Origin of the sequence: Curtobacterium sp. MMLR14_010, assembly GCF_001865015.1 — a bacterium.
In the GTDB taxonomy this organism is placed as follows: Bacteria; Actinomycetota; Actinomycetes; order Actinomycetales; family Microbacteriaceae; genus Curtobacterium.
The window spans coordinates 1-55,488 of sequence record NZ_MJGV01000023.1; the positions used below are offsets into that span (position 1 = coordinate 1).

The window sequence follows — 55,488 nt, forward strand, 5'->3', positions numbered from 1 at the left end:
AAGCCCCTCCAGCTCGAGGGTGACAACGCGATCCTGACCGGCACCACCGTCCACGTCTCCGCCGACGCCGCGAAGCTGCTCAACAGCACCTTCAAGACCGACGCCGTCAAGGCCGGCCTCCTCGTCGGGACCGCCACCATCACCGCCCAGATCAAGTAACACCCCCGCACCACAGCACCACACACGAGAACGCCGCCCCCTGCCGGGGGCGGCGTCCTTGCGTGTCCCCACGCGAGCCGATTGGCGGAGGGAAGCCGAGCCTCCTGGCCGTCAGCCCTGGTCGTCGACGCGCAGCCAGACTGCGGAGCCGCCCGCCAGGACGCCGTCGGCGGCCGCGTCGGGGACGGACGCGACGAGCACCTCCCCGACGGGGAGCGGTACCGGGTCGGTCCCGAAGTTGCCGACGACGACGACCGCACCGTTGGACCACGTCAGGACGTCGTCCGGGGAGGGCAACCACGTCATCGACCCGGACCCGAGGCCGAGCGATCTCCGCGTGTCCAACGCCCTGCGGTACATCGCGAGCGTCGAGTCGTCGTCGGCCTGCTGCACGTCGGCGGCGTACGATCCGAAGTCCGTCGGCTGCGGCAGCCAGGGGTCGGCCGAGGACGAGAACCCGAACGACGGACCGTCCGCGGTCCACGGCAGCGGGACACGGCAGCCGTCCCGACCCCGGATGCGGTGACCGGACCGCTCCCAGATCGGGTCCTGGCGGACCGTGTCGGGCAGGGCCGTCGCCTCGGGGAGGCCCAGCTCCTCGCCCTGGTACAGGTAGGCGGAGCCCGGCAGGCCGAGCATGAGCAGGGTCGCCGCGCGTGCGCGACGGAGGCCGAGCGCGCGGTCCGGCTGCGGGTCGTCGGCGCCGACGCCGGCCTCGAGCTCCACGGGACCGTCGTACCCGTAGCGACTGGCGTGGCGCATCACGTCGTGGTTCGACAGCACCCAGGTCGTGGGGGCGCCGACGGCGTCGTTGGCCCGCAGGCTGACGTCGACGTTCTCACGCACCGCGGACGCGTCCCACGGCAGGGAGAGGTACGCGAAGTTGAACGCCTGGTGCATCTCGTCGGACCGGACGATGCGCGCAGCACGCTCCGGTGGGAGCCAGGCCTCGGCGCAGAGGATGCGCTGCCCGTCGTACTCGTCGAGGATCCGCCGCCACTCCCGGAAGACGTCGTGGATGCCCTCCTGGTCCCACATCGGGGGCATCACGCCCTCCACCGGCTCGACGACACCGTGCGTCGTGTGCGGCCAGTCCGGCAGTCCCGGTGCCTTGACGATCGCGTCGCAGACGTCGACGCGGAAGCCGTCCACGCCGCGGTCGAGCCAGAACCGCAGCGTCGTCGCGAACTCCGCGTGCACGCGCTCGTCGTCCCAGTTCCAGTCCGGCTGCTCGGGGGCGAACAGGTGGAGGTACCACTGGCCGGGCGTCCCGTCGGACTCCGTCACCCGGGTCCAGGCCGGTCCCTCGAACATCGAGGTCCAGTCGTTCGGCGGGAGCTCGCCGTCGACCCCACGACCGTCCCGGAAGTGGAACATGCCGCGCTCGGGACTGCCGGGACCGGCTGCGAGTGCCGCGACGAAGCGCTCGTGCCGGTCCGAGCAGTGGTTCGGGACCAGGTCGACGACCACGCGGAGCTGCAGCTCGTGTGCCCGGTCGATGAGCGCGTCGGCATCGGCGAGCGTGCCGTACATCGGGTCGACGGCGCGGTAGTCGGCGACGTCGTAGCCACCGTCGGCCTGCGGGGACGGGTAGAACGGCGACAACCAGATCGCGTCCGCGCCGACTTCCGCCACGTGGTCGAGTCGTCCCGTGATACCCCGGAGGTCCCCGGTGCCGTCACCGTCCGCGTCCGCGAAGGACCGCGGGTAGACCTGGTAGATGACGGCGGTGCGCCACCAGTCGTGATCGTCGGTAGGGGTCATGCCCTGGGGACCTCTCGTGCGTAGAGCTCGGGACGGCGGTCCGCGAGCCAGTCGTTGTGTGGGCTCGTCGACTTGTCGCGGGCGAGCCCCGGGAAGACGTCGGCCGTGACGGACTCCGGTCCCCCGTGCCCGACGGTCTCCGCGGCGACCCAGCCGAACTGGTCGACGATGACACTGGCTTCGTTCCAGTCCTGGCCCCGCTCGGTGCCGGCGCGGTCGCAGCAGGCGATGAACACCCCGTTCGTCCGTGCCGCCGCCTGCGCCGCGATGACCTCGGCGACGCGGTCCCGCTCGGGGTGCGCACCGACCGGCCAGTTCGTCGGCACCGCGATCAGGTCGGCGCCGGCCGACGCCAGGGCTCGCGGCATCTCCGGGAACTCCATGTCGTAGCAGACCAGGAGCCCGATCCGGCCGTGGACGGTCTCGACCACCGGAGGCAGGTCTTCGCCGGGGGCGAACACCAGCGTCTCGCGGTCCCAGAGGTGGGTCTTCCGGTAGACCGCGCGGACGCCGGACGCGTCGACGAGGGCCACGCTGTTGCGGAGGACCCCGGTCCCGCCGTCCTCGGCCTCGCAGAACCCGAGGACGACGACGGAGTCGGTGCCGGCGAGCAGCGTGGCCACGCGGTCGAACAGCGGGTCAGCCGCCGTGATCGCGACGGCGGCGGCCTCGGCAGCGCCGCGGAACACGTACCCGCTCGTGACGAGCTCCGGCAGGACGAGCACGTCGACGCCGTCCTCGAGCGCCCGTTCGACAGCCGTGACGACCAGCTCGGTGTTGCCGGCGAGGTCTCCCAGCACCGGCGCGAGCTGGTCGCACCGGACCCGCGCGACGCCGGTCACTTCACCGCCCCCTCGGTCAGACCCGTGATCAGGCGCCGCTGCAGGAGGACGTACGCGACCACGATCGGGAGCGCCACGAGCACCGCGGCCGCAGCGGTCACGTCGGGTTGTGCGCCGTGCTGCGCCCCCGAGAAGAACGACAGGGACAGCGGAGCGGTCTGCACTGCCTCGTTCTGCGGCACGAGGACCAGCGCGAGCAGGAACTCGTTCCAGGTGAACAGGAACAGGATCGTCGCCAGGGTCGCAACGGCGGGCATCGCGACGGGCATCAGCACGCTGCTGAGGATCCGGAACCGGGACGCCCCGTCGATGCGGGCGGCTTCGAGGAGCTCGCCGGGCACGGACGCGAAGAACGACCGCATCCAGAACACCCCGAGCGGCACCGAGAGCCCGACCTGCGGCAGGATCAGCGCGCCGTAGGTGTCCACGAGGCCCCAGCCCGCCAGCATCTGGTAGAGCGGCAGCACCGTGACCTCGTAGGGCAGGACGAGGCCCACGAGGAGGAGCACCAGGATGAGCCGTCCACCGGGGACCCGCATGTGCGCGAGGGCGTAGCCAGCCAGGCACGCGATCGCCGCGGTCACGACCACGACGGTGATCGCGACGATCGCGCTGGAGACGAGCGCCGAGGCGAACCCGCCCTGCGTCCACGCCTCGGCGTAGTTGCCGAAGCCGACCCCGGTGCCGTCGGCGCCGTTCCCGCCGAGTGACGTCACGATCACGGACGCGAGGGGGAAGGCGGCGATGAGCGCCGCGACCACCAGGACCGCGTGGGTGAGCGTGGTCTCGCTGCGTGCGACCTTCACGAGGACAGCTCCTTCCGCTGTGTGCGTTCGGGCCGTTCCCGGAGCGCGAGCTGCACGATTCCGACGACCACCAGGATGAGGACGGTCAGGACGACGGCGAGCGCCGACGCCTGTCCGAGTGCCCGGTTCTGGAACGCGTCCTGGTAGACGAACACGCTCGGGACCGTCGTCGACGTGCCCGGACCCCCGCGCGTGGTGTTCCAGATCAGGTCGAAGTTCCGGAGCGCGAACGTGATGGTCAGAATGAGAGCGATCGAGATCTGCGGGCGCAGCGCCGGCAGCGTGACCGCGGTGAACTCCCGGAAGGCGCCCGCACCGTCGAGCCGTGCCGCCTCGTAGAGGGAGCGGTCGATGGTGGCGATCCCGGCGAGGAACAGCACCATGCACAGGCCGTACTCGACCCAGGTGCCGATGATGCCGATGGACGGCAGCGCGGTCCCGAAGTCCCCGAGCCAGCTGTGGGCCAGTCCGCCGAGGCCGATCGCTCGGAGCACGTCGTTCAGCGGGCCGTCGTCGGCGAGGATCCCGCGCCAGGCGACGGCGACGACGACGCTCGACAGGATCTGGGGCAGGAACAGCACGGCGCGGAAGACGGTGAGCCCGTGGATGCGGATGCGCGACATCAGGCCTGCGAGCAGCAGGCCGATGAGGACCGGCAGCGCGGCGTAGAACACGAGCAGCACCAGGGAGTGCCCGAGTGCCTGCCGGAGGTCGGGGTCGGAGAACACCGCGGCGTAGTTCGACCAGCCAGCCGGGGTGGCGACGCTGATGCCGTCCCAGTCGTAGAACGAGATGCGCACCGACTGGATGATCGGGACCACCACGAACACGACGAAGAACGCGAGCGCCGGTGCGACGTAGAGCAGGGAGCTCCAGCTCGGGCGCGAGGCCGCCGGACGGCGCCGACGTGGCGCCGTCCGACGGGGGTCCTGCTCGATCAGCGTGGCCGCCATCTCAGCTGTGCGCCTTCGCCCAGGTCGCCTGGACGGTCTCGGTGAAGGCACTCGGCGTCGTCTTGCCGGCCATGACCTCCTGCAGCGCACCGCCCATCTTCGTGAGCATGTCGGTCGTGCTCCAGTCGTAGTAGCCGACCTGGGTGCCGGCCGCGATGGTGTCCTTCAGCGCGGTGAGGGTCTGCTCCTGCAGGGGGTCCTTCGAGCTGACACCGTCGGTGACCACGGGGAGACGACCGGTGTCGAGGATCCACTGTCCGGTCTCCGGGGTGTGCAGCATCGCGAGGAACGCGATCGCTGCGTCCTGGTGCTCGGACTTCGCGCTGACGTGCCAGGGCGATGCCGTGGCACCCACGCCACCGGAGGTCAGGGACCCGAGCCCGAAGCCGTCGGAGTCGAGCGACGCACCGTTCCACGAGCCGCCGACGAAGAAGACACCGTCGCCCTTCGCGAACCTGGCGATGGCGTCCTCGTTGCTCAGGCCGTCGTAGCCCGAGCCGAAGTACCCCTTCTGCGCCCAGTCGCGCATCGTCTGCGCGGCTTCCTCGTTGCCGTCGGTCTCGAACGTGGCACCGGACTCGCCACCGATCCAGGTCGCGATGTCCTTCGGCTGCTGCTTCGTGGCGGCGATGTCGGAGAACACGTGCGTCGCCGCGTACTGGTCGGAGTTGCCGAGCATGATCGGCTGTTCTCCGGCCTGGTCGGCCTTCGCCAGGTCCGTCTCGAGTTCGTCGATGGAGGTCGGCGGCTGGAGCCCGAGCGCGTCGAGCTTCTCCTTGTTGTAGTAGATGCCCTGGACCTCGCTGATCGGGGACATCCCGTAGAGGGTGCCGGACCCGAAGGCGGTGCCCGCGGCGTTCCACTTCGCCGGACCGAGCGTGGAGGCGCCGGTGCCGGTGGTCCAGCCGTAGACCTCCGCGACGTCGTCGAGGGGGCGGACGAGCTTGCCCTTCACGAGTGCGCCGTCCACCGCGTAGCCGATGTTGCCCTGGAACACGTCGGGGGCGTTCGACGAGTTCGCCGCGTTCACGACCGTCGCGATGAGGTCGTCGAAGCTCTTGTACGTGACCTTCACGTCCACGTTCGGGTACTGCTTCTCGTACGCCGGGACGAGCTTCTGCATGAGGGGCTTCTCGGCGACGTCCGCCCACATGGTCAGGGTGGTGTCGCCGCCGTCCGCCACCGCGGCCGCGGTCACCTTCTTCGTGATGTCGGGCTGGTCGGCGCTCGCGCCCGAGCCGCCTGCACCGGGCGCGGAGCAGCCGGCGAGGGCGACCGCGAGGCCGAGGACTGGGATCGCGGCGAGGAGGCCTCGCCGACGTGCACGTTGACTGGTCATGGTCACTTCCGGGTCGTGAGGAGCGTGTCGGGGGTCGCGGAGTCGTGCTGGTCGGTGCTCGTGGAGTCGGTGCGGTGCAGGCGGTCCGTGCGCAACGTCGCGGTCGCGCGGTGGGCGGACATGCCCTCGCTCGCGGAGATGACGTCGACGGCGTCGGCGAGCGCCGGGGTGGCCTCCCTGGTCACCCGCTGGAACGTGAGCGGCTTGAGGAACCGGGACACGGAGAGGCCGGCGCTGTGCCGGGCACCACCGGCCGTCGGGAGCGTGTGGTTCGTGCCGGCCATGCCCTTGTCGGAGTAGGCCACCGTGCTCCACGGGCCGATGAAGAGCGAGCCGTAGTTCGTGAGCCGGTCGTGGTACCAGACGTCGTCCTCGGTCTGCACCTCGAGGTGTTCCGGGGCGAGCTCGTCCATCACCAGGGCAGCCGCTTCACGGTCGTCGACCAGGATGACCGAGCCGTGGTCGCGCCAGGCCGGACCGCAGATGGCGTTCGTGGAGAGCGTCGGCAGCTGACGCTCCACCTCGGCGACGACCGCCTCGCCGAGCGCCCGCGACGTGGTCACCAGGGCAGCCGGCGAGTTCGGGCCGTGCTCGGCCTGCCCGAGCAGGTCGGCCGCGACGAGCTCGGGGTCGGCAGTGTGGTCGGCGATGACGGCGACCTCCGACGGTCCGGCGAGCAGGTCGATCGCGACGGCACCGAACAGCTGTCGCTTCGCCTCGGCGACGAAGGCGTTCCCCGCTCCGACGATCATGTCGACGGGTGCTTCGCCGAGCAGCCCGAACGCCATCGCGGCGAGCGCCTGGACGCCACCGACGACGAAGAGCCGGTCGACTCCGGACACGAAGGCGGCGTACGCGACGGCGGCGTTCACCCCGCCGTCCGGCTGGGGCGGCGTGCAGGCGATGACGGTGGGGACCCCGGCGGCCTTCGCCACGCCGACGCTCATGAACGCGCTGGCGGTCAGCGGGAAGCGCCCGGCGGGGAGGTACGCGCCGACGCTCCCGACCGGGACGTAGCGCTGCCCCACGGTCAGGCCGGGCAGGAGCTCGGCGGAGAAGTCGCTGAGGTGCTCGCGCTGCAGCCGGGCGAAGTGCTGGGTGCGCTCGGCGCCGAGTTCGATGGCCGCGCGGAGGGCCGGGTCGAGACGGTCACCGGTGGCTGCGAGCTCGTCAGCAGACAGCTCGACGACGTCCGCGTGGTCGAGCTGCAGGGCGAACCGGCGGACGGCGTCGACCCCGTCGCGCTCGATCTCGTCGAGCATCCCGCGGACGCGGTCGGCCACCGCGGGGTCCAACTGGGCTTCCGGCACGTCGACGCCCGGGGCCTTGACGAACGAGTACAGGTCGGCGTGGTCCGCCACGAAACGAGGGCTGAGCTTCATGCAGACGACCCTGCCGAACGTCGAGGGCAAGGACAAGGGTGAAACATCCACGGCAACCCATAGGGTAGCCCTATGACGCTCACCCAGCTGCGCGCGTTCCTCGTGATCACCGCGGCCGGTTCGTTCTCCGCCGCGGCCGCGCAGCTCGGGATGGCACAGCCCTCCGTGTCCGAGCTGGTCAAGCGGCTCGAGGAGACGTACGGCGTCCGCCTGTTCACGCGGGGCAGCCGACGCCTGGTGCTCACCGCCGCCGGCGAAGCGCTCCTGCCGTTCGCGCAGCAGGCCGTCGACGCCGCTGACGGCGCGGACCGCACGCTCCGGGACGTCACGAGCCTGCAGGGCGGGGTCGCCACGTTCGGGCTGCTCCGGAACGCCAACTACTACTTCCTGTCCCGGCTGCTCGAGCGCTTCCACTCCCGCTACCCCGACGTCCGGCTCCGCGTGATCGGGCTGAACTCGGTCGAGGTCGCCGAAGCGGTCGCAGCCGGAGAGCTCGAGGCGGGGCTGGTCGTGCTGCCCATCGACGCCGACGGCCTCGAGGTGACCCCCCTCCGCCGCGACGACGTGCTCTACGCCTCGGCCGACCCGTCCCACACGGAGCGGCCCGTCGCGATCGAGGACCTCGCGGCTGCCGACCTGATCCTGTACGACGCGCACTACGGGTGGCGCGACCCGACGCGACGGCAGCTCATGGAACGGGCGCAGTTCGCCGGGGTCTCCCTGCACGCACGGATCGAGGTCGAGCACATCGACTCCGCACTCGACCTGGTGGCGCGCGGTGCCGGTGACACGATCGTGTCCGGTGCGGTGGCCGCCGCCCCGACGTTCCCGGCTGGAGTACACACCGTCCGCTTCGCTGAGCCGCTCCACGACACGATCGCCCTCGTCCGACGCCAGGGCGTCCCGCTCTCGCCAGCGACACGCGAACTCGCCCGGCTGGCCCGACGCATGCTCCTCGAGCCCTGATGACCTGCTCCGTGGGGATGACGGATCCGGCCGTCTCCGCCCGGGGTTCCTGGACCGGGTCCGTCATCCCGCTGAACGGGGACTCGTTCCGCCCGCGATCTGAACCATGACGCGTGCGAGGGAAGCGGGATCGCGCGTGCCGGGTCAGAACGATCGACTGACCACGCGCGGAACGACCTGCCGCGGGCGCAACGACCCACGACGCCGAACAACCTGCGGCTCGGACATCGGTGTCCTCGGCCTCAGCTCTGACCGAGGTTCGTCACCAGGTTGATGGCGACGGCGATCAGGACCGTCCCGAAGAAGTACGACAGCAGTGCGTGCGGCAGGGCCTTCCGCCGGGTCGCACTGTCGTCCGGTTCGACCTCGGGAGCCGCGTACGACATGCCGATCGTGAAGGCGAAGTAGGCGAAGTCGCTGTAGGTCGGGCGTGCGTCCTGCTTGACGTCGAACCCACCACCGCGGTGGTCGAGGAAGAACATCCGGGCGTACTTCAGCGCGTACACCGTGTTCACCAGCGCCCAGGCGACCATCACCCCGAGGACGCCCAGGACCACCGCCGCGACCGAGGCGGGGTCACGGGCGTGGCTCGCCTCCCCCAGGGCGAGGACCACCGCGGCGAGGCTCGCGAGACACGCCACGATGATGGCGTTGTCCGTGAGCCGCGAGTCCGACTCCTCCCGTGCCAGACGTTCCGTGCCGTCCGGGTCCTGCCGCCAACACCGGCGCCACACCTGTGTCAGCGCGATGAGCCCAGCCGCGCACCACGCCGCGAGCGGGCCGAGGGACGGCGCCCCGAGGAACATGCAGGAGACGCCGACGACGACGCCGATCGCGACGTAGGCCGAGGCGCGGCCCGGCGACAGGATCCGGTCGTTCATCACGCGTGCCGCGTCCGTCGGTCACGCTGACGTCGGCACCGGAGCGGTCTCCGGGTGCAGGACGACCTTCGTCCAACCGTGGTCACGGGCTTCGAAGTGCGCGTACGCCTCCGGCGCCTGGTCGAGCGGGAGCTCGTGGCTGACGATCCACGACGGCGTCGCACGTCCACTCGCGATGAGGTCGCGGAGTGCTCGGTTGTACCGCTTGACCGGGCACTGCCCTGTCCCCATCGACTGCCCGCGGAACCAGAACTCACCGAAGTCGAACGCGACGGCACCGCGCTGCGCCAGGGCGTCAGGACCCCCGGGGTCCTGCGGGACGTACACGCCGACGACGCCGATCGTGCCGGTGAAGCGCACCGAGCGCACCAGTTGGTTCAGGGTCGAGTTCGGGCGCTCCTCTCCGTCGGGATCGTGCGCCTGGTAGCCGACGCACTCGCACCCGTTGTCTGCTCCGAGCCCCATCGTCAGATCGTTCACCGCCTCGACGGGGTCGACCGCCGAGTCGTCGATCGGGATGGCTCCGATCTCCTCGACCTTCTGCAGCCGGTCGGGCTGTCGGTCGACGACCATGACCTTGCTCGCTCCCTTGAGGATCGCGGAGTACGCGGCCATGCACCCCACCGGTCCGGCGCCGTAGACGACCGTCTGGTCGCCCGGCTGCACTCGCGCGAGTTCGGTCGCGTGGTAGCCGGTGGGGAAGATGTCCGCGAGCATCACGTAGTCGGTCTGCTTCTCCTGCGCGTCCTCACCGAGACGCAGGCAGTTGAAGTCCGCCCACGGCACACGGAGCAGCTCCGCCTGTCCGCCAGCCCACGGCCCCATGTCGGCGAACCCGTACGCAGCGCCGGCCATCGCCCGTTCTGGCTGTGCGGTGAGGCAGTAGTTGGTGAAGCCCCGCTCGCAGTTCTTGCAGTGCCCGCAGGCGACGTTGAACGGCAGGACGACCCAGTCTCCGACCTGCACCTCGTCCACGGCGTCGCCCACCTCGATCACCTGCCCGAGGTTCTCGTGGCCGAACCACCGTCCGGTCTCGAAGTCGGTCCGTCCCTCGTACATGTGGAGGTCGGAGCCGCAGATGTTGGTGGTCGTGATCCTGACCAGCGCGTCGGTCGGACGCTCGATGCGGGCGTCGGGGACGTCCTTGACACTGACCCTGCGCGGGCCGTCGTACACAACTGCTCTCATGACCGTGCCTTTCGTGCTGTTCGTGCTGTTCGTGCTGTTCGTGCTGTTCGTGCGTGATGGTGCGAGTGCTGCCGGTCGGCGTCCTCCGCCGTCAGGAACCGGGACGGAAGACGGCGCGGACGCACCCGTCCTCCTTCTGCTTGAACATCTCGTACCCACGAGGCCCCTCCTCGAGCGGCATGACGTGGGTTGCGAGGTGCTCGGTGCTGATCTCCCCGGCGGCGATCCGGTCGAGGATCATCGGGATGTAGCGGTGTCCGTGCTGCTGAGCACCACGGACCGTCAGGCCCTTGTTCATCACCGCGCCGAAGGGGAACTTGTCGACGAACCCGCCGAACACCCCGAGCGAGAACAGGCTGCCGCCCTTGCGGCAGGCGTAGATCGCCTCGCGCAGCGCCGTCGGCCGGTCCGTCTGCAGCCGGAGCTGCTGCTTGACCTGGTCGTACAGGTACTGCGGCCCCGTCCCGTGGGCCTCCATCCCCACCGCCTCGATGCAGACGTCGGGACCGCGGCCTCCGGTGCGCTCCTTGAGCTCCGGCAGCACGCTCTCGCTGCTGTAGTCGAGGGTCTCGGCGCCGATGTGCTCCCGGACCTGCCGGAGGCGTTCGGGCAGTCGGTCGATGACGACGACCTGCTCGGCCCCGAGCAGCATGGCCGCCCGCGCCGCCATCTGGCCGACACCACCGGCACCCCACACCGCGACGGTGTCACCGGGTTGGATGCCCGCGAGGTCCGCCCCGGTCCACCCGGTCGGCGCCGCGTCCGACGCGAACAGCGCCGCGACGTCCGACACCCCGTCGGGCACCGGGAACGCCCCCTGGTCGGCGAACGGCACGCGGACGTACTCGGCGTGGCTGCCCGCGAACCCGCCGAGCGCATGACTGTAGGCGAAGCACCCACCGATCGGGGAGCCCCACATCGTCTCGGTCAGCCCCGGGTTCGGGTTGCCGTTGTCGCAGAGCGAGAACAGCCCGTGCGTGCAGTACCAGCACTGTCCGCAGGCGATGAACGAGCAGACCACGACCCGGTCCCCCACCCGGTGCTTGCGGACCGCGGACCCGACCTCGACGACCTCGCCCATGAACTCGTGGCCCAGGACGTCCCCGGCACGCATCGTCGGGATGTACCCGCCGAGCAGGTGCAGGTCCGAGCCGCAGGTGGTGCTGAGCCGCACCCGCAGGATGACGTCGTGGTCGTTGAGGATGGCCGGGTCCTCGACCGTCTCCACCGAGGTCTCGTTGACCCCGGTCCAACACAGTGCCTTCACAGTGTCCCCTCCTCGTTGCTCCGCGCCGTCGCCAGTTCCACGAGTGCTCCGGTCGGCGTGGCCGTTCGGCGGCCGTGGGGCACCGGGTCGACCCGGAGCACCTCGCCGACCTCGATCAGTTGCTTGGCTTCCCGCAACGCAGCGCGGAGCCGTCCGCGGTCGCGGTCGCCCGCTGCTGCTCGGGAGGCGCCCTGCCGGAAGCGGGCGCGCAGCTCGGTGCCCTTGTCGCCGGGCGCGATCCGGGCCTCCAGTTCGACGGCGTCACCGAACCGCGCGAGCGGCCCCGGCGTCCGTCCCGCCGGCAGGACGTCGTCGACGTCGCGGGCGACGGTGACGGCGAGCCACCCCGACCGCGGAGCGGAGGCCGCTCCCGTCCCCGGCGCGGATCGTGGTCGGCGCCGCCGGGCCAGCACCACGGCGCTGGCTGCGGCGACGACCACCGCGGCGCCGACCAGCCGGGGCGTCATCGGGGTGCTCCGTGCGGACGGGTCCGGGTGATGGTTCCGGACCGAGCAGGTCCGGTCGGTGTGGCGTGTTCCATCGCGGCCTCCTGAGTCGCTTCGATGCGGATCAACGAGACGGAGAACGGCTGAGACGGACGTGCCGGGAAGGCACTCGCTCAGTTGCGCTCCCGCCGGTCCAGGGTGCGACGTGACTCGGCCTCGTGTCCGCGACTTGTCCACGATGCGTCGCGGTGTTCCGCCGTCGGGACGAGCACGCGAGCAGTCGCCGGGCCGACGACGGATCCGCTCGGGACGATGACGGATCCGTCACCCCGCCGAACGGGAACTCGTTCCGCCCGCGATCTGACCCATGACGCGTGCGATGGGAAGCGGGATCGCGCGGAGGCGGTCGGAACGAACGACTGACTACGCGCGGAACGACCTGCTGCGCGCGGAACGGCCCACGACGCGCGGAACGACCTGCCACGGCCCCCGCGTCAGCGCGGCAGCCGCGGCACCGCGTCGAGCAACGCCCGCGTGTAGTCCGACTCCGGGGCGGCCAGCACCCGGGCGGTGTCGCCCTGCTCGACGACGCGCCCGCCACGGAGCACGACGGTCGCCGCACACAGCCGGGCGACGACGGCCAGGTCGTGGGAGACGAGCACGATCGTCATGCCGTGCTCCTCGGCGAGCCGCTCGAACAGCTCGAGCACCGCGACCCGGGTCGTCAGGTCGAGCGCGCTGACGGGTTCGTCGGCCACGAGCACCCGCGGCCCGGACACCACGGCGCGGGCGATGGCGATGCGCTGGCGCTGGCCGCCGGAGAACTCGTGCGGGTAGCGACGACCGGCGTCGGCGTCGAGCCCGACGTCGCGCAGGGCTGCGGCGACGCGGTCGCTGGCCTCGGAGCCGGAGGCCACACCGAGGGACCGGAGCGGCTCCCCCACGATGCGGTCGACGCGCTGCCGGGGGTCGAGGGACGAGAACGGGTCCTGGAACACCGGCTGCACGGCCGTGCGGAAGCGGTGCATCCCGGCGCGGTCCCGCAGGTCGAGTGCGGCGCCGTCGAACGACACCGTGCCGGAGTCGGGCGACGCGAGCCCGAGGAGCATCCGCAGGACAGTGGTCTTGCCGGCGCCGGACTCCCCGACGATGCCGAGGTGCTGCCCGGGCTGGACGGCGAAGGACACGTCGTCGAGGGCGAGCCCGGCGTGGCGCCCCGGGTAGCGGAACGTCACGTCGTCGAGGGCGAGCAGGGTGGTCACCGGGGACCTCCTCGGCCGCGGTCCAGCGCGTCCTGCAGGGTCCTGGCGCTGCCGACGAGCCGCTGCGTGTACGGGTGGGTCGGCGCGGCGATGACGTCCCGCACGGCCCCCTGCTCGACGGCACGCCCGTGCTCGAGCACGAGCACCCGGTCGACCGTGCGCGCCACGACGGACAGGTCGTGGCTGATGAAGAGCAAGCCCATGCCGCGGTCGGCGACGGCTCGGTCGAGCAGGTCGAGCACCTCCGCCTGCACCGTGACGTCGAGCGCCGTGGTGGGTTCGTCGGCGATGAGGACCCGCGGTCGGCACGCGAGCGCCATCGCGATCGCCACACGCTGCCGCTGCCCACCGGAGAGCTCCCACGGGAACGCGCGGGACACCCGGTCGGGGTCGGGCAGCGCGACGTCGACGATCGCCTCGTGCACGGCGGACCGCAAGGCGTCGCCACGGAGCCCCCGGTGGCGGCGCAGCGGTTCGGCGATCTGGTCGCCGGCACGCATGATCGGGTCGAGCGCGGTCATCGGCTCCTGGAACACCGGAGCGACGGCGGCCCCGCGCACACCGCGGAGCGCCCGCTCGGACGCGCCGACGACCTCGACGTCGCCGACCCGGATGGAGCCGGTGACCGTCAGGGCGGACGGCAACAGCCCGAGCACGGCGAGCGCGGTGAGCGACTTGCCGCTGCCGGACTCCCCCACGATGCCGAGGCGGCCGCCGTCCTCGACGGCGAACGAGACGCCGTCGACGAGCACCGCCCCGTCGGCGGAGGTGATGCGCAGGTCGGTGACCTCGATGGCGGGGCTCATCCGAGCCTCCTGTCCGTCTCGTCGGGGGTGGCCGCGACCGGTGCGACGGTGCCGACCCCGTCACCACCCACCGTCGTCCCAGCCGGGAGGCTCGGTGCGGCTCCCCGCGTCGCTCGCCGTCCGCGGCGGGTCGGGTCCGCGACGTCGCGCAGGCCGTCCGCCAGGAGGTTCGCGCCGATGACCAGCGCGACGAGGGCGAGGCCCGGGGCGAGGACGCCGGCCGGCGCCTCGAAGGCCGTCTGCTGGGCGTCCTGGAGCATGCGGCCCCACGAGGCGTTGGGCGGCGGGGCGCCGAGGCCGAGGTAGGACAGGCTGGCCTCGGCCAGGACCGCGAGCCCGAACTGCAGCGCGAGGTTGACGGCGAGGGTGGGCCAGATGTTCGGCAGCACGTGCTCGGTGACCACGCGCGCCCACGAGGTGCCGGAGGTCCTGGACGCGGTGACGTACTCCTGCCGCAGGACCCGTCGGGCCAGGATCCGGACCAGTCGGGCGACGACGGCGGTCATCACCAGGCCGATGGCGATGATCGCGGTGCCGAGGGAGGCGCCCCGGGCGGCGACGAGGAGCATCGCGACGAGCAGTGTCGGGAACGCGATCACGATGTCGAGGACGGCGGACAGGGTGTCGTCGAGCCAGGGGCGGGCGAACGCTGCGGCCAGACCGACGGCGGTGCCGAGGACGCCGCCGACCAGGACCGCACCGAGTCCCGTGGAGAGGGCGATCCGCGCGCCGATGAGCAGCTGAGTGGCGAGGTCGCGGCCGAGGGTGTCGGTGCCGAGCCAGTGCGCGCCGCCGGGCGGGGTGAGCCGGCCGCCGGACGTGTCGTACAGCGAGTAGGGCAGCCAGATCAGCGAGACGACCGCGGCGACGACGACCAGTCCCACGAGCACGATGCCCGTGGTCAGGGACACCGAGCGGCGGGCGCTCACCGGTTCCCCGAGACGCTCGAGCGCAGGCGCGGGTCGACGATGCGCTGCACGACGTCGGCGATGAACCCGATCACGAGCACGGCGACGGTGGAGACGAGGAGCACGCCCTGGATGCTCGGGTAGTCGTGCTGCTCGATCCCGGTGATGAGCATGCTGCCGAGACCGGGCAGGGCGAAGACGCTCTCGACGACGACCGCGCCGAGGAACGTCGACGCGAGCTCGATGCCGAGGACCGCGATCACCGGGACGACCGCGGACCGGACACCGTGGCGCAGGAACGCCGACGCGGTGGACGCCCCGAGCGCCCGGGCGGTGCGGATGTGGTCGGCGCCGAGGACGTCGAGCACCGCGCTCCGGACGTAGCGGGCGATGGACGCCGTCATGACGACGGCCACGGTGATGATCGGCAGCGCCAGGGACTCGAGCGCGTCGCCGGGGTACGTCCAGTCGTCGCGGGGGAAGCCGCTCGAGGGCAGCAGCCCCCACTGCAGCGACACGACCTGCACGAGCAGGATGCCGATCCAGAAGACGGGGACCGCGATGCCGAGCTGGGTGATGCCGGAGAGCAGCACCCCGTACCAGCGGTCGGCCCGGGCGGCCGCGACGAACCCGACGACGCTGGCGACGACCACGGCGACGACGAACGCGATGAGCGTCAGCGGCACGGTGACGACCAGGCGCTGCGCGAGGTCCGGCAGCACGGGCAGGCCGCTCGTGAAGGACGTCCCGAGGTCGAGGTGCAGCATCTGCCCGAACCAATGCAGGAACTGCTGTGTCAGCGGCAGGTCGGAGCCCACCGCACGCCGGGCAGCAGCGACCTGGTCGGGTGTGGCGTTCGCCGCGAGCAGGGCGTTCGCCGGGTCACCGGGCAGGATCCGCAGGAGCGCGAACACGACGACCAGGGACGCCGCGAGCGACAGCACGAGGATGCCGAGGCGGCGGAGGACGTACGCGGTCATGGGGTGGTGCGGATCCTGCCTGGTGGGTGTCGGTGCGGGGCCGGCGCGTTCGCCGTCCGCGACTAGGAGACGGTGATGCCGGAGACGGGGAACTGCGAGTTCAGCCCGTTCTTCCAGTATCCCGTGACGTCCTTGTCCGACACGACGATCTGCGGGTACAGGTACAGCCAGTCGCTCGCCGCGTCCTTCACGATCTGCTCGTTCGCCTGCTTGAGCAGCTCGGTCTGCTGGTCCTCGGACGTGGCCTGCTCGGCATCCGCGATGTCCTGCTGCACGGCCTGGTTGTCGTACCCGAAGTAGAAGTCCGGGTCGCCGTAGAAGACGACGTCGCGGTCGTTGACGTGCTCCTGCAGCGTGGCCTCGAAGTCGTGCTGCTGGTACACCTTCGTGTACCACTCGTCGGCGCTGATCGTGTTGATGTCGACGGTCACGCCGACCTTCTTCAGCGCGCTCTGCAGGTACTGCGCGACGGCGGGGTGCGGGTCGTACGACGGGGTGTCGAGCGTGAACGTGAAGCCGTCGGCGTGGCCGGACTCCGCGAGCAGGTCCTTAGCCTTGGCCGGGTCGTACGCGTTGACGCTCGTCAGGTCCTCGTACCAGGGGTCGGTCGGTGGGACCATCGACCCGTTCACCGTGCCGTAGTCGCCCCAGATGGCCTTGAGCAGCGCCTTGCGGTCGACGGCGGCCGAGATCGCCTGGCGGAGCTTCACGTCCGTGAACGGCCCCTTCGCGTCGTTGAACGCCAGGAGCTCCTTCGTCGTCGAGTCGCCCTCGCTCACCGTGTACTTGGACGTGTCTGCCGTGAACCGGGAGAGCGCGTCCGGGGACTGGATGCTCGTGACGACGTCGACGCGGCCGCTGGCCAGGGCGTTCGAGAGCGTGGAGGCGCTGGTGAAGTAGTCGAACTCGACGCCGCCGTTCGCGGGCTTCTTGCCCCAGTAGTCCGTGAAGGGCTCGAGGGTGAGCGACGAACCGCGCTTGAAGGTGCCGAGCGTGTACGGCCCGGTGCCGTTCTCCTCGGTCTTGAGCTTCGTGGCGTCCGCCGGGACGATCCACACGTACGACAGGTTGTAGACGAACGAGATCGAGCGCTTCGACAGCGTGACCTCGACGGTGTCGTCGTCCGGGGTGGCGATCGACTTCACCACGGACAGGCTCGACTTCCGCGACGACTGCGAGTCCTCGGCGGTCACGCGCTCGATCGAGCTCTTGACGTCGGCGCTCGTGAGCGTGCCCCCGTCGTGGAACTTCACGCCCTTGCGGAGCGTGAACGTGTAGGTCAGGCCGTCGGAGGACGTCTTGTACGCGCTCGCGAGCAGCGGGGTGACCTTCCCGTCGTCGCCGAGGCGGAACAGGCCCTCGTAGACGTTGTCCTGGAAGGCCTCGTTGACGCCCTGGCCACCGCCGTCGACGTTGGAGAGGTTGGTCGGCTCGTAGAGGGAGCCGATCGCCACGGTGGCGTCGGCGCCGGAGGACGAGCCGCCGTTCGAGGACGAGCAGCCGGCGAGGGCGAGGCTCAGGGCGATGCCGGATGCGACGAGCGCGGCTGCGGTGCGGGACTTCACGGGACTCCTGGTCGTTCGGGGTCGGGTTCGGGGTGTGGTGCTGGTGCGGGGTGTGGTGCTGGTGCGGGGTGTGGTGCTGCGGCCGGTGCCGGGTCGCTCCCCGCTGGTCAGGCCTGGTGTGCGACGTACCGTTCGCCGGCGTGGACCGGCACGTGCAGGCGGTTCTGGAACGGCGGCAGCGGGCAGTTGTACTGGTCGCTGAACCCGCACGGCGGCACGAAGGCCTGGTTGAAGTCGAGGACGACGTCGGACTCCTCGCCCGTCGACGACCCGGCCGGACGCTCGACGAACAGGAACCGGCCGGTGCCGTACGTGCGGTCGGCGTCGTCGGTGCTGCGGTTCGTCGGGTCGCCGAAGACCAGGAGCAGGGTGCCGTCGTCGTCGAACGCGCTCAGTGTGTACGAGCGGCCGTCGATCGTCGCCGTGATGTCGCCGGGGACGACCAGGTCGCGCGTGGCACCAGCGGCGTCGCGGAGGTGCTCGTAGGGGATGGTGCGTCCGGGCTCGGCGGGCGTGAAGTGCGCCGTGATGCGCCACGCCGGGTCGTACGGGAAGACGGGGACCTCGACGAAGGAGCGGTTCGCCGGGGACTCGGCGTCCCACAGGCGGTAGCCGTGCTCGGGCGCCCCGGTGTCGAGGTCCTTCCGGTGGACGGCGGTCGCGACGACGCTCGCGGGCTGGCCGACGAGGACCGCGTCGAGGTCGGGCTCGGTGCCGTCCGGCAGCCACACCGTGGACACGAGCGCGAGGTCGCCCTGCGGACCGGTCACCCGCTGGCGGCGGGCCGCACGCCAGGCGTGCCAGGAGGAGGGGGCGTCGTTCGTGGTGCTCGCGTCGGTGATGCTCATCGGGATCGACAATCGCAGACCGGCGCTCGGTATTCCCCTGCCGCGTCACACGGAGCAACACGTGTGGTCCGGATCAGGTCCGCAGTTCGGTGCGCCGGGGCTTCAACCGGGCCGGGGCGTCCGTCGCCGAGACCCACTCGCACGTGAAGGTCCCCCGGTAGCCGAACAGGAACCCGAACACGCGGTTGTGCACCTGCATGTCGACGTGGAACGCCTGGTCCTCGTCCGACCACCACTCGTGCAGGGTCGCCCGGCCGCTGAACAGCATCGGGAACCGGAAGCTGACCGGTCCCTCGTGGAACCGCTGTGCGTCGGAGGTCAGGACGAGGCCGCCGCGTTCGTCCACCGCGAGGTCGAGGTCCACCGCGAGGTGCTGGTGTGACCCGAGGTAGTCGAGCACCCGGCCGTCGACGAGCACCATCGTGGCGTCGAAGCGTGCCTCGCGTCCTGGCCGGGTCGTGTACGTCCGCACGAAGGTCACCGTCTCGCGGCCGTGCTCGTCCCGGTACGGGTAGTTCTCGATCGTGAACGGGACGTCCCGTCCGACGTCGGGCACCAGGATGTTCCGCAACCGCCCGATCTGCAGGAACGGCACGGTCCACCACGGCCCCCGCCGGATCGACTGCATCACGCCCTGTCCGACACAGGCCTCGGCGGCGTCGAGCCCGACGCCGAAGCGGCGCCGCATCATCGGGTGCAGGCGCTGGAAGTCCGCGCCGAGCGCCTCCTCGAACACCGAGCTCACCGGTCACCTCCGGCGGGGGCACGCAGCGTCCTGGAGGCTCGGGGCCGGTCCCGCCGCCACGGTTGCAGCACGCAGGTGAGCGGCCAGGCCTCCGGCTCGGCGCCGCCCTCGAGCCAGATCCGGAGGCGGTCGAAGCTCCACGCGGTCGCCCACCCGAGGAGCGGCCGGACGACGAGGTCGAGCGGACCCCACCCGCCGTCGTAGTCGTAGCCCGTGATGAACCGGGTGCGGCCGTCCCCGGTGGGCACGTACCGCCAGTAGCCGCGTCCGGCGCGGATCGGCGAGAGGCGGTCGTCGGTCGCGAAGCGGAGCGCGGACGTCCGGGTGCCGTCGTCCCGCTGCCGCTCGCCGATGCTGACCCCGGTGCCGTGCACGTCGTGGACCGGGGAGCGCCGGACGTAGGTGAAGTGCTCGGCCCCGTCGGCGTCCGGCGGTTCCGGGACGATCTCCGAGAACCGGACGTCCCACCGCACGTGCTGCCGCGGGTCCTGCGTCGCCGCCCACACCTGCTCCACGTCGGCGTCGATCACCGTCTCGACGTAGATGCCCCGCTTCCCCACGTGCTGAGCGTAGTGAGGGTCAGGGCGCGGAGGACCGCTCGACGCGGCTCAGGACCAGCTGCCGTCGTCCCGCCCGAGGTGGTCGCGCCCGAGCTCGGTGACCGGCACGGCACCGAGGCTGGTGAACCCGATGTCGAGCAGCGTCGCCCGGGACGCCCCAGACCCGCCGAGCGTCGCCATGCCCTCCATCACCGCGCAGAAGTACGCCCCGAGCGACCCGGCGTCCGCGGCCGCGTCGACCTCGCCGGCCTCCTGGGCGTCGGCGATGCAGGCCGCGTAGTGCTCGCGCATCGTGTCGAAGGCGGCGGCCACCGTCGAGGCGACCTGTGCGTCGTGGGCCCCGAGCTCGACCGCGGCCTTCGTGAACAGCGACGGAGCGGCCTGTGCCGCCCCGTGGGTCACCGCCACGTGCACGAGCTGCGCCCGGATGCGGGTGATCGGGTGGTCCGACCCGTGCCGGATGGTCTCGACGGCGTCCACGGCCTCCGCCGTGTCGCTGAGGAACGCCCGCATGAAGAGCTCGCGCTTGCCGCCGAACGCGTTGTAGAGGCTCTGGCGTGCGAGCCCGGTCGCCTCGAGCAGGGCGTCGAGCGAGGTGCCGGCGAACCCGGTGTCGGCGAACGCCTGGCGGGCGCGGGCGACGACGTCGGCTTCGTCGAAGCTGCGGGGTCTGGGCACGGGAGCTCCTCGGGATTCTTGACTGATCGGTCCACAACGACGTACGTTGTGGACCACGCAGTCAAAAACTACACGGGAGGACCACCATGGGCCACACACTGCAGGACAGGACCGCACTCGTCACCGGCGGGACGTCGGGGATCGGGCTGGCCGTCGTCCGACGGTTCGTCGAGGAGGGCGCACACGTCGTCGTCACCGGTCGACGCCAGGCGCAGCTCGACGAGGTCGCGGCCGAGTTCGGCGACGCGGTGACCGTCGTGCGGGCCGACGCGTCCGAGACCGCCGACGTGGCGACGCTGTTCCAGGCCGTCGCCGACCGCGGGACCGGGCTCGACGCCGTGCACGTGAACGCCGGCGGCGGGGAGTTCAAGCCCCTGGCCGACGTGAGCGCGGAGGACATCGACACCGCCTTCGCGACGAACGTCCGCGGGGCCGCCCTCACGGTACGGGGCGCACTGCCGCTCCTCAACGACGGCGCCGCGATCGTCGTCACCGGCTCCACCTCCGCCTCCGGCACCGAGACGTCGCTGGGCCTCTACGGCGCGTCGAAGGCAGCCGTCACCACGATGACGCGGACCTGGGCGGCCGAGCTGGCTCCCCGCGGGATCCGCATCAACACCGTCACGCCCGGACCGACCGAGACCCCCGGACTGAAGGGCCTGTCGCCGGACGCCCCGGACGCCCTGCTCGAGCAGATCGCCGCCGGCATGCCGATCGGCCGACTGCTCCGGCCGGAGGAGGTCGCCGCCGCCGTCCTGTTCCTGGTCTCCGACGAGAGCTCGGGCATGACCGGCAGCGAGCTCGTCGTCGACGGCGGCAGCACGATCGCCTGACCATCCGGGCCGTCCGCCGCGCACTGGGGGCACGGCGGACGCCCGGGACACGGCAGAATGCAAGCACCCGAAACCAGGAGTGTTCTTCATGTTCGTCGCTGCCATCGTCTTCCTCGTCGCCGCGCTCGTCGCGCTGTCCTTCCGGGGGCGGACCTACACGACCCCGGAGCGCCCGGCCACCCCCGGCCGCGAGGCCCGCCCCGCGCTCACCACCCGTCGCCCGAACACGGTCGCCACCTGGACCGCCGTCAGCGCCGGTGTGCTCTTCGTCGGGTTCACCATCGCGAGCACCGTCTACGCGCAGGACACGGGCGAGTCGAAGGTGCAGGTCGACATCTCCGGCAACATCGTCGGGCAGACCACGGACTCCGGGTTCCACTTCAAGGCCCCGTGGGCGACGCTGCACACGTTCAACATCCGCAACCAGACCGTCACGTACATCAACTCCGTGAACGGCTCTGAGTCGGACAACAACGGCAACATCCGCTCCGGCCCCTTCGTCACCGTGCAGGACCAGGACGGCGTCTCCTCGAACGTCAGCCTGAACCTGCAGTACAGCATCGACGCGAAGTCGGTCACCGACATCTACCGGTCCTACAAGACCGAGGAGAACTTCAAGACGCAGTTCATCGGCAACTCGGTGCGGAGCGTCGTGCGCCAGGTGCCGAACGACTTCACGACCATCGAGCTGATCACCAAGCGCGGGTCCGTCGAGAAGTCGATGATCCAGGCGCTCGAGCAGCGGTGGAAGGGCTCCGGCGTCCACGTCGACAACTTCTCGCTGCAGGAGATCACGCCGCCGAAGTCCGTCACCGAATCGTACGCCGCTGCGCAGCAGGCCCAGATCCAGGTGACGAAGGAGCGCGCCCTGCTCGACGCCAAGAAGGTGCAGGCACAGCAGCAGGTCGCCGAGGCGCAGGGTCAGGCCGACGCGAACAAGGTGCTCAACGCGCAGCCGCTCTCCGACGCCGCGCTGAAGCAGCGCGAGATCGAGGCCCTCAAGAGCGCGGGCGACAACGGCTCGCTCATCGTCGTGCCGCAGGGCACGGACAACATCCTCAGCCTGCCGGGCACCGGCAGCGGGTCGTCGACCAAGTGACGGTCGGGCCCGTCGCGGCCCGCTGACGGACAGGAGGCTCGTGGCGGCGCCGCCACGGGCCTCCTGTCCGTCGTCATCGCACTGCCGGCACCTCGCGCGGGAGGGCCGGACCCGGCACCGCCACCGTGCGCCACGACCCGGTCCGGGGGTCCAGCCGGACCGCGTCACCGCAGTCCTGGCAGTGCGCGTCGCCGGCTGCACCGAGGAGGACCCGGACCGGGTCGTGGACGAGGGGGTGCGTCGTGGTGTTCGTGGTCGGCCTCCTGGTCGATGGTGCGTGGGACGCGCCCTCGCCGCAGTGACGGCGAGGGCGCGTGTGGCCGACGGCGAGGAGCGGAACCGTCGTCGGCCTGGCCGTCGCGCCGTTGCAACAGCCTCTCCACGCTCTGTTCTGCTCCTGCCCCGACGGAACCCCCGTCGCCGATTCGTGACCGGATCGTCACATGGTGGACCGTGGGTTCTTCGACTGCTCCTCCGCCTGGACGCGGACGGATCGAGCACGACCTAGCGTCGTTCGTGTCCCGGCGGGCCGGCACCGTTGCCGCAACTGCCGGGACGTTCCGCACGACCGACCAGAGGAGGAACACCATGACCGACTTCACCGACCGCGGCGTCCTGATCACCGGCGGCGCCGGCGGCATCGGCCTCGCCACCGCCAGCGCCTTCCTCGCCGTCGGGGCGAGGGTCGCCCTCGTCGACGTCGACCAGGACGCGCTCACCGAACGCGCGGCAGGACTCGGCGCCGACGACCGGGTCACGACCATCCAGGCGGACGTCTCCGACGAGCGCGACGTCGAGCGGTACGTGCAGGAGGCGACCGAGGCGCTCGGGTCCATCGACGTCTTCTGCAACAACGCCGGCATCGAGGGCACCGTCGCCGACCTGGTGGACACCACCGCCGAGGACTTCGACCGGGTCATCGCGATCAACCTTCGCGGCTCGTTCCTCGGCCTCAAGCACGTCCTGCCGCACATGACCGAGCGTGGCTCCGGCAGCGTGGTGAACACCTCGTCGGTGGCCGGGCTCGACGGCTCGGCCGGCCTCAGCCCCTACATCGCGTCGAAGCACGGCGTGACCGGGCTCACGAAGTCGGCGGCCCTGGAGGTCGCCGCGACGGGTGTCCGGGTGAACTCCGTGCACCCGTCCCCCGTGAACACCCGCATGATGCGGTCCATCGAGGCCGGCGGGGGTGACGCGGAGACCCAGCGGCGGGCGTTCGAGGAGGGCATCCCCCTGGGCCGCTACGGCGAGCCGGAGGACATCGCGAACCTCGTCGTCTTCCTCGGCTCCGACGAGAGCGCCTTCATCACCGGTGCGCAGTACCGCGTGGACGGCGGGATGGGCGCCGGTCAGTAGCGACCCGCTGGTGCCGTGACCGGCACGTGACGGACGGGAGGCTCGTAGCTGCCCGCCACGGGCCTCCCGTCCGTCGTCGGTCACCCGGGCGACCGCGCTGTCCGAGGGGCGCAGGGCATGTCGTTTGCTGCCCTTGGTTACGTATACAGTGTCCGACGACCACCGCGTGCATACGTAACCATCTTCAAGGGAGAAGACGATGACCATCACCGACGAGGTCCGGCACCGGGCACGGCACGGCTCCCCCGACAAGCGATCGGCCGCGATCGGCGCTGCCGTCGGGACCTGCGTCGAGAACTACGACTTCCTCGCGTACGGCACGGCGTCCGCCCTGTACTTCGGCCACGCGTTCTTCCCCGGCGAGGACCCCCTGGTCGGCACGCTGCTGTCCTTCGCCACCCTCGGCGTGGGCTTCGCGATGCGTCCCCTCGGCGGCATCATCGGCGGCGTGCTCGGTGACCGCATCGGCCGGAAGCCCGTGCTGGTCGGCGCCCTGCTCGTCATGGGCATCGCGACGTTCCTCATCGGCCTGCTCCCGACCTACCAGAGCGTCGGCGTCCTCGCCCCAGTCCTCCTCGTCGCGGTCCGGGTCGTCCAGGGTCTGGCCTTCGGCGCGGAGTGGGGCGGCGCCATCCTGATGGCGTACGAACACGCCCCCTGGCGACACCGCGGCCGGTACGCCGCCATCCCCACGGCCGGCAACCCGGCCGGGGTCTTCCTCGCGAACATCGTCTTCCTCTTCTCGGTGAACCTCGGCGACGAGTGGGCCTGGCGCGTCCCGTTCCTGGCCAGCGCGGTCCTCGTGATCGCCGGGCTCGTCATCCGCGCCCGTGTCTCCGAGTCGCCGGAGTTCGAGGACGTGAAGGACCGCGGCGAACGCGCCCGCAACCCCCTGACCAAGGTCGTCCGCGAGGACTGGCGGAACCTGCTCCGTGTGATCGGGCTGCGGCTCGTCGAGAGCGCCGGGTTCTACGTCGTCGTGACCTACATCCTCAGCTACATCGGCACGCTCGACGCGGGCCTGCGCACCGTCGGACTCGTCGGACTGTGCATCGCGACCTTCATCGGCGTGGGCGCCTCGCTCTTCTGGGGTGGGCTCACCGACCGGTTCGGCCGCAAGCCGATCTACCTCGTCGGGTCGCTGCTGACCATCGCGTTCGGTTTCCCGATGTTCCTGATGCTGAACTCGCAGGTCCCGGTGCTCATCGTGTTCGTGTACGTGATCGGCCTCCCCCTGATCCACGACATGCTCGCCGGGACGCAGGGCGCGTGGTTCAGCGAGCTCTTCAGCGTCGACACCCGTTCTTCCGGAGCCTCGATCGGGTACCAGGTCGCCGCGGCGATCTCCGGTTTCGTGCCCTTCATCGCCACCGCGCTCGCGGCAGCGCTCGGGTGGGGCGGCGTGGCGGTGCTGTACATGGCCGCCGGCGTCGTCGGCGTGGTCACCGTGCTGCTCACCCGGGAGACCTGGGGCAAGCCGGAGCGCGCCCACGTGGAGGACGTGATCGCCTCCGCACCTGCTGCTGCCGACCGCCGCGTCGACCCGTCCTGACGCGTCGCCCCGTTCCGACGCGTCGCCCCGTCCTGACAAGCAAAGAGAGAAGCACCGCATCATGAAGGCCATCGTCAAGACCACCGCCGCCCCCGGAGTCGACCTCGTCGAGGACCACCCCGAACCGATCGTCGGCCCCGAGGACGTCCTCCTCCACGTCGGCGCCGTGTCGATCTGCGGCACCGACCGTGAGATGTACGAGTGGACCCCCGCCGCCGTCGCGTTCGAGCTCGACCTGCCCGTCGTGCTCGGACACGAGGTCTCCGGCACGGTGATCGAGGTCGGGTCCGCGGTCACACGTCTCGCCGTCGGGGACCGGGTCGCCCTCGAGACCCACATCCCCTGCGGCGCCTGCTTCATGTGCCGCACCGGCAACGGGCACAACTGCATGGCGATGAAGATCGTGGCGATGCACGCCGACGGTGCCTTCGCCGAGCGCGTCGCCGTCCCCGAGCGCATCTGCTTCCCGCTGCCGGACGGGATGTCGCTCGAGGTGGGCGCCCTCCTCGAGCCGGCGGGTGTCGCGTGGCACGCGCTGCAGCGGGCCGACCTGGCCGTCGCGGGGTCGTCGGTGCTGGTGTCCGGCTGCGGCCCGGTCGGCCTGCTCATCGTGCAGTTCGCCCTGCACCTCGGTGCGACCGAGGTGATCGCGATCGAACCGAACCCGTACCGCCGTGCATGGGCAGAACGCCTCGGGGCGACCGTCTTCGAACCGGGGCCGGCGGTGACCGAGTCGATCGCCCAGACGTACGCGCACCGCGGCGGGGTCGACGTCGCGTTCGAGGTCAGTGCCGCGGGGGCCGCCTACCCCACGCTGTTCGAGGCAGTCCGTCGCGAGGGCACCATCGTCACGATCGGCCACCCCGCCGGCCCTGTCCCGGTCGACATCGCGAAGTACGTCAACAAGAAGGGCATCACGCTGCGCGGCGTCTTCGGTCGCCGACTCTGGGACACGTGGGAAGACCTGGTCGAGGTCCTCGTCCGGGGTGGCGTGGACATCAGCTGGCTCATCACGCACCGGTTCCCCCTCGGCGCCCTGGGTCCGGCCATCGACCTGCTCAGCGGAGACGCGAACAAGGTACTGGTCCTGCCGAACGGACCCCTGGACGGGTCGGCTGACCCCGCCTGAGCCACCAGACGTCGCTGCCTGACGGACGGTGCCGCGACCACCCCGGTCGCGGGGCCGTCCGTCATCCTCGGGCCGTCGTGCCGCGCTCGACCAGGTCCGCGGGGACGAGGGTGTGCGTCGGCTCGGACCCGTCCCCGGCGATCCTGGCCAGGAGACGCTCCACGGAGGTCCGTGCGACGACCGGGATGTCCTGGGTGAATGTCGTCAGGTCGAACGCGTGCCACGAGGACATCGGCAGACCGTCGATCCCCACCACCCACGTGTCGCCGGGCACCGACACCCCGGCCGCGCGGAGAGCGTCCAGTGCTCCGTACGCGATGACGTCCGATGAACAGAACACGGCGTCCGGGACACCCTGCTCGAGGAGTTCCCGCGCCGCGCGGTACCCCGTCTCGTAGCTCGTCACCCCGTGCGCAGCGAACACGAGCGGCACCCCTGCCGCCTGCATCGCACCCCGGAAGCCGGCTTCGCGCGCCGGACTGGCGAACGTGTTGTCCGGACCGAACACGGCACCGACGGCCCGGCGACCGCCGGCCAGCAGGAACTCAGCGGCCCGACGTCCGGTGCCGTGGTGGTCCGTCATCACGACGTCGGCGCGCGACGACACGTCAGCGCGGTTGCACAGCATCACCGGGACGCCGAGTTCCACCAAGCGGTCGATGCCCGGCGTCGCGGCCTTCGCCGCGGTGAAGAGCACCCCGTCGACCGTCCCGGCTGCGACACCGGCAGTGGCGAGCGGCATCTCCGGATCGCTGTCGTTCCACACGACGACGTTCACGCCGATCTCTCGTGCGACCCGCGTCAGCTCGTCGAGCAGGTAGGGCAGGAAGGGGTTCTGGATCTCGCTCGTGACGATGCCGATCGCGCCTGCCCTCGACGTGCGCATGGCCGTCGCCTGGGCGTTGGGCACCCATCGTGCGGCCGTCATCGCGTCGAGGACCCGCTGCCGTGTCGACTCGGACACGCTGGGGCTGCCGTTGAGCACGCGTGAGACCGTCGCCTGCGACACTCCAGCCGCCCGGGCGATGTCCCTGCTCGTCATGGCCATCGGTCCGGAACCCCACGTCTCACGGCGGGCGAACGGTCCGCCGCGCTTCCGCTGACGATCCTTCCACAGCGGAGCCCGGGGGCCGCCCGACACATCGTGCCCGAGGCTCCGCACGCAGCGGCCCCGGGCACGTGCCGGCTGCTACGGGCGCACCTCGGGGACCTCGACCGCCTCGGCGGCACGGGCATGTCCGCGGGCGGTCCGGACCGTGAGCGTGAGCACGCCGCCCAGGACCATGAACGCGGCCGTGATCCAGAGGGCGATCGTCGCGCTGTCGGTCGCGTCCTTCGCTGCGCCGATCGCGTAGGGGGCGGCAAACCCGGCGAGGTTGCCCGTGGAGTTGATCAGGGCGATCCCGCCCGCGAGTGCGGTCCCGCTGAGCATCGATGTCTGGAAGCTCCAGAAGACCGCGGGGATCGAGAGGGCTCCCGCGTTGGCGAGCATCAGCCCGATGATGCCCAGCACCGCCTGGTCGCCGGCCGCGATGCAGATCACGAAGCCGATCGCACTCAGGGCGAAGGCCGCCGCGATGTGCTTCTTCCGCTCGCCACGTCGGTCGGAGCTCCGGCTGAACAGCACCATCGAGACGATCGCCGCGAGGCTCGGCAGCGCTGACACCAGCCCGACGGTCACGTCGCCGTCCACGCCGAGGTCGCGGATCAGGTTCGGCAGCCAGAAGCTGATGCCGTAGAGGGCGAAGTTGTAGGAGAAGTAGATGCCGGTGAGCATCCAGATCATCGGGCTCCGGAAGACCTCCACGAGTCGGGTGTGCCCCGCCGGTGGCGCCTCCGCCGCCAGGAGCGCACCGAGTCGCGAACGTTCGGACTCGGTCAGCCAGCGGACGGACCGGTGGTCCTCCTGGAGGAACCGCAGCACGACGAACCCGAGCACGACCGTCGGGATGGCCTCGATGATGAACAACCACTGCCAACCGTCGAGACCGGCCACGCCACGCATGCCGTCGAGGATGAAGCCGGACACGGGTCCGCCGACGAGACCCGACGCGGCGAGCGCGATGTAGAAGATGCCCCAGGCGCGACCGCGACGACTCGCCGGGAACCACTGCGCCATGTAGAAGAGGACGCCAGGGATGAAGCCCGCCTCGGCCACACCGAGGAGGAACCGGAGCACATAGAAGCTCGTCTCGGAGTTCACGAGGAACATGCACCCGGAGATGACCCCCCACGTGATCATGATGCGCGCGATCCACTTCCGCGCGCCGACCTTCGCCAGGATGAGGTTCGACGGGATCTCGAAGATGAAGTACCCGACGAAGAACAGCCCGGCGCCCAGGCCGTAGACGGCGTACGAGAACCCGAGGTCGGTGCTGAGTTGCTCCTGCGCGAACCCGATGTTCACGCGGTCGAGGTAGGACAGGAAGAAACCGATCATCGCGAGCGGGAGCACGCGGGTCGCCACCTTCCGGAACAGGGCGTCGTCGTTGACGGTCGTCATCGGTGGTCCTTCGTTCGGGTTCAGGGACAGGTACTGGTCAGCCGACGGTGTCGGCGAGCGGGATGCGGTAGACGCGAGCGGCAGTGCCGTGGAAGAGCGCGTCGAGCTGTGCTGGGGTGGACCCGGCAGCGCCGGTCAGGACGGTGTCCATGACCTCGTCGAAGTCCGGCGCGGTCAGCGTCGCCACCGGCAGGTTCGACGCGAACATCGCACGGTCGTGGCCGAAGACGGCGAGGGTCTCCCGGACGACTGCCTCGTTGCTCCCGCGGTCCCAGCGGTTGCCGGGAAGACCGAGTTCGGAGACCTTGACCACCGTGTTCGGCAGCGCGGCCAGGCGCTCCATCCCGTCACGCCAGATCGCGAGGCCCTCCTCGCTGCGGTCGAGCGGGAGACCACAGTGGTTCACGACCACGGTCGTGTCCGGGATGTCCTGGACGACCTCCGCCGCCTCGGCGAGGTGGTGGTACGGGACGCGGAGGTCCCAGCTGAAGTCGTACGTGGACAGCCGGTGCAGGCCCGCGACCCAGGCGGGGTCCTGCATCGTGCCCGGCAGGCCGCGGACGGAGTCGCCCGGGTGCGCTGCGGTCACAGGCTTCGACCGGATGCCACGGACGAGTGGGAGAGCCGCGTGTCCTGCCAGGACCTCGTCGAGGTCGGGCTGCGTGAAGGACACGTGGCCGACGGCAGCCATCGGGAACCGCGGGTCCTCGTCGTGGAGCGCCGTGAGCCAGGAGGACTCCTCCACCTGTTCGGACCGGGAGCGTTCGGCCTCGCAGTGCACGGTGCCGATGACGTCCCACCCCGCGGTCGCCTCGAGGTACTCGGTGGGCATGAAGGTGCGACGCATCGCCGCGTAGTCGCCCAGGAAGAAGTCCGGGTCGACCTCGGTCTGGATCCACGGCCAGTGCCCGTCACCCTGGAGGTCCCAGAAGTGGTGGTGCGCGTCCAGGATGCGGAGGGGGTGTCCAGTCGTCGTGGTCATGTTCGGAACTCCTCGTGGATCCGGGTGGGTCGGTAGACGCGGTCGGCGGTGTCGTGGAACACGGCGCGTTGCTCCTGCTCGGACAGGACGCCGAGGATCGACCGGAGGCCGTCGAGCATCGCGGCGTAGGTGGTGAACAACCCGTCGACCGGGAAGTTGCTCCCGAACATCACGCGGTCGGCCCCGAACACGTCGACGAGGGTCATGAGGACCTCGCGGTTGACGACGGGGTCCCACCCGTCGGCCTCCGTGCACAGGCCCGAGGCCTTGACGACGACGTTCGGGCGGTCGGCGACGGCGGACACCGCGGCACGCCAGCCGTCGAACGTCTCACGACGGTGGTCGAGGAGCACGCCGCCGTGGTTCACGACGATGAGTGTCTCCGGGTGGTCCGTCGCCAGTTCCGCAGCCTCGTGCAGGTTCCACCATGGCGTCTGCAGTTCGAAGTGCAGGCCGTGGTCTGCGAGCAACGCGTAGCCCGCGCGCCAGCGGGGTTCACCCATCAGGGTCCGACCGGAGCCGACGTCCGCGAGCCGAGCCGGACCTCCCGGCTTCTGCCGGATGCTACGGACCGACGGTGAGGACGCCTGCGCGGTCAGGACGTCGACCACGTCCTCGGCATCGAGCCGCGCCTGCGCCGCCATGGCACCCGGCACCCCCGTGGTCGCGGCGACCTGTCCGAGTGCGACCGTCTCGCCGACCGGGTCGTCCGGGTCCCACTCGGCTTCCATCGAGACCGTGGCCACCAGGTGCTGCCCCTGGGCGTCGCGGAGGAGGTCGTCGACGCCGTAGTCCCGTTTGATCGCCGAGTAGTCGCCGTACCGGTGCGGGACGAGGACGTCAGGCCGGAGCCAGGGGTACCGGCGGTCCGCCAGCGCCCACAGGTGGTGGTGTGCATCGATCACCGGCCCGCGGTAGCCGCCGTCACGCACGCGCTGCCCCCGCCCGGGCGTTGCCCTCGAAGTTGATGGAGAGCGAGCCGACGAGGTAGACCGATGCCGCGACCGCGAGGAAGACGAGCACGGCCGTGTACCCACCGGTGAGGTCGAGCAGCACCCCGGCAGCGATCGGCACGATGATGCCGGCGGCAGTCCCGGCGAAGTTCATCACCCCACCGACGACACCGACCTTGCTGGGCTTGGCCAACATCGAGGGGATGGTCCAGTAGAGCCCGCCGAAGAGGTTGGAGAACACGCCGATGCACAGCAGCGTGATCGCGACGGTGGTGTCCGAGACGAACGGGAGTGCGACGAGCGCGACGAGACTCAGTGCACCGGAACCGCCGAAGAGCAGCTTGAACGCCACGTTCCGTCGGAAGCGGCGCTGAAGCCGGTCGGCGAGGAAGCCGCTCAGGATCTCCCCGATCGCTCCGCACAGGAAGATCAGGAACGTCGCGAAGCCGAGCGCGGAGAGGTCGAGACCGCGCGCGGCGGACAGGTAGCTCGGCCCCCAGGTGACGAGCCCCCAGAAGACCATCGCCCAGGCGAGACGACCGATGACCATCGCCGTCACGTTCGCTCGGCTGACCCCGGGGCGGTCGGTCTCCTCGTCCTCGGCCCGCTCGATGAGTGCGACCTCGGCGTCGTTGACGGACCGGTGCTCCACCGGTCGGTTGCGGAGGTACAGCCAGGCACCGATGCCGAACAGGACCGTGGCGACCCCGATGACCACGAACGACACGCGCCACGACCCGGTCGTGCCGATCAACCAGGCGACGACGAGGCCGCCGACCGCGGCACCGAGCGGTGCGCCAGAGTCGATCAGTGTCACGCCGCTCGCGCGCTTCCGAGGCGGCATCCACTTCGACACGAGCGTCGACGCCGCGGGCATGAACGGTGCCTCGAACGCACCGAGTCCCACCCGCGAGAGCACCAGCATCACCGCGTTCGCCGCGAAGCCGGCGATCGCCATGAACGACCCCCAGACGACGGAGGCGATCCCGATCACCGTCCGCGGCCCGAACCGGTCGACGGTCAGGCCGCCGGGGATCTGGAGCAGGCAGTACGACCAGAAGAACGAGCTCAGGATGACGCCCTGCACGGTGCCGGAGAGGTGGAAGTCGTCCCCGATGAACGGCAGGGCCACGCTGAGGGCGCTCCGGTCGACACTGTTGATCGTGTAGAAGACGAACAGCAGGATGACGATCGCCCAGCGGATCCTGGTGGGGCGTGCGACGGGTGTCAGGGCCGGGTCGCGGCGGGTTGAGGTGGTCATGGTGCTCACCGCCCCGCTCGGGCCGCACGGAACAGGCGGAGTCCGGTCTCGTCGACGCCCGTGAGGTCGTCGAACGTGATCAGGTGACCGGCGGGCACGTCCCGGAGCAGGCGAGTGCCGCCGAGGAGGTAGAAGGGAGCGGTACCTGCAGGGGCGTCGTCAGCGGACAGCAACACCGGGTCGACGTCCTCGACCTCGTGGTGGTGCCCGGCGACCTCGAACGCCGTACCCGCCGAGAGCGCCCGAGCGGTGCGGCCAGCGAGGACCGATCCCTGCCGGGGCACACGTCGCGGCGCCGTGTCCTCCACGGCTGCGGCGATCGTCAGCGGTGTCTCGACACCCATCAGGTGGTAGGGCCAGAACACGCACGCGTAGCGGCCGTCCCGACTGACCACGTGGCCCTTGCCCGCCAGCAGTCGCCACGTCTCGTCGTCCCCGGTGCGGACGACGACGAACACACCGCCGCCGAAGCTGGCCTCGTCGGGCAGCCGGAGCATCGAGAACACGTCGAGGCTGCCCGGCCTGGTGATGACTCCGCCGTCCTCGCGGGTCGCGTAGACGTCGGCGAGCTCGGTCGTCCGCGCCACCGGGTAGTGCAACGTCTCGCGGTCGGCCGTGTAGCCGGTGTACTGCGCGATGACGGCCAGCTCGCAGTGGTCGGCAGCCGCGCGTCGCTTCACGTGCGCCACGAGCGCTGCTCGCGCGTCGAGGGTCGCGAGCACGTCGTCACCGAGCGTGAGCAGGTCCGCCATGCCCGGAGCGTCGACGACCTCGTCGACCTGCGTGACCGTCCCGGTGGCCGGGTCGAACACGAGGTCGTACTCCCCGGACTTGCCGAGTGCGACGACCTCGAGTCCGACGCGCTCGATCCAGGTCACGAGCCGGATCAGGTTGGCGGGCTGGTCTCCGTCCCCCGGGAGGTAGCGGACGCCGGCGCTCGCGGCGGCAGCAGCGAGGGCGACGCCGGCGACGGTCTCGACCTCCTTGCTCACCATCACCACGTGTGCTCCGTGCGCGATGGCCGCCTCGGCGTACGCGACCCCCGCGGCGACGCGACCCGTGGCCTCCACGAGCACGTCGACGACGTCCCAGTCGATGTCTCCGAGATCCGGCACGACGGCCACGTCGGCGACGCCGAGGTCGGCCAGCATCGCCCGGACACCCGCCACGTCCGGGTCGACCAGCACCGTCGGGGTCATGTCCGGGACTGAGCGCAGCTGCGCCAGGAGCGTCCGCCCGTACCCGCCACGAGCGCCGGTGAGTGCAACTCGGATCTGCCCACCGGGCTGTCGCTGGATCGTCATCGTTCCTGGTCTCCTCGTCGATGCGGAAGTCCGACGGTCCGGTCCGGAGCCGTCGGGCGTTCGCCACCGTAACACCCGGTGTCACACATGTTCAACTTCTTTCACACGGATTCACGTGTACGCTCATCCACGGGGTGTCCACGACGCGTGGCACCCGCCAGGAGGGAACGACATGGCCACGATGGGCGTCATCGCCGACGACTTCACCGGAGCGACCGACATCGCCACCGCCTACGCCGCTCGCGGGTACCGGACCGAGGTCCTGACCGGGCGAGGAGCACCTGCAGACCCGACCATGGACGTCGCCGTGGTCGCGCTGAAGTCCCGCACCGCGCCGGTCGAGGCTGCCGTGTCCCAGGCACTCGCCGCCCACGACCGGCTGGCCGCTGCTGGACACACCCGCTTCTTCGTGAAGTACTGCTCGACCTTCGACTCGACGGACGACGGCAACATCGGTCCGGTCCTCGACGCGCTCACCGACAGCACCGGCGCCGCCCACTGCGTGGTCGTTCCGGCGTTCCCGGCAACCGGTCGCACGACCTACCAGGGACACCTCTTCGTGTGGTCGGACCTGCTCGAGCACTCCCCCATGCGGCACCACCCGCTCACGCCGATGACGAAGTCGCGGATCGCCGACCTGCTCCGTCCACAGACGACGCACTCGGTCGGGGAACTCCCACTCGGTGTCGTCCGTGGTGGCGCCGACGCCCTCCGGGCCCGGATCGACACAGCACCCGACCGCTACCTGGTGGTGGACGCGATCGAGGACCGGGACCTCGACACGATCGCCGAGGCGACCGCGGGTGCCGTCCTGCGGTCAGGAGGGTCCGGGCTCGCGCTGGGCACCCGGGCGGGCACCGCTGACCCCGCGAGTGCGTTCGTGGCACCGACGGGTCGTCGCCTGGTCGTCTGCGGCAGCGCATCGGCACGCACGCGCGAGCAGATCGCGTCCGCGTCAGCCGCCGGCGCTCCGACTCGTCGACTGGACGTCGCGCGGCTCACCACCGAGAGGGCCGCGGTCATCGACGAGGCGCTCGGTTGGCTCCGGACACGACCGGCGGACTCCGCCCCGGTCCTGTACAGCGTCGGAGCCCTCTCCGACGTCTCGGCCGACTCCTCCAGCTCGGCGCTGGTCGAGGACGCACTGTCCGAGATCGTCGACGGAGCGGTCCGTGACGGCTTCACGCAGTGCATCGTCGCCGGTGGCGAGACGTCAGGTGCCGTGGTGTCACGGCTCGGCGTCGAACGCCTGACGATCGGCGCGGGCATCGCCCCGGGGGTGTGCTGGGCGGAAGGGGTCACCGCGACCGGCACCCGCGTCGCCCTCGCGCTGAAGTCCGGCAACTTCGGCGAACCCGACATGTTCACGACCGCCTGGGAGGCCCTCGGATGACCGATCACTGGCTCGCCGACGTCACGGCCGCCCTCGCCGCTGCCGGGGAGCGTCTCGCCGCTGCCGGACTCAGTCCTGGGAGCTCCGGCAACGTCAGCGTCGTGCACGAGGGCCGGCTGGCCATGACGGGCACCGGCACGGACCTCGGCGCGCTCCGCTCCGACGACATCGCCGAACTCACCCTCGACGGCATCCACGTCCGAGGACCACGTCCGTCGAAGGAGGTCGCGATGCACCTCGCGATGTACGTGCGCAACCCGACGCACAGCGCCTGCGTGCACGTCCACTCGCCCTTCTCCGTCGCCGCGTCCTGCGTCACGCCGTGGTCGGCCGCCAGCGCCGTCCCGCCCATCACCCCGTACTTCGTCATGCGCGTCGGCCAGACACCCCTGGTGCCGTACCGTGCTCCGGGCGATCCGCAGATCGGTGCGCTCATCCGGGACGAGCCGACACCGTCGCGGGCGGTCCTGTTGGCCAACCACGGCCAGGTCGTGAGCGGCACGGACATCACCGACGCCCTGGACGCCGCGATCGAACTCGAAGAGGCCTGCCGCATCAGCCTCCTCACCGCGAACCACGAACGCCGTCTCCTGTCCGACGACGAGGCCGTGGAGCTCGCCGAACGGCACGGGACGTCCTGGACGCCACGAGGTCCCCGGTCGGTCCCGCCGCTACAGTGACGGTGTGAGGGAGGTGTCGATGACTGCACCCGACCCGACGGCTGGGGAACCGCTGATCCCGGAGCAGCGCCGTGACCTCATCGTCCGGCACCTCCGGCAGGACTCGGTCTTGAGCTACCGCCAGTTGGCAGCACGGCTCGGCGTCAGCCACATGACGGTGCGCCGGGACATCGCGGAACTCGAGGAACAGGGTCGGGTCATCGCCACGCAGGGCGGCGCGAAGAGCGTCGCCCGGGTCGCCAGCGAGCCGCCGCGGGCCGAGAAGTCCACGACGGACGTCCGTGAGAAGGACGCGATCGCCGCGCGGGCAGCCGAGCTGGTCCGCGAGTCGATGACCGTCTACCTCGACGCCGGCACCACCATCCAGGCGATGCGTCCCCACCTCGACCACGTCCACGACCTCACGGTCGTGACCAACGACCTGGTCATCGCGGCCTCGTACGTCGACCACCCGACGATCGAGGTGATCGTCGTCGGTGGACGTCTCGACAAGCAGAACCAGTCCACGGTCGGCCGTCTCCCACCGATCGTGCTCGCCGAGCTGTCGATCGACATCGCCTTCCTGAGCACCAGCTCATGGGACCTCCGACGCGGGGTCACGATCCCCTCGGAGTCGAAGGTGGAGACGAAGAAGGCCGCAGCGCGGGCCGCGTCCACCACGGTCCTCGTTGCCACGAGCGCCAAGTACGGCACGTTCGGCCGCTACCGAGTGCTCGGTCTCGACGAGGTCGGCCTGGTGATCACCGACGACGGGCTCCCCGAGCAGGAAGCGCTCGCAGTGGAACGTGACGGGTCCGTCACCGTGGAGAGGGTCGCGGTCGCGCCCCACTGACGGACGGGAGGCTCGTGGCGGCGCCGCCACGGGCCTCCTGTCCGTCGTGCGGTCCCCGTTACAGGAAGTAGCGGAGCCAGATGTAGGGGAAGCAGAGCCCGACGGTGACGGCGGTCACGACGATGCCGTACTTCGTGAACTCCCAGAACGAGATGTGGTGACCGTTGCGCTTGGCGATGCCGATCATCACGACGTTCGCGCTCGCGCCGACCGCCGTCAGGTTGCCGCCGAGGTCCGCGCCGAGCGCCAGGGCCCACCAGAGCGGACGTGCCTCGGCGCCGCCGGACTGCACGATGTCGTTCGTGAGCGGCGCGAGGGTCGCGACGAACGGGATGTTGTCGACGATGCCGGAGAAGAGCGCCGAACCGAACAGGAGGACGCCGGAGGCGCCGAAGTAGTTCTCCCCGACGGCGCCCTTCGCCGCCTGGCCGATCGTCTCGATGACCCCGAGGTTCACCAGCGACCCGACCATGATGAACAACCCGGCGAAGAACAGCAGCGTCTCCCACTCGACGTCGCCGAACACGCGCTTCGGCTCCAGGCGCGCGAGCATGACCAGGAGCCCGGCCCCGAGCAGGGCGACGATGGCCGGTTCCAGCCCGGTGAACGTGGACGTCACGAAGCCGACGAGCACGAGGCCGACCACGACGAGCGAGCGCACGAGGAGGCCACGGTCCCGGATCGCCTCCTTCTCGTCGAGGGCCATCACCCGTTCTGCACGTCCGGCGTCGTACGCGAAGGTCGACCGGAACAGGACGCGGCACAGCCCGACCAGGACGACGATGAGCACGACGATGATCGGCGCGAGCTGGACGATGAAGTCGTTGAAGCCGATGTCGCCACGACTGCCGATGATCAGGTTCGGCGGGTCGCCGATGAGGGTCGCGGTGCCGCCGATGTTCGACGCGAACACCTCGGCGAGCAGGAACGGGACGGGCGACTTCCCGAGGCGCTGCGCGACGAGCAGGGAGACCGGGGCGACCAGGAGGATCGTGGTCACGTTGTCGAGGAACGCTGACAGGACGGCGGTGATCACGATGAGCATCACCATGATGCGGAAGGGCCGGCCCTTCGCCGCCTTCGCCGACCAGATGGCGAGGTACTCGAAGAGGCCCGTCTGTCGCAGGATCCCGACGATGATCATCATCCCGAGCAGCAGGAACACGACGTTCCAGTCGATGCCCGTCTCCTCGGAGAAGAACACCGCGGCGTCGTCGGTCGCCCCGATGAGGACCATGAGTGCCGCACCGCCGAGGGCGACCAGCACCCGCGGCAGCTTCTCGGTCGCGATGAAGACGTAGGCGGCGACGAAGACCGCGATGGCCAGGACGATCTGGACCGTCACGAGCGCGCGTCCCAGCGTCCCACCAGGGCGTCGAGGAGCCCGGGGAGGGTCACGAACACGGGCTCGTCGCGGGACGGGTCGTGGACGAGCGCCACCTGCGTCCCGGCGTCCACCATCCGAGCGGCCACCTCGACCAGCCCGGCGTCGGCCGGCACGACCAGCACCCGGCGCACCGCGACGGAGTCGTCGTCGACGAGGTCGCCGAGGGTGCGGCCCTCCATCCCGAGGCGCAGGTCCTCGACGCCGTCCGCGCCGAGCGTGTTGGCGAGGGACAGGTCGTCGAGCAGGTACCCGGGGAGCATGTACCGGGTCACGTCGATGCTCGACACCACCGCGGACGGGTGCCCGTCGTGCTCGGCGATGACGAGCCCCAGGAGGTCCTGGTCGGCGATCAACCGGATCGCGTCGAGGGCCGGGGTCGACCGGTCGACGACGACCAGCGGTCCGGCGATGTCAGATGCGTGCATGGAGTGCTCCGTCCGGGGTGCGCGGGGGTCGCGCGCGGTCTCGGTCGGCGTCGCTCTGCCGACCGGGCAGACGGCTGCGGCGCGTCCGGCCATCCGTCGATCCAACCAGGGGCGCGCTCTGTCCGTGTCCGGGTGGGACCGCGGGTGCCGTGTTAGGTTGTGCACAATTCAGTTGGCGCGTTGCCCTCGCTCCATCGTCCGCTCCCCTGGAAGGCAGCTGCCATGTCGTCTCGTCCCCGCACCACCCGCTCGACGAAGCCCCGGACCGTGGTGCGCATCCTGCTGGGTGCGGCCATCACCTGGGCCGGGATCAGCCACCTCACCGTCGCCCGGCAGGAGTTCCGTGCGCAGGTCCCCGAGTTCGTGCCGCTCGACCCCGACGTCACCGTCCTGGCGTCGGGCATCGCGGAGATCTCCCTCGGCGCCGCGCTGGTGCTCCTGGTCCGCCGACAGGCCACGGTCGGGTGGGTCGCGGCCGTGTTCTTCGCCGCCGTCTTCCCGGGGAACATCGCGCAGTGGATCCACCACCGGGACGGCTTCGGCCTGGACACCGACACCAAGCGGTTCGTCCGGCTGCTGTTCCAGCCCGTCCTCATCGCCGTCGCGCTCTGGGCGACGAACGCCCTGCGGACCGGACGCCGGAAGCGCTGACCGCCCGGGAGAGTTGTCTGGATTTCTGGACTGGTTCACGGATTCGTCACTGAGCCGGGGGTTGCGCTCCACTTCCCGTCCTTACCGTCACCGTGACACGCATGCGGACCCACCGCGGCGCGTGCACGACCGGAAGGCCCTCCCCCATGCATCTGTCCCGAAGCACGCGCATCGGCATCGTCGGCTCCGTCCTGACCCTCGCGGTGGTCGCCCTGACCGGCTGCTCCGCGAGCAGCAACGCCGCCACCGACGACGGCTCGGCCGCCGCCTCGTCCGGCACCTGGGCCAAGGCGAAGGGCACGCTCGTGTTCGGCGCCGTCCCCGACCAGGCCGGCTCCGACGCGAACAACAAGCCGCTCGAGGAGTACATCGCCAAGGAGACCGGCTACGAGGTCGAGTACTACCCGACCGCGGACTACACGGCGCTCATCGCCGCGGCGGTCGCCGGCAAGGTCGACGTGATGTCCTCCGGCGGGCTGCAGTACGTGCAGGCCACGAACAAGGGCGCCGCGCTCGCACCGGTCGCCGCGACGCTCAGCTCCCCCGACGTGAAGGACCCCGGGTACTACTCCGAGGCGATCACCAAGGCCGGCTCGTCGGTCACCTCGCTGAAGCAGGCGAAGGGCAAGACCGTCTGCTTCGTCGACCCGAACTCCACCTCGGGCTTCCTGTTCGGGCTGTACCAGCTGTCCAAGGCCGGGATCGACGTCACGACGTCGGGCACGGACGCGAGCGGCAACCCGAAGTTCGACGCGTTCACCGCGTACTTCGCCGGCGCTCACGACAAGTCCGAGCAGGCCGTGGCCTCCGGACAGTGCGACCTCGGGTTCGCCGAGGACTCGATCGCGGAGCCCGCGGCCAAGAAGGGCGACATCACGGTCCTCGGCAAGCAGTACGTGCCCGGCGGCCCGCTCTCGATTTCCACGAAGCTGCCGAAGGACGTGCAGACGAAGCTCGCCAGCGTCCTGGCGGGCGCCTCGCCGGAGGCCATCGAGAAGGCCGGGATCACGATGACGGACGGCTTCACCGAGGGGTACTTCGGCGCCCAGGCCGAGGACGCGTCGTACTACAAGTCGATCCGCGACCTGTGCTCCACCATCCCGAGCGCCGACTGCGCGAAGTGACGCGCAGGACCTGGACGAGGGACTGACACCATGCAGCACACGACGACCTCCCCGGTGATCTCGGTGACCGGGGTCACGAAGGACTTCGGCACCACGAGGGCCCTCGACGCCGTCGACCTGACCGTCGAGCAGGGGGAGGTCGTCGTGCTGCTGGGGCTGTCCGGCTCCGGCAAGTCGACGCTGCTGCGGCACGTCAACGGTCTCGAGTTCCCGACCTCCGGATCCGTCCGGGTGCTCGGCGAGGAGCTGACCACGCTCCGGTCGCGCGACCTGCGGACGATGCGCGGCCGGGTCGCGATGGTCTTCCAGCAGTTCGAGCTGGTCCCGGCACTGACGGTGCTCGAGAACGTCCTGACCGGATCACTGTCGCGCCTCCGGGGCCCGCGGCTCGGCACCTGGTCGTACCCGCGGGCCGTCCGGACCGCGGCCCTGACACACCTGGAGCGCGTCGGGCTGCTCGAGAAGGCCTACCAGCGCGCTGACGAGCTCTCCGGCGGACAGCAGCAGCGCGTCGCGATCGCCCGCGCACTCATGCAGGACCCGGAGGTGCTGCTCGCCGACGAGCCCGTCGCGTCGCTCGACCCCGAGTCGAGCGCGCAGGTGATGCGGCTCATCCGGGAGATCGCCGCCGACGACGGGCTCACGGTCGTCTGCAGCCTGCACCAGGTCGACATCGCGCTCGGCTGGGGTGACCGGATCGTCGGGCTCCGGCACGGCGAGGTCGTCCTCGACCTGCCGACCGCCGGCATCAGCAAGGCCCAGGTGATGGACGTCTACGGCCGCGTGAGCACCTCCTCCGCCGAGATGCGGGTCATCGAGACGGAGCTCGCCGACGTCGGCCTGCTCGACGCGGTGCGCGCCGCCGGCGAGCGATGACGGTCCTCGAGGCGCCGCGTGTCACCGGCGCCGGTGACGTCGACAGCCGCGCGCCGCGCCGCCCGGTGGCGATCCAGCGGATCGTCGCGGGCGTCGTGGTGCTGGCCATGGTCGCGTTCGGGGCGTGGTCGCTGTCCGAGCTCGACTTCGGCTGGAGCGCCGTCCCGACGAGCATCGCGAACGCCGCGCGGGTGTTCTCGCAGATGGACCCGATCAGCTTCCCCGCGCCCGGGGACCTGGTCTACCTCATCGGCCTCACCATCGGCATCGTCATCCTCGGCACCGTCGTCGCCGCGCTGATCTCGGTGCCGGTCGCCTGGATCGCCGCAGCGAACACGACGCCCGTCGGCTGGTCTCGCTGGGTCGGCCGGGCGATCGGAGCCCTGACCCGTGCGGTGCCGGACGTCGTCATCGCACTGGCGTTCTCGCTCACCTTCGCGCTGGGCAGTCCGCTGCCGGGCATCCTGGCGCTCGGGATCCACTCGATCGGGATGATCTCGAAGCTGTTCGCGGACGCCGTCGAGCAGATCGACGACGGGCCCCGGCTCGCCGTCAGGGCGGCCGGTGGGTCACGTGCCCAGGAGTTCTGGTCCGGCGTCGTCCCGCAGGTGCTCCCCGCGTGGATCGCGATCGTCCTGCACCGGTTCGACATCAACCTGCGCGGTTCGGCGATCCTCGGGTACGCCGGGGTCGGCGGGCTCGGGTACGCGATGAAGATCGCGTTCGGGCAGTTCCCGACGGGCTACGGGCGAGGTCTCGGCATCGCGATCGTCATCTTCGCGCTCTGCGTCGTGCTCGAAGTCGTCTCGTCCACGATCCGCCGCAACCTGCTCGGCGCGCAGCCGTCCGGCCGCGGCCTCGGCGACCGCATCGTGCGTCGCGCCACCAGGAACCGACCGGCTCCGACCGGACGCGTCCCAGGCGGCGTCACCGTGGACTCGATGTCCCGTCGGCCCTGGACGCCGCGTCGGGTGCGGAACACCGTCTGGTCGCTCGCAGCCGTCGCGCTCGTGATCGCGAGCTGGTGGATGGCCGGCGTCGACTTCGACGACATCGCGTGGAACCAGGTGGTGCCCACGCTGCAGAGCTTCTGGCCGCCGGACCTCGGCAGCCACACGTTCGGCGAGTTCGCGCAGGCACTGCTCGTGACGGTGCAGGTCGCCTTCGCTGCCGCGCTCCTGTCGCTCGTCCTGTCCCTCGTCATCGGGTCGCTCGCGGCGCGCAACGTCGCCCCGAACGGTGTCGTCCGGAGCGTGTTCCGGGTCGTGCTCGTCGTGTTCCGCGGTGTCCCCGAGCTCGTGCTGGCGATCTTCCTGATCATGGTGACGGGGCTCGGGAACCAGGCCGGCGTCGTCGCGCTCGCCTTCGGTGGGATCGGGCTGCTCGGCAAGCTCGTCGCCGACTCCTTCGAGGAGGTGCCGTCCGGACCGGAGCAGGCGCTCACGGCAGCGGGGGCGACGCGGGGGCAGCGGTACCTCGCCGCCACGCTCCCCCAGGGCCTGCCGTCGTTGGTCGGCAACTCGCTCTACCTCGTCGACACGAACATCCGCGCGGCGACGCTGCTCGGGATCGTCGGCGGCGGCGGGGTCGGCTTCTACCTGACGAACGCGTCCACCGTCCTGACCCTGCACGGTCAGGTGACGACGCTCGTGGCGATGGTGCTCGTCGCCGTGCTCGCGGTCGAGGGACTCGCGGCGTGGATGCGCCGGGTGTACCGATGAGCGGGCACGGGCTGCCGACGGCCGGAGGACTCCGGCTGACCGAGGAGCCAGCGGTCGGACCCGGCACCGCGATGACCGGCAGCACCCTCGGGCGCTGGGTCGAGATCGGCGACGACTGCCGCCTCACCGACAGCGACGTGGGCGACTACAGCTACTGCGACCGGCTCTGCGACATCGCGAACACCTCCGTCGGCCGGTTCGCGAACATCGCCAGCGCCGTGCGGATCGGCGCGACCGACCACCCGCTCGACCGGGCGACCCTGCACCACTTCATGTACCGCAGCAGCCACTACTGGGACGACGCGCAGGACGACGAGTCGTGGTTCGAGCAGCGCCGGGCACGTCGGACGCGGATCGGACACGACACGTGGATCGGCCACGGCGCCCTGGTCAAGCCCGAGGTGACCGTGGGCGACGGCGCCGTGGTGGCGTCCGGCGCCGTCGTGACGAAGGACGTGCCCGCGTACGCCGTCGTCGCCGGGGTGCCGGCGCGGGTCATCCGGCTCCGGCAACCACCGGAGACCGCCGAGCGGCTGCAGCGCCTGGCCTGGTGGGACTGGGACCACGCGACGCTCCGGGCCCGGCTCGGGGACTTCCGCACCCTGTCGGTCGACGCGTTCCTCGACCGCTACGAGGCGTAGTCCTCGGCAGCGGGCCCCGCCCCGTCGAGCATGCCCGCACCCGCGTCCGGGTGCTCGACGTCGAGCTCCACCCGGTCCGCGCGGAAGCGGGTGATCCCGGCCTGGAGCGGCGTGCCGTCGGGCAGGGCGTCGAGGGCGTGCACGACCAGCACCACCGTCCCCATCGGCAGCGCCATGTCCGACGACTCGGCGCCGCTCGCGATGCGCGCCCCGACCGTCGTGTGCGCACGGAGGTAGTCCTCGATGCCCACGGCGCGGAGTGCGGCGGTCATCGACCCGGTGCGGGCGAAGTGCTCGTCGATCCCGGTCACCCGCTCGGCGTCGAACCAGTGCGTCCCGCGGGAGATGGTGACGCCGTCGACGGATCGTGCCGACTCCAGCAGCAGCGCGGGTCGGCCCTCGAGCCGGAGCTGCTCGTCGACCTCCGTCGGCGGCACGGGTACCGTCCGGGACTCCAGCAGCCGGCCGGACACGGCGGACCCGCGTCGGCCGAGGCTGTCGCTCAGGCGCGTCCGGAGGCCGATCCGGTGCACGATCACGGAGTGCTCGACGACGAAGGTGCCGCTGCCACGACGGGAGCGGACCAGGTCCTCGGACGCGAGCGCCGCGACCGCCTGCCGGACGGTGTTGCGGTGGACGCCGAAGCGTTCGGCGAGTGCCCCCTCGGTCGGCAGCTTGGCCGACGGCAGCAGCGAACCGTCGAAGATCTCGCGGCGGAGCTCGTCGGCGATGAGTCGCCAGGCCGAGTACCCGCTCGCCGATCGCCCCTGCACCGTCATGCGACCGCACTCTACCGTCGGCGGTGAACGGGCCAGTTCCCCGGATGTTCACCCGCTGTCGTGCTGCTCGTCGCCCCGTGCGGTCGTGCTGCTCGACCGACAGCGCTACGGTCAAGTTATCCAGAAACACAGACAACTTGATCGGAGGACGTGATGTCCACGAACCCAGCAGCACCGGCGGCCGTGGTCGAGCGGCAGCGGTGGATGCGCGCACTCGCGCTCGCACCGACCGCCGCGCTCGACGCCGCGTGGCGACGGCTCGAACCGAAGCCCGACGTGCAGGCGATCCGCGGGCCGGAGACCGGACTCGTCATGGTCCGTGCCCGGGTCGACGCCGGCGGGGACCGCTTCAACATGGGCGAGGCGACGGTGAGCAGGGCGACGGTCCGGCTGCACGGTGCCCCGCTCGACGCCGACGTCGTCGGGACCTCGTACCTGCTCGGCACCGACCTCGAGCACGCGCGGCTCGCCGCCGTCTTCGACGGGTTGCTCGCCGACGCCGGCCTGCGGGAGCGCCTGCTCACCGAGGTGGTGGTCCCGCTCGAGGACGCCCAGGCCGAGCGCGACGAGGCCCGCCGGGTCGAGGCCCGCAGCACGCTGGTCGACTTCTTCACGATCTCACGGGAGCACGCATGAGCACCACGACGCCCATCCCCGCCCCCGGGTTCGACGACCCCACCCGCGGCGCGCAGCGGGTGTTCCGCGCCGTCCTCGATGCGCTCGCCCACCCCGGGCGGCGGTACCCGCTGGCCGTGCCGCCGGAGGCACCCGGGGCGTTCGGCCCCGGGCTCGCCGCCGTCGCCCTCACGCTGTTCGACGAGGAGTGCTCGGTCTGGATCGCCGGCCCCGCCGGTGACGACCCGGAGCTCGCGGCCTGGCTGGCGTTCCACACCGGGGTGGCCAGGGCCACCCAGCCCGCCGAGGCCGACTTCGTCGTGGTGACCCGAGCCTCCCGTCCGGCCCTGGCCGACCTGGCCCAGGGCACCGACGTGGACCCGCACCGTTCCGCGACCCTCGTGCTCGACGTGCGCGAGCTCGACGGGCAGCTGCCGCTCACCGCGAGCGGCCCCGGCATCGACGGCAGCGTCGACGTCGACGCACCGTGGGCCGACGCCGCGTTCCTCGAGGAGTGGCGGCAGAACGGCGCGCGGTTCCCGCGCGGCGTGGACCTGCTGCTCGTCGAGCGCGACCACGTCGCCGCGCTCCCCAGGACCACGCGGCTCACCGCGTCCGACACCGCACAGGAGGCCTGATGTACGTCGCAGTCAAGGGCGGCGAGAAGGCGATCGCCAACGCCCACGCCCTGCTCGCCAAGGAGGGCCGGGGCGACCCCGAGACGCCCGTGATCACCGTCGACGCGGTCGCCGGCCAGCTCTCGGTGCTCGTGGCCCGCGTCATGAACGAGGGTTCGCTGTACGACCCCGAGCTCGCGGCCCGTGCCGTCCTGCAGGCGCAGGGTGACGTGCTCGAAGCCGTCACCCTCGTGCGGTCCTACCGCACCACGCTCCCCCGCCTCGGCTACACGCTGCCGCTCGACACGGCGTCGCTCCCCCCGCAGCGGCGGATCTCGGCGACCTTCAAGGACCTGCCCGGCGGGCAGCAGCTCGGCGTGACGTTCGACTACACGCACCGGCTGTTCTCCGACGCCGCGACGGACGGTCCGGAACCGACCGCGGCCGCGGCGGAGGAGTCCCGACCGATGCCGCGCGTGAACGACCTGCTCGGCGACGCGTCGCTCATCGAGCCGGAGCGGTCCCCGGACTCGACCGACCCGGAGCCGGCCGACCTGACGCGCGACCCGACGATGTTCCCGATGAGCCGGGCCGAACGGCTGCAGGCGCTGGCGCGGGGCGACGAGGGCTTCCTGCTGTCCCTCGGCTACTCCACGCAGCGCGGGTTCGGGCGCACGCACCCCTTCGCCGGCGAGGTCCGGGTCGGTGAGGTCGAGGTGGAGTTCGACGCCCCCGACCTCGGCTTCCCGGTGCCGCTCGGCCGGCTCGAGGTCACCGAGTGCCAGATGATCAACCAGTTCACCGGCAGTGCCGACAGGCCGGCCCAGTTCACCCGCGGCTACGGCCTGGCCTTCGGGCGGAGCGAGCGCAAGGCGATGTCGATGTCGCTGCTCGACCGGGCACTGCGCGCCGACGAGTTCGGCGAACGACGCGTCGCACCGGCGCAGGACGAGGAGTTCGTGGTGAGCCACAGCGACAACGTGCAGGCGACGGGCTTCGTCGAGCACCTCAAACTGCCCCACTACGTCGACTTCCAGGCGGAGCTCGGGCTGGTCCGGCGGCTCCGCGAGGAGCACGAGGGACGCGGGACGGGCGCAGCAGCGGCCGCCGCTTCCGCCGCTTCCGCCGCTTCCACCGCTTCCGCCGCCGAGGCGGTGCCCGCATGAGCGGCGAGCTGGTGTACAACGTCGGGTACCTCGACGAGCAGACCAAGCGGATGATCCGCCGTGCCCTGCTGAAGGCCGTGGCGATCCCCGGGTTCCAGGTGCCCTTCGCCTCCCGCGAGGTCCCCATGCCCCGCGGCTGGGGCACGGGTGGCGTGCAGGTGACCGCGGCGGTCCTCGGTGAGGACGACGTCCTCAAGGTGATCGACCAGGGCGCCGACGACACCACCAACGCCGTGTCCATCCGGCAGTTCTTCGCCAGGGTGAGCGGTGCAGCGACCACGACCCGCACGGACGAGGCGACGGTGATCCAGACCCGGCACCGGATCCCGGAGACACCGCTCTCCGACGGCCAGGTCATGGTCTACCAGGTGCCCATCCCCGAGCCGCTGCGCTTCCTGGAGCCGCGGGAGACCGAGACGCGGCGGATGCACGCGCTCGAGGAGTACGGCCTGGTCTACGTGAAGCTCTACGAGGACATCGCGCGCTACGGGCACATCGCCACCACGTACGCGTACCCGGTGATGGTCAACGGGCGGTACCTGATGGACCCGTCCCCGACGCCGAGCTTCGACAACCCGAAGCTGCACCGGAGTCCGGCGCTGCACCTGTACGGCGCCGGCCGCGAGAAGCGCATCTACGCGGTGCCGCCCTTCACCGACGTCGTGAGCCTGGGGTTCGAGGACCACCCGTTCGAGCCCCAGCGGTTCGAGCACCCGTGCGCGATCTGCGGGTCGACGGGCGTGTACCTCGACGAGATCATCACCGACGACACGGGCGGCGTGCTGTTCGCCTGCTCGGACACCGACCACTGCGAGCGGACGGTCGCTGCGGGCGGCGGAGCCGCGACGACCGAGGAGGTCACCGCATGAGCGAACCACGTCCCCTGCTCCAGGTCCGGGGCGCCGGCCACCGTTACGGCGACCGGTACGGCTGCCGCGACGTCGACTTCGAGCTGTGGCCGGGCGAGGTGCTCGCCGTCGTCGGCGAGTCGGGCTCCGGCAAGTCCACGCTGCTCGGCACCCTGTCCCGACGGCTGTCGCTGACCGAGGGCTCCATCCGGTACGGCACGGCCGACGGCGAGACCGTCGAGCTCGGTGACCTCAGCGAGACCGCCCTCCGGCGGCTCTGGCGGTCCGAGTGGGGCTTCGTGCACCAGGACGCCGCCGACGGCCTGCGCATGCACGTCAGCGCCGGCGGCAACGTCGGGGAACCGCTCATGGCGACGGGGTGGCGGCACTACGGACAGATCCGGGCGGTGGCGGCCGAGTGGCTCGAGCGCGTCGAGATCCCGGCGGACCGCATCGACGACACCCCGGCCACGTTCTCGGGCGGCATGCGCCAACGACTGCAGATCGCCAGGAACCTCGTGGTGTCGCCCCGACTGGTCTTCATGGACGAGCCGACCAGCGGACTCGACGTGTCGGTGCAGGCCCGCCTGCTCGACCTGATCCGTTCCCTCGTCGCCGAACTCGGGCTGGCCGTCGTGATCGTCACGCACGACCTCGCGGTCGCCCGATTGATCTCCCACCGCACGCTCGTGATGCAGGGCGGTCGGGTCATCGAGTCCGGTCTGACCGACCGGGTCCTCGACGACCCCCAGGCCGCGTACACGCAGCTCCTCGTCTCCTCGATCCTCCAGGGGTGAACCGACCATGACCGAACCGATCCTCACCGTCTCCGAGGTCGAGAAGACCTTCACCATGCACCTGCAGGGCGGACAGCGCATCGAGGTGCTCCGCGGACTCAGCTTCCGCGTGCACCCCGGCGAGTGCGTCGTCCTCGGGGGCGCGTCCGGCGCCGGCAAGAGCTCCGTCCTGAAGATGGTCTACGGCAACTACGCCGTCGACCGGGGCAGCGTCCTGCTCGGCGGCGTCCCGCCGCTCGACCTCGCCACCGCCGACCCACGACAGGTCATCGCCGCTCGCCGCGACACCATGGGGTACGTCAGCCAGTTCCTGCGCTGCGTGCCCCGCGTCCCGGCACTGCAGGTGGTCGCCGAGCCGCTGCTGGAGCGCGGCGTCGACCGCCTGGAGGCTCGTGACCGGGCCGCAGCGCTGCTCACCCGGGTGCACATCCCGGAACGCCTCTGGTCGCTGCCGCCCGCCACCTTCTCCGGTGGCGAGCAGCAACGTGTGAACATCGCGCGCGGCTTCATCGCAGACCTGCCGCTGCTGCTGCTGGACGAGCCGACTGCGTCCCTCGACGCGCGGAACCGGGACGTCGTCGTGGAGCTGATCGCCCAGAAACGGCGCAGCGGCACCGCGATGCTCGGGATCTTCCACGACGCCGCGGTCCGCGACGCGGTCGCCGACCGTGTGGTCGACGTCGCGGTGTCGTCCCCGGCGGCAGCCCGGGAACTCGAGCGGGCCGACGCATGAGAGCGGCCATCTACGCCGCACCGGGCACGCCGTCGGTGCACGCCGGGGCCACGAGGCTCCGCACCCTCGCGGAACAGTGGCTCGGGCGCAGCGCCACCGGGGAGCCGGTCGCGGCCGCGACGCCGCTCGGGCACAGCCGGTCGTCCATCGACGCGATCACGCGGGACGCGCGGCGGTACGGCTTCCACGGGACGCTCAAGGCCCCGTTCCGGCTCGCACGGGGCCACAGCCTCGACGAGCTCGACGGCGCCGTGGCCCGGTTCGCCGCCCGCCGACCGCTCGTGGTGCTCCCCGCGCTCAGCCTGGCGCGGATCGACGGCTTCTTCGCGCTGGTCCCCGGCGTCCCGGCTCCGCGGCTCGACGCCGTCGCGAACGACGTGGTGGTGAAGTTCGACCGGTTCCGGGCACCGTTGTCCGACGCGGACCGCTCCCGACGCGACCCGGCGACGCTCACCGAGCGGCAGCGGGACCTGCTGGACACGTACGGCTACCCGTACGTGCTCGAGGAGTTCCGCTTCCACCTGACCCTGACCGACCGCATCCCCGCAGGCCAGCAGCCCGAGGTCGAACGCATGCTGCGCAGCTGGTTCGACGAGGTCCTGGGACACGACGTCCCGCTCGACGCCCTCGCGCTGTTCGTCGAACCCGAACCGGGCGCACCGTTCGTCCAGCACGCCGCACACCGGCTCCACCCGACCCTCACCTCCCGTACCGCCGAATCCCCAGCCAGCGAAGGAACACGATGACCCGCGAGACCGTCTTCACCAACACCCGCGTCGTGCTCGGCGACGAGACCGTGCTCGGCTCCGTCCTGGTCCGCGACGGACTCATCGCCGACATCGCGACCGGTCCGGCCGCGACCGTCGGGCTCGACCTCGACGGCGACCACCTCATGCCGGGCGTCGTCGAACTGCACACCGACCACCTCGAGTACCACTTCAGCCCGCGGCCGGGTGTCTCGTGGGACCCGCTGCCCGCCGTGCTCGCCCACGACGCCCAGCTCTCCGCCGCCGGCGCGACGACCGTGTTCGACGCGGTGCGCATCGGTTCGGAACCCGACGGGCGCGACGGTGCAGCGGCCGCGGCACACCGGTTGGCCGGTGCGGTCGAGTCCGCGATGGGCGCAGGCCTGCTCCGCGCCGAGCACGCCGTGCACCTGCGCTGCGAGGTGTCCTCCGCCGACTGCCTCGACGCCTTCCACGAGTTCGACGACGACCCGTTCGTGCGGTTGGCTTCACTCATGGACCACACCCCCGGACAGCGGCAGTACGCCGACGTCGAGGACTTCAAGCGCTACTACCTCGCGAAGCGCCGGGTGAGCGAAGCGGACTTCGAGCAGTACGTGCAGCTGCTCCACGAGCAGTCGGCCCTGCACGCCGACCGCAACCGACGGGCCATCGCTGCCCTGGCATCCGAACGCGGCATCACCCTGGCCGCCCACGACGACGCGACGCCCGAGCACGTGGCCGAGTCGGTCTCCCTCGGCGTGCACATCTCGGAGTTCCCGACGACGGTCGTCGCCGCACGCGCCGCCGTCGACCAGGGGCTGCACGTGGTGATGGGCGCACCGAACATCGTCCGCGGTGGCAGCCAGTCCGGCAACGTGGCTGCGTCGGAGCTGCTCGACCTGGGCCTGCTCGACGTGCTGTCGTCGGACTACGTGCCCTCGAGCCCGCTGCACGCCGTGTTCCAGCTGGCCGCCGACGGCGTGGTCACCATGTCCCAGGGCGCGCGGCTCATCAGCACGAACCCGGCCCGGGCGGTCGGGCTCGACGACCGGGGCGAGATCGCCGTCGGGAAGCGGGCGGACCTGGTGCGGGTCGCCACCCACGAGCTGCCCGCGGACGACCGCCGTCCGAACGGCCGGAGCATGCCCGTCGTCCGCGGCGTGTACCGCAGCGGGGAACGCGTCTCGTGACCCACACCCCGATCGGCCCGGGTGCGTTCGTCGCCGTCGTCGGCGCGAGCGGGGTCGGCAAGGACGCCCTCATCGCGTATGCGCACGCCCGGACGTCCGACACCGTGCGGTACCCACGCCGGACCGTCACCCGGCCGTCCGGTCCGGGTGAGGACCACGACCCGCTCGATCCGGACGCCTTCGCCGCCGCGGCACGAGCGGGCGCGTTCGCCGTCCTCTGGCACGCGCACGGGCTCGACTACGGGATCCCAGCGCACGTCGACGACGAGGTCCGAGCGGGCATGACGGTCGTCGCGAACGTCTCCCGCGGTGTCCTCGAGGAGCTCGCGGAGCGCTACGACCGGCTCGTGGTGGTCCGCGTGACGGTGCCGGACGCGGTCCGCGCCGAGCGGCTGCGGACACGCCGTCGCGAGTCCGGTGACGCGGTCACCGCCCGGCTCGAGCGCCCGGACCCCGCCCCTGACCACCAGGTCGACGTCGAGATCCCCAACGACGGGCCCCTCGAGATCGGTGGCGAGGCACTGCTCGCCACCGTCGTGCGAGCTGCTGCCGGGGCACGGTCCACCGCATCCGGACGACGAAGATGAGCTCCATCGCCGTGATCGGCCCGGGTGCGATCGGCACGACGATCGCGGCGGCGCTGCACCAGGTCGGTCGGACCCCGGTCGTCTTCGGGCGGTCGGCGCGCGACGAGCTCCGGTTCCGGGCCGGATCGGAGTGGGTCGTCGTGCCTGGCCCCGTCCGGACGGACACCGACCCCGTCGACAGGCCCTTCGACCTGGTGTTCCTGGCGGTCAAGACCACACAGGTCGCCGGCGTCGCGCCGCTGCTCAGGGTGGCCTGCGGTCCGGACACCGTCGTGTGCGTGCTGCAGAACGGCATCGAGCAGGTCGAGACGGTCGCGCCGCTCGTCCAGGGAGCGGCGACCGTCCCGGCGGTCGTCTGGTTCCCGGCGGTCCGACAGCCCGACGGCGAGGTGCTGCTCCGTGGAGCGGCCCGGCTCACCCTGCCCACCGGGGTCGCGTCGGACCGCGCCGCCGCGGCCCTCGACGGGTCGTGGTGCACGGTCGAGACGAGCCCCGACTTCCACAGCACGGCGTGGCGCAAGCTGCTGCAGAACGCGGTCGCGGGGCTGATGGTCCTGACCGGGCGCCGCTCGGGCATGTACGCGCGGGACGACGTCGCCGGGCTCGCCACGGCCTACCTGCGCGAGTGCCTGTCCGTGGCCCGAGCGGACGGCGCCGTGCTCGACGATGCCGTGGTCGAGTCGGTCCTCGACGGCTTCCGCGCGCAGCCCGCCGACCTCGGGACGTCCATCCTCGCGGACCGTGTCGCCGGGCTCCCCCTCGAGTGGGACGCCAGGAACGGTGTGGTGCAACGCCGCGCCCGAGCGCACGGCATCCCCACGCCGGTGTCCGACGTCGTGGTCCTGCTCCTGGCGGCGGCGAGCGACGGGCCCGGGTGATCGCGGCACGTGACGACGGAGAGCGCGGGAGCACACCTCATGAGGACGCCGCGATGTCGACCTCATCCGGAGTCGCTGTCATCGATCCGCTTGCTTTCGGGTCACGACCTGCGGATCTTGGTGATCAGTCGTCCCGAGGAGCAGCGCACCGCCGCCCATCGCCGCCACCGCTGCGCAGAGCAGCGCGGTGGTCGCGCCGTCCACTGCCTGGAGGAGGGCGGCGCCGACTGCTGGTGCGATCGCGGTGGCGATGGTCACGGGGGCGGCGAAGATCCCGGTGAGGTGTCCTGTGTTCGCTGTGCCCCACCGGTCGACGACGACTGAGGCCTGGATCAACGTGAGGGAGCCGCGGGCTGCGCCGGCGAGGACGGCTAAGCCGATGGCCGCGGGGAGAGCGCCTGCGCCTGCGGCGAAGCCGGCCAGGGCGATCACCGCGACCGCCGCAACAGCGGTGACGGCCGGGACGGTCGTGGTGCCGCGTCCGAACGCGAAGAACGCGCGGCCGGCGACCTGTCCGACGCCCACGAGGCCGAAGGCGGTCGCAGCGGCCGCGGCGGCAAGTCCTGCGCTGGTCAGGAGGGGCACGAGGTTGATGGTCAGGGCGTACAGCGCGAGCGCGAGGCCGGTGACGCCGACCTGCAAGAGCAGGAACGACCGTGATCGTGCGATCCGGCGGACTCTGAACGGATCAGCGCGCGCGCCTGCCTCAGGTACGCCCTCGATGCATGGCCACCGACGTGGGAGGAGGGTGGCATGGATCGGGCCCACGGTGACGAGCAGGACACCGGCGAGGATCAGGAAGCTCCCACGCCATCCGAGGCCGTGCGTGAGGGCGACGGCGATGGGCGCGAAGATCGTCGAGGCGAGCCCGGCAGCGAGGGTCACGACCGTCAGAGCAGTACCGCGGCGGCTGCCGAAGGTGGTGTTGATGACGGTGAACGCGGCCTGGTACAGGGTCGCGGACTGGCCGAGACCGACGACGCACCATGCGGCGATGAAGAGCGGGAAGGAGGGTGCTACGGCGACCGCCATGAGGCCGACGGCGCCGACGGCTGTCCCGACCGTCATCGCCAAGCGCGGTCCGGCCCGATCGAGGAGCCGCCCGACCGGGATCCCCGCGGCGGCGGAGAGGATCAACCCGGCCGAGAACGCCGTGGTGATGAGGACCCCGGACCATCCGGTGTCACGCGCGATCGCGGTACTCGTGGCGGGGAGGGCGTAGTAGAGCGTTCCCCAGGAGATGACCTGCGAGACGGACAAGCCGATCAGCAGGAGCAGGTGCCGGGGCTGGTCAGCCACGGTGTGCGCGGTGAGGTCCAGCTCCCACTCGTGCCCTTGTCACTGCTGGAGCAGGTCGTGCTGGATGCGGTCGGCGACGGCGTCGCGCATCGGTCGGACGTCCTCGGGTGACCAGGAAGACGGGTCGGGGAAGGACCATTCCAGGACTGTGCCGCGCGGCGTGGCTGGTAGTTCCAGGCCGGGCTTCATCAGCACGATGATGTCGGCGGCCTGGAGGAGTTCCGCGGTGACCTTCCGGGGTGTCCGGTTGGTGATGTCAAGGCCGAGTTCACCGACGGTCGCGGCGATCGAGGGGTTCACTCCCTCGGCCGGTGTGATGCCGGCGGAGGTGGCCGTGAACCGCTCCGGTGCGGCGAGTTCGAGGAGTGCTGCGCCGAGCTGTGGGCGGCCAGCGTTGTGCTTGCAGATGAACAGGACGGTGGGCTTGGTCGTCATGAGGGTTCCCGTCAGTTGGCGCAGCGCGAGCTGCTGTCAGTGGTCGGCGTGGGCTCGGGGGCTGCGCAGCACGACGCCGCTTCCGGAGCTACCACGTCCACGCTCGGGGCAGCGTTTGGGGAGCTCTCGGCACTGCTCGGGGTGGTGCAGCAGGAGGATCCACCGAGATCCGTGGAGCAGACACCGGTCTCGGGAAGAACGAGCTCGACCAGGCCCGCGGCGGTGTGGTCGCCGGCGAGCTCAGCGGCGATGGACCGGACTTGCTCGTAACCGGTGAGGAGCAGGAACGTGGGGGCGCGGCCGTAGGACTTCATGCCGGCGATGAAGAAGTTCGGCTCCGGGTGCGCGAGCTCTGCGACTCCGTGCGGGGGCACGGACCCGCAGGAGTGCAGGTTCGGGTCGATGAGCGGTGCGAGGGCTTGGGGTGCTTCGACGATGTCGTCGAGGCCGAGGCGGATCTCGCGGAGCATGTCGAGGTCAGGCCGGAACCCGGTCGCGTTGACGATCACGTCGACCGTCACCGCGAAGGGCTCTCTGGCGCGGCGACCGGTGACGGTGACTTGGTCGCCGTCGGGTCGGACGTCATCGATCTCGAACGAGGCGATCTGCTGCACCTGACCGGACTCGACGAGCCCGTGGACGGTGGACCCGAGCTGCCCGCGGGCGGCGAGCCCGTCGGCGGCGTCGGCGCCGAGCCGGGCGGTGCCGGCGTTTCGGACAGCCCACAGCACTTCGGTACCCGGCGCGGTCTTGGCGAGGCTGGCGAGCTTGATGAGCGTGTTGGCGGCAGAGTGGCCGGCACCGACGACGAGGACCCGCTTCCCCGTGAACCGGTCACGGTCGGCGCCGAGGACGTCAGGGAGCGCGTGGACCACCCGGTCACCGAGGTCAGCGGCAGGTGCGAACCCAGCGGCAGTGAGGGGGTTCGGTGACGTGTAGGTGCCCGAGGTGTCGACGACCGCACGCGCAGTGACGTCGTGCGTCCCGTCGGCGGTGTGGAGGCGGAGCAGGAACGGGGTGTCGGCGCGGCCGGTGGAGCGGGTGCGGTCCATGCCCTGCCGCGACACCGCCTCCACGCGGACGCCGTACTGGATCACCGGTGCGAGCTGCGGTGTCGCAGCCAGGGGCGCCAGGTACGTGTCGACGAGGTCGTGGCCAGTGGGCAGGGATGATGCCCGGGGTGCTTCCCAGCCGGTGGCTTCCAGGAGGCGCTGGGCGGCAGGGTCGATGACGTACTGCCACGGGGAGAACAGGCGGGTGTGCCCCCAGGCGCGGACGCTCGTCCCAACCGTCGGGCCTGCTTCGTAGACGACGACGTCGAGACCGCGCTCGACGAGGTGCGCGGCTACGGCGAGGCCGACGGGGCCGGCGCCGATGACGGCGACGGGGAGTCCGGTGAGCCGGTCCGCGTCGGTGCGGGGTGGGACGGTGAGGATGAGCGTCATGGTCTGCGGCTTCCTGGTCGTCACGTGGTTGCTTCGGTGGGGAGCAGCTCGGCGAGGAGCGTCTGGACGCGGTGCTTGATGTCGTCGCGGATGGGGCGGACGTCCTCGATGCCGCGGCCGGCGGGGTCGGTGAGGTCCCAGTCCTCATAGCGCTTGCCGGGGAAGACCGGGCATGCGTCGCCGCAGCCCATGGTGATGACGGCGTCGGAGTCGCGGACGGCGTCGGTGGTGAGGACCTTCGGCTGGTTGCCGGCGATGTCGATGCCGTCTTCGGTCATCGCCTGGATCGCGATCGGGTTGATCTGGTCCTTCGGCTCGGAGCCG

General features: G+C 71.2%; 56 protein-coding genes (1 of these 56 only partly in view). 24 read left to right on the forward strand and 32 right to left on the reverse strand.

All coding sequences use genetic code 11. The features are described 5' to 3' along the window. Positions 1–270: 270 nt before the first annotated feature. Genes BIU98_RS04905 through hisD form a run of 6 tightly spaced genes read right to left on the reverse strand, consistent with a single transcriptional unit; the run spans position 271 to position 7,245 of the window. Entirely contained in the window at positions 271–1,923 is a 1,653-nt protein-coding gene (locus BIU98_RS04905; protein WP_071272502.1) for a glycoside hydrolase family 13 protein, read from the reverse strand. After that, on the reverse strand, positions 1,920–2,765 hold the full coding sequence (locus tag BIU98_RS04910) for a nitrilase-related carbon-nitrogen hydrolase (protein WP_071272505.1): 846 nt from the start codon (positions 2,763–2,765) through the stop codon (positions 1,920–1,922). Before BIU98_RS04910 ends, BIU98_RS04905 begins: the two co-directional genes overlap by 4 nt. Continuing rightward, on the reverse strand, positions 2,762–3,571 hold the full coding sequence (locus tag BIU98_RS04915) for a carbohydrate ABC transporter permease (RefSeq protein WP_071272508.1): 810 nt from the start codon (positions 3,569–3,571) through the stop codon (positions 2,762–2,764). The genes BIU98_RS04910 and BIU98_RS04915 overlap by 4 nt, the downstream gene beginning before the upstream one ends. Further along, positions 3,568–4,524: a carbohydrate ABC transporter permease gene (locus BIU98_RS04920; RefSeq protein WP_071272511.1), complete on the reverse strand. Its 957-nt coding sequence runs from the start codon at positions 4,522–4,524 to the stop codon at positions 3,568–3,570. Before BIU98_RS04920 ends, BIU98_RS04915 begins: the two co-directional genes overlap by 4 nt. 1 nt (position 4,525) lies before the next feature. Continuing rightward, on the reverse strand, positions 4,526–5,863 hold the full coding sequence (locus tag BIU98_RS04925) for an ABC transporter substrate-binding protein (protein WP_071272514.1): 1,338 nt from the start codon (positions 5,861–5,863) through the stop codon (positions 4,526–4,528). Between the two features lie 2 nt (positions 5,864–5,865). After that, positions 5,866–7,245, reverse strand: a complete 1,380-nt coding sequence (gene hisD, locus BIU98_RS04930; RefSeq protein WP_071272517.1) for a histidinol dehydrogenase — start codon at positions 7,243–7,245, stop codon at positions 5,866–5,868. A gap of 72 nt (positions 7,246–7,317) precedes the next feature. Between hisD and BIU98_RS04935 the strand changes: the two genes are divergently transcribed. Beyond that, positions 7,318–8,211 (forward strand): LysR family transcriptional regulator, encoded by an 894-nt coding sequence (locus tag BIU98_RS04935; RefSeq protein ID WP_071272520.1) that lies wholly within the window; start codon positions 7,318–7,320, stop codon positions 8,209–8,211. Between the two features lie 242 nt (positions 8,212–8,453). On the opposite strand, the gene BIU98_RS04940 is transcribed toward BIU98_RS04935, so the two are convergent. From BIU98_RS04940 to BIU98_RS05000, 13 genes are all read right to left on the reverse strand, one after another. Beyond that, positions 8,454–9,092, reverse strand: a complete 639-nt coding sequence (locus tag BIU98_RS04940) for a DUF1345 domain-containing protein (protein ID WP_071272523.1) — start codon at positions 9,090–9,092, stop codon at positions 8,454–8,456. Between the two features lie 21 nt (positions 9,093–9,113). Next, positions 9,114–10,280: a glutathione-independent formaldehyde dehydrogenase gene (locus tag BIU98_RS04945; RefSeq protein ID WP_071272526.1), complete on the reverse strand. Its 1,167-nt coding sequence runs from the start codon at positions 10,278–10,280 to the stop codon at positions 9,114–9,116. Positions 10,281–10,371: 91 nt separating this feature from the next. Continuing rightward, the gene (locus BIU98_RS04950; protein ID WP_071272529.1) at positions 10,372–11,547 is read right to left on the reverse strand and encodes a zinc-dependent alcohol dehydrogenase; all 1,176 of its coding nucleotides are present in this window, start codon (positions 11,545–11,547) and stop codon (positions 10,372–10,374) included. Next, positions 11,544–12,014 carry a hypothetical protein gene (locus BIU98_RS04955; protein ID WP_071272532.1) on the reverse strand — a complete coding sequence of 157 codons (471 nt, stop codon included), beginning with the start codon at positions 12,012–12,014 and terminating at the stop codon, positions 11,544–11,546. Before BIU98_RS04955 ends, BIU98_RS04950 begins: the two co-directional genes overlap by 4 nt. Positions 12,015–12,487: 473 nt before the next feature. Then, a complete protein-coding gene (locus tag BIU98_RS04960; RefSeq protein WP_071272535.1) occupies positions 12,488–13,255 on the reverse strand; it encodes an ABC transporter ATP-binding protein in 768 nt (255 codons plus the stop codon). Beyond that, positions 13,252–14,061, reverse strand: a complete 810-nt coding sequence (locus BIU98_RS04965) for an ABC transporter ATP-binding protein (RefSeq protein ID WP_071272538.1) — start codon at positions 14,059–14,061, stop codon at positions 13,252–13,254. The genes BIU98_RS04960 and BIU98_RS04965 overlap by 4 nt, the downstream gene beginning before the upstream one ends. Next, positions 14,058–14,990, reverse strand: coding sequence for an ABC transporter permease (locus tag BIU98_RS04970; protein ID WP_083392989.1), 933 nt, complete (start codon positions 14,988–14,990; stop codon positions 14,058–14,060). The genes BIU98_RS04965 and BIU98_RS04970 overlap by 4 nt, the downstream gene beginning before the upstream one ends. Further along, positions 14,987–15,949, reverse strand: coding sequence for an ABC transporter permease (locus tag BIU98_RS04975; protein ID WP_071272541.1), 963 nt, complete (start codon positions 15,947–15,949; stop codon positions 14,987–14,989). The genes BIU98_RS04970 and BIU98_RS04975 overlap by 4 nt, the downstream gene beginning before the upstream one ends. 62 nt (positions 15,950–16,011) lie before the next feature. After that, positions 16,012–17,514 carry an ABC transporter substrate-binding protein gene (locus BIU98_RS04980; protein ID WP_071272544.1) on the reverse strand — a complete coding sequence of 501 codons (1,503 nt, stop codon included), beginning with the start codon at positions 17,512–17,514 and terminating at the stop codon, positions 16,012–16,014. A 107-nt stretch (positions 17,515–17,621) separates the two neighbouring features. Further along, positions 17,622–18,362, reverse strand: a complete 741-nt coding sequence (locus BIU98_RS04985) for a DUF1684 domain-containing protein (RefSeq protein WP_071272547.1) — start codon at positions 18,360–18,362, stop codon at positions 17,622–17,624. A gap of 73 nt (positions 18,363–18,435) precedes the next feature. After that, the gene (locus BIU98_RS04990) at positions 18,436–19,107 is read right to left on the reverse strand and encodes a DUF4166 domain-containing protein (protein WP_071272550.1); all 672 of its coding nucleotides are present in this window, start codon (positions 19,105–19,107) and stop codon (positions 18,436–18,438) included. Then, entirely contained in the window at positions 19,104–19,667 is a 564-nt protein-coding gene (locus BIU98_RS04995) for an SRPBCC family protein (protein ID WP_083392990.1), read from the reverse strand. Before BIU98_RS04995 ends, BIU98_RS04990 begins: the two co-directional genes overlap by 4 nt. Before the next feature lie 48 nt (positions 19,668–19,715). Continuing rightward, on the reverse strand, positions 19,716–20,345 hold the full coding sequence (locus tag BIU98_RS05000) for a TetR/AcrR family transcriptional regulator (RefSeq protein ID WP_071272553.1): 630 nt from the start codon (positions 20,343–20,345) through the stop codon (positions 19,716–19,718). Positions 20,346–20,431: 86 nt separating this feature from the next. Here BIU98_RS05000 and BIU98_RS05005 point away from each other — a divergent pair, with 86 nt between their 5' ends. The 5 genes from BIU98_RS05005 to BIU98_RS05025 all read left to right on the forward strand — a co-directional run bounded on the left by BIU98_RS05005 (position 20,432) and on the right by BIU98_RS05025 (position 26,314). Continuing rightward, complete coding sequence (locus BIU98_RS05005; protein ID WP_071272556.1) at positions 20,432–21,178, forward strand: SDR family oxidoreductase; 747 nt, start codon at positions 20,432–20,434, stop codon at positions 21,176–21,178. Positions 21,179–21,266: 88 nt separating this feature from the next. Beyond that, on the forward strand, positions 21,267–22,277 hold the full coding sequence (locus tag BIU98_RS05010; protein WP_139200570.1) for an SPFH domain-containing protein: 1,011 nt from the start codon (positions 21,267–21,269) through the stop codon (positions 22,275–22,277). 588 nt (positions 22,278–22,865) lie between these two features. After that, positions 22,866–23,633: an SDR family NAD(P)-dependent oxidoreductase gene (locus BIU98_RS05015; protein WP_071272562.1), complete on the forward strand. Its 768-nt coding sequence runs from the start codon at positions 22,866–22,868 to the stop codon at positions 23,631–23,633. Between the two features lie 199 nt (positions 23,634–23,832). After that, positions 23,833–25,185 carry an MFS transporter gene (locus BIU98_RS05020; RefSeq protein ID WP_071272565.1) on the forward strand — a complete coding sequence of 451 codons (1,353 nt, stop codon included), beginning with the start codon at positions 23,833–23,835 and terminating at the stop codon, positions 25,183–25,185. Positions 25,186–25,246: 61 nt separating this feature from the next. Next, positions 25,247–26,314 (forward strand): zinc-binding dehydrogenase, encoded by a 1,068-nt coding sequence (locus tag BIU98_RS05025; RefSeq protein ID WP_071272569.1) that lies wholly within the window; start codon positions 25,247–25,249, stop codon positions 26,312–26,314. 61 nt (positions 26,315–26,375) lie between these two features. On the opposite strand, the gene BIU98_RS05030 is transcribed toward BIU98_RS05025, so the two are convergent. The 6 genes from BIU98_RS05030 to BIU98_RS05055 form a co-directional block, all read right to left on the reverse strand. Further along, complete coding sequence (locus tag BIU98_RS05030; RefSeq protein ID WP_071272572.1) at positions 26,376–27,356, reverse strand: LacI family DNA-binding transcriptional regulator; 981 nt, start codon at positions 27,354–27,356, stop codon at positions 26,376–26,378. A gap of 147 nt (positions 27,357–27,503) precedes the next feature. Beyond that, positions 27,504–28,817: an MFS transporter gene (locus tag BIU98_RS05035; protein ID WP_071272575.1), complete on the reverse strand. Its 1,314-nt coding sequence runs from the start codon at positions 28,815–28,817 to the stop codon at positions 27,504–27,506. Between the two features lie 37 nt (positions 28,818–28,854). After that, positions 28,855–29,799: an amidohydrolase gene (locus BIU98_RS05040; protein ID WP_071272578.1), complete on the reverse strand. Its 945-nt coding sequence runs from the start codon at positions 29,797–29,799 to the stop codon at positions 28,855–28,857. Then, complete coding sequence (locus BIU98_RS05045; RefSeq protein WP_254787794.1) at positions 29,796–30,704, reverse strand: amidohydrolase; 909 nt, start codon at positions 30,702–30,704, stop codon at positions 29,796–29,798. Before BIU98_RS05045 ends, BIU98_RS05040 begins: the two co-directional genes overlap by 4 nt. 19 nt (positions 30,705–30,723) lie before the next feature. Continuing rightward, a complete protein-coding gene (locus BIU98_RS05050; protein WP_071272780.1) occupies positions 30,724–32,013 on the reverse strand; it encodes an MFS transporter in 1,290 nt (429 codons plus the stop codon). Between the two features lie 5 nt (positions 32,014–32,018). Then, complete coding sequence (locus BIU98_RS05055) at positions 32,019–33,317, reverse strand: homoserine dehydrogenase (RefSeq protein ID WP_071272584.1); 1,299 nt, start codon at positions 33,315–33,317, stop codon at positions 32,019–32,021. Positions 33,318–33,489: 172 nt separating this feature from the next. On the opposite strand from BIU98_RS05055, the gene otnK reads away from it, so the two are divergent. The 3 genes from otnK to BIU98_RS05070 are packed head-to-tail and all read left to right on the forward strand — an operon-like array spanning position 33,490 to position 36,222. After that, positions 33,490–34,710, forward strand: coding sequence for a 3-oxo-tetronate kinase (gene otnK, locus BIU98_RS05060; protein ID WP_071272587.1), 1,221 nt, complete (start codon positions 33,490–33,492; stop codon positions 34,708–34,710). Next, positions 34,707–35,390 carry a class II aldolase/adducin family protein gene (locus BIU98_RS05065; protein ID WP_071272590.1) on the forward strand — a complete coding sequence of 228 codons (684 nt, stop codon included), beginning with the start codon at positions 34,707–34,709 and terminating at the stop codon, positions 35,388–35,390. Before otnK ends, BIU98_RS05065 begins: the two co-directional genes overlap by 4 nt. A gap of 19 nt (positions 35,391–35,409) precedes the next feature. Further along, positions 35,410–36,222, forward strand: a complete 813-nt coding sequence (locus BIU98_RS05070; RefSeq protein WP_071272783.1) for a DeoR/GlpR family DNA-binding transcription regulator — start codon at positions 35,410–35,412, stop codon at positions 36,220–36,222. 58 nt (positions 36,223–36,280) lie between these two features. Here BIU98_RS05070 and BIU98_RS05075 read toward each other — a convergent pair whose 3' ends face one another. Together BIU98_RS05075 and BIU98_RS05080 are read right to left on the reverse strand one after the other, a co-directional pair. Beyond that, on the reverse strand, positions 36,281–37,567 hold the full coding sequence (locus tag BIU98_RS05075; RefSeq protein WP_071272593.1) for an SLC13 family permease: 1,287 nt from the start codon (positions 37,565–37,567) through the stop codon (positions 36,281–36,283). Then, positions 37,564–38,034: a CBS domain-containing protein gene (locus tag BIU98_RS05080; RefSeq protein WP_175481289.1), complete on the reverse strand. Its 471-nt coding sequence runs from the start codon at positions 38,032–38,034 to the stop codon at positions 37,564–37,566. The genes BIU98_RS05075 and BIU98_RS05080 overlap by 4 nt, the downstream gene beginning before the upstream one ends. A gap of 222 nt (positions 38,035–38,256) precedes the next feature. Here BIU98_RS05080 and BIU98_RS05085 point away from each other — a divergent pair, with 222 nt between their 5' ends. The 5 genes from BIU98_RS05085 (at position 38,257) to BIU98_RS05105 (ending at position 43,047) form a co-directional block, all read left to right on the forward strand. Continuing rightward, on the forward strand, positions 38,257–38,685 hold the full coding sequence (locus BIU98_RS05085) for a hypothetical protein (RefSeq protein WP_071272598.1): 429 nt from the start codon (positions 38,257–38,259) through the stop codon (positions 38,683–38,685). A gap of 146 nt (positions 38,686–38,831) precedes the next feature. Further along, positions 38,832–39,809, forward strand: coding sequence for a phosphate/phosphite/phosphonate ABC transporter substrate-binding protein (phnD, locus tag BIU98_RS05090; protein ID WP_071272601.1), 978 nt, complete (start codon positions 38,832–38,834; stop codon positions 39,807–39,809). Between the two features lie 30 nt (positions 39,810–39,839). Continuing rightward, positions 39,840–40,685 (forward strand): phosphonate ABC transporter ATP-binding protein, encoded by an 846-nt coding sequence (phnC, locus tag BIU98_RS05095; RefSeq protein WP_071272604.1) that lies wholly within the window; start codon positions 39,840–39,842, stop codon positions 40,683–40,685. After that, on the forward strand, positions 40,682–42,406 hold the full coding sequence (locus tag BIU98_RS05100; RefSeq protein WP_071272607.1) for an ABC transporter permease: 1,725 nt from the start codon (positions 40,682–40,684) through the stop codon (positions 42,404–42,406). The genes phnC and BIU98_RS05100 overlap by 4 nt, the downstream gene beginning before the upstream one ends. Continuing rightward, entirely contained in the window at positions 42,403–43,047 is a 645-nt protein-coding gene (locus tag BIU98_RS05105; protein ID WP_071272610.1) for a DapH/DapD/GlmU-related protein, read from the forward strand. Before BIU98_RS05100 ends, BIU98_RS05105 begins: the two co-directional genes overlap by 4 nt. Here the strand turns inward: BIU98_RS05105 and phnF are convergent. Next, a complete protein-coding gene (gene phnF, locus BIU98_RS05110; RefSeq protein WP_071272613.1) occupies positions 43,035–43,826 on the reverse strand; it encodes a phosphonate metabolism transcriptional regulator PhnF in 792 nt (263 codons plus the stop codon). The genes BIU98_RS05105 and phnF overlap by 13 nt on opposite strands. Positions 43,827–43,979: 153 nt before the next feature. Between phnF and phnG the strand changes: the two genes are divergently transcribed. Genes phnG through BIU98_RS05160 form a run of 10 tightly spaced genes read left to right on the forward strand, consistent with a single transcriptional unit; the run spans position 43,980 to position 51,985 of the window. Continuing rightward, positions 43,980–44,462, forward strand: coding sequence for a phosphonate C-P lyase system protein PhnG (gene phnG, locus BIU98_RS05115; protein ID WP_071272616.1), 483 nt, complete (start codon positions 43,980–43,982; stop codon positions 44,460–44,462). After that, on the forward strand, positions 44,459–45,079 hold the full coding sequence (phnH, locus tag BIU98_RS05120) for a phosphonate C-P lyase system protein PhnH (RefSeq protein ID WP_071272619.1): 621 nt from the start codon (positions 44,459–44,461) through the stop codon (positions 45,077–45,079). Before phnG ends, phnH begins: the two co-directional genes overlap by 4 nt. Further along, a complete protein-coding gene (locus BIU98_RS05125; protein ID WP_071272623.1) occupies positions 45,079–46,224 on the forward strand; it encodes a carbon-phosphorus lyase complex subunit PhnI in 1,146 nt (381 codons plus the stop codon). Before phnH ends, BIU98_RS05125 begins: the two co-directional genes overlap by 1 nt. Next, a complete protein-coding gene (locus BIU98_RS05130) occupies positions 46,221–47,093 on the forward strand; it encodes an alpha-D-ribose 1-methylphosphonate 5-phosphate C-P-lyase PhnJ (protein ID WP_071272625.1) in 873 nt (290 codons plus the stop codon). The genes BIU98_RS05125 and BIU98_RS05130 overlap by 4 nt, the downstream gene beginning before the upstream one ends. Then, entirely contained in the window at positions 47,090–47,869 is a 780-nt protein-coding gene (gene phnK / locus BIU98_RS05135; protein ID WP_071272628.1) for a phosphonate C-P lyase system protein PhnK, read from the forward strand. The genes BIU98_RS05130 and phnK overlap by 4 nt, the downstream gene beginning before the upstream one ends. Positions 47,870–47,876: 7 nt before the next feature. Continuing rightward, positions 47,877–48,602 (forward strand): phosphonate C-P lyase system protein PhnL, encoded by a 726-nt coding sequence (gene phnL / locus BIU98_RS05140; protein ID WP_071272632.1) that lies wholly within the window; start codon positions 47,877–47,879, stop codon positions 48,600–48,602. After that, the gene (locus tag BIU98_RS05145; RefSeq protein WP_071272636.1) at positions 48,599–49,348 is read left to right on the forward strand and encodes a DUF1045 domain-containing protein; all 750 of its coding nucleotides are present in this window, start codon (positions 48,599–48,601) and stop codon (positions 49,346–49,348) included. The genes phnL and BIU98_RS05145 overlap by 4 nt, the downstream gene beginning before the upstream one ends. Continuing rightward, positions 49,345–50,520: an alpha-D-ribose 1-methylphosphonate 5-triphosphate diphosphatase gene (locus BIU98_RS05150; RefSeq protein WP_071272639.1), complete on the forward strand. Its 1,176-nt coding sequence runs from the start codon at positions 49,345–49,347 to the stop codon at positions 50,518–50,520. Before BIU98_RS05145 ends, BIU98_RS05150 begins: the two co-directional genes overlap by 4 nt. Next, entirely contained in the window at positions 50,517–51,107 is a 591-nt protein-coding gene (phnN, locus tag BIU98_RS05155; protein ID WP_071272641.1) for a phosphonate metabolism protein/1,5-bisphosphokinase (PRPP-forming) PhnN, read from the forward strand. The genes BIU98_RS05150 and phnN overlap by 4 nt, the downstream gene beginning before the upstream one ends. Further along, positions 51,104–51,985: an oxidoreductase gene (locus tag BIU98_RS05160; RefSeq protein WP_071272644.1), complete on the forward strand. Its 882-nt coding sequence runs from the start codon at positions 51,104–51,106 to the stop codon at positions 51,983–51,985. The genes phnN and BIU98_RS05160 overlap by 4 nt, the downstream gene beginning before the upstream one ends. Before the next feature lie 78 nt (positions 51,986–52,063). Here the strand turns inward: BIU98_RS05160 and BIU98_RS05165 are convergent, their stop codons facing one another. The 4 genes in view from BIU98_RS05165 to BIU98_RS05180 are tightly spaced (at most 39 nt apart) and all read right to left on the reverse strand, a layout consistent with a single transcriptional unit that may run on beyond the window. Next, complete coding sequence (locus BIU98_RS05165) at positions 52,064–53,284, reverse strand: MFS transporter (RefSeq protein WP_071272647.1); 1,221 nt, start codon at positions 53,282–53,284, stop codon at positions 52,064–52,066. A 39-nt stretch (positions 53,285–53,323) separates the two neighbouring features. Beyond that, complete coding sequence (locus tag BIU98_RS05170) at positions 53,324–53,719, reverse strand: low molecular weight phosphatase family protein (protein ID WP_071272650.1); 396 nt, start codon at positions 53,717–53,719, stop codon at positions 53,324–53,326. An 11-nt stretch (positions 53,720–53,730) separates the two neighbouring features. Then, positions 53,731–55,164 carry an FAD-dependent oxidoreductase gene (locus BIU98_RS05175; RefSeq protein ID WP_071272786.1) on the reverse strand — a complete coding sequence of 478 codons (1,434 nt, stop codon included), beginning with the start codon at positions 55,162–55,164 and terminating at the stop codon, positions 53,731–53,733. A gap of 20 nt (positions 55,165–55,184) precedes the next feature. Next, positions 55,185–55,488, reverse strand: partial view of an arsenate reductase ArsC gene (locus tag BIU98_RS05180; RefSeq protein ID WP_071272655.1) — the 3' portion only. 113 nt of this gene lie beyond the right edge of the window; 304 of the gene's 417 nt are visible here — the last part of the coding sequence; its start codon lies off the right edge, out of view; the stop codon is at positions 55,185–55,187.

Bases quoted from the DNA above. Each gene is read 5' to 3' on its own strand.
- BIU98_RS04905 (WP_071272502.1), bottom strand. From the start codon at position 1,923: ATGACCCCTACCGACGATCACGACTGGTGGCGCACCGCCGTCATCTAC.
- BIU98_RS04920 (WP_071272511.1), bottom strand. From the start codon at position 4,524: ATGGCGGCCACGCTGATCGAGCAGGACCCCCGTCGGACGGCGCCACGT.
- BIU98_RS04925 (WP_071272514.1), bottom strand. From the start codon at position 5,863: ATGACCAGTCAACGTGCACGTCGGCGAGGCCTCCTCGCCGCGATCCCA.
- hisD (WP_071272517.1), bottom strand. From the start codon at position 7,245: ATGAAGCTCAGCCCTCGTTTCGTGGCGGACCACGCCGACCTGTACTCG.
- BIU98_RS04935 (WP_071272520.1), top strand. From the start codon at position 7,318: ATGACGCTCACCCAGCTGCGCGCGTTCCTCGTGATCACCGCGGCCGGT.
- BIU98_RS04940 (WP_071272523.1), bottom strand. From the start codon at position 9,092: ATGAACGACCGGATCCTGTCGCCGGGCCGCGCCTCGGCCTACGTCGCG.
- BIU98_RS04945 (WP_071272526.1), bottom strand. From the start codon at position 10,280: ATGAGAGCAGTTGTGTACGACGGCCCGCGCAGGGTCAGTGTCAAGGAC.
- BIU98_RS04955 (WP_071272532.1), bottom strand. From the start codon at position 12,014: ATGACGCCCCGGCTGGTCGGCGCCGCGGTGGTCGTCGCCGCAGCCAGC.
- BIU98_RS04965 (WP_071272538.1), bottom strand. From the start codon at position 14,061: ATGAGCCCCGCCATCGAGGTCACCGACCTGCGCATCACCTCCGCCGAC.
- BIU98_RS04975 (WP_071272541.1), bottom strand. From the start codon at position 15,949: ATGACCGCGTACGTCCTCCGCCGCCTCGGCATCCTCGTGCTGTCGCTC.
- BIU98_RS04985 (WP_071272547.1), bottom strand. From the start codon at position 18,362: ATGAGCATCACCGACGCGAGCACCACGAACGACGCCCCCTCCTCCTGG.
- BIU98_RS05005 (WP_071272556.1), top strand. From the start codon at position 20,432: ATGGGCCACACACTGCAGGACAGGACCGCACTCGTCACCGGCGGGACG.
- BIU98_RS05010 (WP_139200570.1), top strand. From the start codon at position 21,267: ATGTTCGTCGCTGCCATCGTCTTCCTCGTCGCCGCGCTCGTCGCGCTG.
- BIU98_RS05015 (WP_071272562.1), top strand. From the start codon at position 22,866: ATGACCGACTTCACCGACCGCGGCGTCCTGATCACCGGCGGCGCCGGC.
- BIU98_RS05020 (WP_071272565.1), top strand. From the start codon at position 23,833: ATGACCATCACCGACGAGGTCCGGCACCGGGCACGGCACGGCTCCCCC.
- BIU98_RS05025 (WP_071272569.1), top strand. From the start codon at position 25,247: ATGAAGGCCATCGTCAAGACCACCGCCGCCCCCGGAGTCGACCTCGTC.
- BIU98_RS05030 (WP_071272572.1), bottom strand. From the start codon at position 27,356: ATGACGAGCAGGGACATCGCCCGGGCGGCTGGAGTGTCGCAGGCGACG.
- BIU98_RS05035 (WP_071272575.1), bottom strand. From the start codon at position 28,817: ATGACGACCGTCAACGACGACGCCCTGTTCCGGAAGGTGGCGACCCGC.
- BIU98_RS05040 (WP_071272578.1), bottom strand. From the start codon at position 29,799: ATGACCACGACGACTGGACACCCCCTCCGCATCCTGGACGCGCACCAC.
- BIU98_RS05050 (WP_071272780.1), bottom strand. From the start codon at position 32,013: ATGACCACCTCAACCCGCCGCGACCCGGCCCTGACACCCGTCGCACGC.
- BIU98_RS05055 (WP_071272584.1), bottom strand. From the start codon at position 33,317: ATGACGATCCAGCGACAGCCCGGTGGGCAGATCCGAGTTGCACTCACC.
- otnK (WP_071272587.1), top strand. From the start codon at position 33,490: ATGGCCACGATGGGCGTCATCGCCGACGACTTCACCGGAGCGACCGAC.
- BIU98_RS05065 (WP_071272590.1), top strand. From the start codon at position 34,707: ATGACCGATCACTGGCTCGCCGACGTCACGGCCGCCCTCGCCGCTGCC.
- BIU98_RS05070 (WP_071272783.1), top strand. From the start codon at position 35,410: ATGACTGCACCCGACCCGACGGCTGGGGAACCGCTGATCCCGGAGCAG.
- BIU98_RS05080 (WP_175481289.1), bottom strand. From the start codon at position 38,034: ATGCACGCATCTGACATCGCCGGACCGCTGGTCGTCGTCGACCGGTCG.
- BIU98_RS05085 (WP_071272598.1), top strand. From the start codon at position 38,257: ATGTCGTCTCGTCCCCGCACCACCCGCTCGACGAAGCCCCGGACCGTG.
- phnD (WP_071272601.1), top strand. From the start codon at position 38,832: ATGCATCTGTCCCGAAGCACGCGCATCGGCATCGTCGGCTCCGTCCTG.
- phnC (WP_071272604.1), top strand. From the start codon at position 39,840: ATGCAGCACACGACGACCTCCCCGGTGATCTCGGTGACCGGGGTCACG.
- BIU98_RS05100 (WP_071272607.1), top strand. From the start codon at position 40,682: ATGACGGTCCTCGAGGCGCCGCGTGTCACCGGCGCCGGTGACGTCGAC.
- BIU98_RS05105 (WP_071272610.1), top strand. From the start codon at position 42,403: ATGAGCGGGCACGGGCTGCCGACGGCCGGAGGACTCCGGCTGACCGAG.
- phnF (WP_071272613.1), bottom strand. From the start codon at position 43,826: ATGACGGTGCAGGGGCGATCGGCGAGCGGGTACTCGGCCTGGCGACTC.
- phnG (WP_071272616.1), top strand. From the start codon at position 43,980: ATGTCCACGAACCCAGCAGCACCGGCGGCCGTGGTCGAGCGGCAGCGG.
- phnH (WP_071272619.1), top strand. From the start codon at position 44,459: ATGAGCACCACGACGCCCATCCCCGCCCCCGGGTTCGACGACCCCACC.
- BIU98_RS05125 (WP_071272623.1), top strand. From the start codon at position 45,079: ATGTACGTCGCAGTCAAGGGCGGCGAGAAGGCGATCGCCAACGCCCAC.
- BIU98_RS05130 (WP_071272625.1), top strand. From the start codon at position 46,221: ATGAGCGGCGAGCTGGTGTACAACGTCGGGTACCTCGACGAGCAGACC.
- phnK (WP_071272628.1), top strand. From the start codon at position 47,090: ATGAGCGAACCACGTCCCCTGCTCCAGGTCCGGGGCGCCGGCCACCGT.
- phnL (WP_071272632.1), top strand. From the start codon at position 47,877: ATGACCGAACCGATCCTCACCGTCTCCGAGGTCGAGAAGACCTTCACC.
- BIU98_RS05145 (WP_071272636.1), top strand. From the start codon at position 48,599: ATGAGAGCGGCCATCTACGCCGCACCGGGCACGCCGTCGGTGCACGCC.
- BIU98_RS05150 (WP_071272639.1), top strand. From the start codon at position 49,345: ATGACCCGCGAGACCGTCTTCACCAACACCCGCGTCGTGCTCGGCGAC.
- BIU98_RS05160 (WP_071272644.1), top strand. From the start codon at position 51,104: ATGAGCTCCATCGCCGTGATCGGCCCGGGTGCGATCGGCACGACGATC.
- BIU98_RS05170 (WP_071272650.1), bottom strand. From the start codon at position 53,719: ATGACGACCAAGCCCACCGTCCTGTTCATCTGCAAGCACAACGCTGGC.
- BIU98_RS05175 (WP_071272786.1), bottom strand. From the start codon at position 55,164: ATGACGCTCATCCTCACCGTCCCACCCCGCACCGACGCGGACCGGCTC.